Annotated in this window: 59 protein-coding genes; 18 read left to right on the top strand and 41 right to left on the bottom strand. The window is 35.3% G+C overall.

The window, feature by feature from the left end; genetic code table 11:
• Positions 1-114: 114 nt before the first annotated feature.
• Together JF259_RS11410 and JF259_RS11405 are read right to left on the bottom strand one after the other, a co-directional pair.
• Positions 115-501, bottom strand: a complete 387-nt coding sequence (locus JF259_RS11410) for a hypothetical protein (RefSeq protein ID WP_199115459.1) — start codon at positions 499-501, stop codon at positions 115-117.
• A gap of 14 nt (positions 502-515) precedes the next feature.
• The gene (locus JF259_RS11405; RefSeq protein WP_199115458.1) at positions 516-2,642 is read right to left on the bottom strand and encodes an elongation factor G; all 2,127 of its coding nucleotides are present in this window, start codon (positions 2,640-2,642) and stop codon (positions 516-518) included.
• Positions 2,643-3,197: 555 nt separating this feature from the next.
• On the opposite strand from JF259_RS11405, the gene JF259_RS11400 reads away from it, so the two are divergent.
• The 4 genes from JF259_RS11400 to JF259_RS11385 all read left to right on the top strand — a co-directional run bounded on the left by JF259_RS11400 (position 3,198) and on the right by JF259_RS11385 (position 6,015).
• Entirely contained in the window at positions 3,198-3,815 is a 618-nt protein-coding gene (locus JF259_RS11400; protein WP_199115457.1) for a YqaA family protein, read from the top strand.
• 67 nt (positions 3,816-3,882) lie between these two features.
• Complete coding sequence (locus JF259_RS11395; RefSeq protein WP_199115456.1) at positions 3,883-4,173, top strand: DUF3817 domain-containing protein; 291 nt, start codon at positions 3,883-3,885, stop codon at positions 4,171-4,173.
• Complete coding sequence (locus JF259_RS11390; protein WP_199115455.1) at positions 4,173-5,420, top strand: mechanosensitive ion channel family protein; 1,248 nt, start codon at positions 4,173-4,175, stop codon at positions 5,418-5,420. Before JF259_RS11395 ends, JF259_RS11390 begins: the two co-directional genes overlap by 1 nt.
• A 124-nt stretch (positions 5,421-5,544) precedes the next feature.
• Positions 5,545-6,015, top strand: a complete 471-nt coding sequence (locus JF259_RS11385; protein ID WP_199115454.1) for an ASCH domain-containing protein — start codon at positions 5,545-5,547, stop codon at positions 6,013-6,015.
• A gap of 209 nt (positions 6,016-6,224) precedes the next feature.
• On the opposite strand, the gene leuB is transcribed toward JF259_RS11385, so the two are convergent.
• From leuB to JF259_RS11355, 6 genes are all read right to left on the bottom strand, one after another.
• Positions 6,225-7,283, bottom strand: coding sequence for a 3-isopropylmalate dehydrogenase (leuB, locus tag JF259_RS11380; RefSeq protein ID WP_199115453.1), 1,059 nt, complete (start codon positions 7,281-7,283; stop codon positions 6,225-6,227).
• A 34-nt stretch (positions 7,284-7,317) separates the two neighbouring features.
• Positions 7,318-8,838: an alpha-isopropylmalate synthase regulatory domain-containing protein gene (locus tag JF259_RS11375; protein WP_199115452.1), complete on the bottom strand. Its 1,521-nt coding sequence runs from the start codon at positions 8,836-8,838 to the stop codon at positions 7,318-7,320.
• Positions 8,839-8,840: 2 nt separating this feature from the next.
• Complete coding sequence (gene leuD, locus JF259_RS11370; protein ID WP_199115451.1) at positions 8,841-9,437, bottom strand: 3-isopropylmalate dehydratase small subunit; 597 nt, start codon at positions 9,435-9,437, stop codon at positions 8,841-8,843.
• Between the two features lie 86 nt (positions 9,438-9,523).
• Positions 9,524-10,918, bottom strand: coding sequence for a 3-isopropylmalate dehydratase large subunit (gene leuC / locus JF259_RS11365; RefSeq protein ID WP_199115450.1), 1,395 nt, complete (start codon positions 10,916-10,918; stop codon positions 9,524-9,526).
• A gap of 230 nt (positions 10,919-11,148) precedes the next feature.
• The gene (locus JF259_RS11360) at positions 11,149-11,535 is read right to left on the bottom strand and encodes an acyl-CoA thioesterase (protein ID WP_199115449.1); all 387 of its coding nucleotides are present in this window, start codon (positions 11,533-11,535) and stop codon (positions 11,149-11,151) included.
• Positions 11,536-11,550: 15 nt separating this feature from the next.
• On the bottom strand, positions 11,551-12,438 hold the full coding sequence (locus JF259_RS11355) for a DUF72 domain-containing protein (protein ID WP_199115448.1): 888 nt from the start codon (positions 12,436-12,438) through the stop codon (positions 11,551-11,553).
• A 131-nt stretch (positions 12,439-12,569) separates the two neighbouring features.
• Here JF259_RS11355 and JF259_RS11350 point away from each other — a divergent pair, with 131 nt between their 5' ends.
• On the top strand, positions 12,570-12,986 hold the full coding sequence (locus JF259_RS11350; protein WP_199115447.1) for a glyoxalase: 417 nt from the start codon (positions 12,570-12,572) through the stop codon (positions 12,984-12,986).
• Positions 12,987-13,008: 22 nt separating this feature from the next.
• On the opposite strand, the gene JF259_RS11345 is transcribed toward JF259_RS11350, so the two are convergent.
• Both JF259_RS11345 and JF259_RS11340 read right to left on the bottom strand, forming a co-directional pair.
• Positions 13,009-13,686: a DUF2461 domain-containing protein gene (locus JF259_RS11345; protein WP_199115446.1), complete on the bottom strand. Its 678-nt coding sequence runs from the start codon at positions 13,684-13,686 to the stop codon at positions 13,009-13,011.
• A 67-nt stretch (positions 13,687-13,753) separates the two neighbouring features.
• On the bottom strand, positions 13,754-14,530 hold the full coding sequence (locus JF259_RS11340; RefSeq protein ID WP_199115445.1) for a tRNA pseudouridine synthase A: 777 nt from the start codon (positions 14,528-14,530) through the stop codon (positions 13,754-13,756).
• A gap of 96 nt (positions 14,531-14,626) precedes the next feature.
• Between JF259_RS11340 and JF259_RS11335 the strand changes: the two genes are divergently transcribed.
• Positions 14,627-15,046, top strand: coding sequence for a hypothetical protein (locus JF259_RS11335; protein WP_199115444.1), 420 nt, complete (start codon positions 14,627-14,629; stop codon positions 15,044-15,046).
• 63 nt (positions 15,047-15,109) lie between these two features.
• Here the strand turns inward: JF259_RS11335 and hisIE are convergent, their stop codons facing one another.
• The 21 genes from hisIE to JF259_RS11230 form a co-directional block, all read right to left on the bottom strand.
• Positions 15,110-15,703: a bifunctional phosphoribosyl-AMP cyclohydrolase/phosphoribosyl-ATP diphosphatase HisIE gene (gene hisIE / locus JF259_RS11330; protein WP_199115443.1), complete on the bottom strand. Its 594-nt coding sequence runs from the start codon at positions 15,701-15,703 to the stop codon at positions 15,110-15,112.
• A gap of 21 nt (positions 15,704-15,724) precedes the next feature.
• On the bottom strand, positions 15,725-16,480 hold the full coding sequence (gene hisF / locus JF259_RS11325; RefSeq protein WP_199115442.1) for an imidazole glycerol phosphate synthase subunit HisF: 756 nt from the start codon (positions 16,478-16,480) through the stop codon (positions 15,725-15,727).
• 64 nt (positions 16,481-16,544) lie between these two features.
• Positions 16,545-17,279: a 1-(5-phosphoribosyl)-5-[(5-phosphoribosylamino)methylideneamino]imidazole-4-carboxamide isomerase gene (gene hisA / locus JF259_RS11320; protein ID WP_199115441.1), complete on the bottom strand. Its 735-nt coding sequence runs from the start codon at positions 17,277-17,279 to the stop codon at positions 16,545-16,547.
• A gap of 153 nt (positions 17,280-17,432) precedes the next feature.
• Positions 17,433-18,014, bottom strand: coding sequence for an imidazole glycerol phosphate synthase subunit HisH (gene hisH, locus JF259_RS11315; RefSeq protein ID WP_199115440.1), 582 nt, complete (start codon positions 18,012-18,014; stop codon positions 17,433-17,435).
• 64 nt (positions 18,015-18,078) lie between these two features.
• The gene (gene hisB / locus JF259_RS11310; RefSeq protein ID WP_199115439.1) at positions 18,079-19,212 is read right to left on the bottom strand and encodes a bifunctional histidinol-phosphatase/imidazoleglycerol-phosphate dehydratase HisB; all 1,134 of its coding nucleotides are present in this window, start codon (positions 19,210-19,212) and stop codon (positions 18,079-18,081) included.
• Positions 19,213-19,582: 370 nt separating this feature from the next.
• On the bottom strand, positions 19,583-20,665 hold the full coding sequence (hisC, locus tag JF259_RS11305; protein WP_233164233.1) for a histidinol-phosphate transaminase: 1,083 nt from the start codon (positions 20,663-20,665) through the stop codon (positions 19,583-19,585).
• A gap of 28 nt (positions 20,666-20,693) precedes the next feature.
• Entirely contained in the window at positions 20,694-21,977 is a 1,284-nt protein-coding gene (hisD, locus tag JF259_RS11300; protein WP_199115438.1) for a histidinol dehydrogenase, read from the bottom strand.
• Between the two features lie 54 nt (positions 21,978-22,031).
• Positions 22,032-22,889, bottom strand: coding sequence for an ATP phosphoribosyltransferase (hisG, locus tag JF259_RS11295; protein WP_199115437.1), 858 nt, complete (start codon positions 22,887-22,889; stop codon positions 22,032-22,034).
• A 393-nt stretch (positions 22,890-23,282) separates the two neighbouring features.
• Positions 23,283-23,654 (bottom strand): hypothetical protein, encoded by a 372-nt coding sequence (locus JF259_RS11290; RefSeq protein ID WP_199115436.1) that lies wholly within the window; start codon positions 23,652-23,654, stop codon positions 23,283-23,285.
• Positions 23,655-23,772: 118 nt separating this feature from the next.
• Positions 23,773-24,480, bottom strand: a complete 708-nt coding sequence (locus JF259_RS11285) for a LytR/AlgR family response regulator transcription factor (protein WP_199115435.1) — start codon at positions 24,478-24,480, stop codon at positions 23,773-23,775.
• A 307-nt stretch (positions 24,481-24,787) separates the two neighbouring features.
• The gene (locus JF259_RS11280; RefSeq protein ID WP_199115434.1) at positions 24,788-25,603 is read right to left on the bottom strand and encodes a prohibitin family protein; all 816 of its coding nucleotides are present in this window, start codon (positions 25,601-25,603) and stop codon (positions 24,788-24,790) included.
• Between the two features lie 15 nt (positions 25,604-25,618).
• Complete coding sequence (locus JF259_RS11275) at positions 25,619-27,652, bottom strand: VWA domain-containing protein (RefSeq protein ID WP_199115433.1); 2,034 nt, start codon at positions 27,650-27,652, stop codon at positions 25,619-25,621.
• Between the two features lie 63 nt (positions 27,653-27,715).
• Positions 27,716-28,462 carry a 3-oxoacyl-[acyl-carrier-protein] reductase gene (gene fabG, locus JF259_RS11270; protein WP_199115432.1) on the bottom strand — a complete coding sequence of 249 codons (747 nt, stop codon included), beginning with the start codon at positions 28,460-28,462 and terminating at the stop codon, positions 27,716-27,718.
• Positions 28,463-28,901: 439 nt separating this feature from the next.
• On the bottom strand, positions 28,902-29,480 hold the full coding sequence (locus JF259_RS11265; protein WP_199115431.1) for a DUF4082 domain-containing protein: 579 nt from the start codon (positions 29,478-29,480) through the stop codon (positions 28,902-28,904).
• A 139-nt stretch (positions 29,481-29,619) separates the two neighbouring features.
• Positions 29,620-30,504, bottom strand: a complete 885-nt coding sequence (gene sucD / locus JF259_RS11260; protein ID WP_199115430.1) for a succinate--CoA ligase subunit alpha — start codon at positions 30,502-30,504, stop codon at positions 29,620-29,622.
• Between the two features lie 74 nt (positions 30,505-30,578).
• A complete protein-coding gene (locus JF259_RS11255) occupies positions 30,579-31,517 on the bottom strand; it encodes a UDP-3-O-(3-hydroxymyristoyl)glucosamine N-acyltransferase (protein ID WP_199115429.1) in 939 nt (312 codons plus the stop codon).
• A 77-nt stretch (positions 31,518-31,594) separates the two neighbouring features.
• The gene (gene efp / locus JF259_RS11250; protein ID WP_199115428.1) at positions 31,595-32,161 is read right to left on the bottom strand and encodes an elongation factor P; all 567 of its coding nucleotides are present in this window, start codon (positions 32,159-32,161) and stop codon (positions 31,595-31,597) included.
• Positions 32,162-32,165: 4 nt separating this feature from the next.
• Positions 32,166-32,951, bottom strand: a complete 786-nt coding sequence (gene lpxA / locus JF259_RS11245) for an acyl-ACP--UDP-N-acetylglucosamine O-acyltransferase (RefSeq protein WP_199115427.1) — start codon at positions 32,949-32,951, stop codon at positions 32,166-32,168.
• Positions 32,952-33,024: 73 nt separating this feature from the next.
• A complete protein-coding gene (locus JF259_RS11240) occupies positions 33,025-34,431 on the bottom strand; it encodes a bifunctional UDP-3-O-[3-hydroxymyristoyl] N-acetylglucosamine deacetylase/3-hydroxyacyl-ACP dehydratase (protein ID WP_199115426.1) in 1,407 nt (468 codons plus the stop codon).
• The gene (lpxD, locus tag JF259_RS11235; RefSeq protein ID WP_199115425.1) at positions 34,418-35,446 is read right to left on the bottom strand and encodes a UDP-3-O-(3-hydroxymyristoyl)glucosamine N-acyltransferase; all 1,029 of its coding nucleotides are present in this window, start codon (positions 35,444-35,446) and stop codon (positions 34,418-34,420) included. Before lpxD ends, JF259_RS11240 begins: the two co-directional genes overlap by 14 nt.
• 52 nt (positions 35,447-35,498) lie before the next feature.
• A complete protein-coding gene (locus JF259_RS11230) occupies positions 35,499-36,719 on the bottom strand; it encodes an HD domain-containing protein (protein WP_199115424.1) in 1,221 nt (406 codons plus the stop codon).
• Between the two features lie 161 nt (positions 36,720-36,880).
• On the opposite strand from JF259_RS11230, the gene porX reads away from it, so the two are divergent.
• The 4 genes from porX (at position 36,881) to JF259_RS11210 (ending at position 39,752) form a co-directional block, all read left to right on the top strand.
• Positions 36,881-38,434 (top strand): T9SS response regulator signal transducer PorX, encoded by a 1,554-nt coding sequence (gene porX, locus JF259_RS11225; protein WP_199115423.1) that lies wholly within the window; start codon positions 36,881-36,883, stop codon positions 38,432-38,434.
• A gap of 83 nt (positions 38,435-38,517) precedes the next feature.
• Positions 38,518-38,970 carry a tRNA (adenosine(37)-N6)-threonylcarbamoyltransferase complex ATPase subunit type 1 TsaE gene (gene tsaE, locus JF259_RS11220; RefSeq protein WP_394370597.1) on the top strand — a complete coding sequence of 151 codons (453 nt, stop codon included), beginning with the start codon at positions 38,518-38,520 and terminating at the stop codon, positions 38,968-38,970.
• Positions 38,971-39,127: 157 nt separating this feature from the next.
• On the top strand, positions 39,128-39,265 hold the full coding sequence (locus JF259_RS11215) for a hypothetical protein (protein WP_199115422.1): 138 nt from the start codon (positions 39,128-39,130) through the stop codon (positions 39,263-39,265).
• Between the two features lie 10 nt (positions 39,266-39,275).
• On the top strand, positions 39,276-39,752 hold the full coding sequence (locus tag JF259_RS11210; RefSeq protein WP_233164231.1) for a hypothetical protein: 477 nt from the start codon (positions 39,276-39,278) through the stop codon (positions 39,750-39,752).
• A gap of 15 nt (positions 39,753-39,767) precedes the next feature.
• Here JF259_RS11210 and JF259_RS11205 read toward each other — a convergent pair whose 3' ends face one another.
• Complete coding sequence (locus tag JF259_RS11205) at positions 39,768-42,197, bottom strand: outer membrane beta-barrel protein (protein ID WP_199115420.1); 2,430 nt, start codon at positions 42,195-42,197, stop codon at positions 39,768-39,770.
• Positions 42,198-42,408: 211 nt separating this feature from the next.
• Here JF259_RS11205 and JF259_RS11200 point away from each other — a divergent pair, with 211 nt between their 5' ends.
• Together JF259_RS11200 and JF259_RS11195 are read left to right on the top strand one after the other, a co-directional pair.
• Positions 42,409-43,608, top strand: a complete 1,200-nt coding sequence (locus JF259_RS11200) for an alanine dehydrogenase (protein WP_199115419.1) — start codon at positions 42,409-42,411, stop codon at positions 43,606-43,608.
• A gap of 51 nt (positions 43,609-43,659) precedes the next feature.
• Positions 43,660-44,031: a DUF4258 domain-containing protein gene (locus JF259_RS11195; RefSeq protein ID WP_199115418.1), complete on the top strand. Its 372-nt coding sequence runs from the start codon at positions 43,660-43,662 to the stop codon at positions 44,029-44,031.
• Positions 44,032-44,046: 15 nt separating this feature from the next.
• Here JF259_RS11195 and JF259_RS11190 read toward each other — a convergent pair whose 3' ends face one another.
• Positions 44,047-45,222 carry a proline dehydrogenase family protein gene (locus JF259_RS11190; RefSeq protein ID WP_199115417.1) on the bottom strand — a complete coding sequence of 392 codons (1,176 nt, stop codon included), beginning with the start codon at positions 45,220-45,222 and terminating at the stop codon, positions 44,047-44,049.
• 97 nt (positions 45,223-45,319) lie between these two features.
• Here JF259_RS11190 and aroB point away from each other — a divergent pair, with 97 nt between their 5' ends.
• Together aroB and JF259_RS11180 are read left to right on the top strand one after the other, a co-directional pair.
• Positions 45,320-46,387, top strand: coding sequence for a 3-dehydroquinate synthase (gene aroB / locus JF259_RS11185; protein ID WP_199115416.1), 1,068 nt, complete (start codon positions 45,320-45,322; stop codon positions 46,385-46,387).
• A 92-nt stretch (positions 46,388-46,479) separates the two neighbouring features.
• Positions 46,480-46,788, top strand: coding sequence for a hypothetical protein (locus JF259_RS11180; protein WP_199115415.1), 309 nt, complete (start codon positions 46,480-46,482; stop codon positions 46,786-46,788).
• A gap of 89 nt (positions 46,789-46,877) precedes the next feature.
• On the opposite strand, the gene JF259_RS11175 is transcribed toward JF259_RS11180, so the two are convergent.
• Both JF259_RS11175 and JF259_RS11170 read right to left on the bottom strand, forming a co-directional pair.
• Positions 46,878-47,357, bottom strand: coding sequence for an Lrp/AsnC family transcriptional regulator (locus tag JF259_RS11175; protein ID WP_199115414.1), 480 nt, complete (start codon positions 47,355-47,357; stop codon positions 46,878-46,880).
• Positions 47,358-47,427: 70 nt separating this feature from the next.
• Entirely contained in the window at positions 47,428-48,582 is a 1,155-nt protein-coding gene (locus tag JF259_RS11170; RefSeq protein WP_199115413.1) for a M14 family zinc carboxypeptidase, read from the bottom strand.
• A gap of 292 nt (positions 48,583-48,874) precedes the next feature.
• On the opposite strand from JF259_RS11170, the gene JF259_RS11165 reads away from it, so the two are divergent.
• Together JF259_RS11165 and JF259_RS11160 are read left to right on the top strand one after the other, a co-directional pair.
• Complete coding sequence (locus JF259_RS11165; protein WP_199115412.1) at positions 48,875-49,246, top strand: helix-turn-helix domain-containing protein; 372 nt, start codon at positions 48,875-48,877, stop codon at positions 49,244-49,246.
• 81 nt (positions 49,247-49,327) lie between these two features.
• A complete protein-coding gene (locus JF259_RS11160; protein WP_199115411.1) occupies positions 49,328-49,696 on the top strand; it encodes a DNA topoisomerase IV in 369 nt (122 codons plus the stop codon).
• A gap of 3 nt (positions 49,697-49,699) precedes the next feature.
• On the opposite strand, the gene JF259_RS11155 is transcribed toward JF259_RS11160, so the two are convergent.
• Together JF259_RS11155 and JF259_RS11150 are read right to left on the bottom strand one after the other, a co-directional pair.
• A complete protein-coding gene (locus JF259_RS11155) occupies positions 49,700-50,200 on the bottom strand; it encodes a hydrolase (protein ID WP_199115410.1) in 501 nt (166 codons plus the stop codon).
• An 18-nt stretch (positions 50,201-50,218) separates the two neighbouring features.
• A complete protein-coding gene (locus JF259_RS11150; RefSeq protein ID WP_199115409.1) occupies positions 50,219-50,980 on the bottom strand; it encodes an MBL fold metallo-hydrolase in 762 nt (253 codons plus the stop codon).
• A 93-nt stretch (positions 50,981-51,073) separates the two neighbouring features.
• Here JF259_RS11150 and JF259_RS11145 point away from each other — a divergent pair, with 93 nt between their 5' ends.
• A complete protein-coding gene (locus JF259_RS11145; RefSeq protein WP_199115408.1) occupies positions 51,074-52,546 on the top strand; it encodes a TonB-dependent receptor in 1,473 nt (490 codons plus the stop codon).
• Positions 52,547-52,702: 156 nt separating this feature from the next.
• Here the strand turns inward: JF259_RS11145 and JF259_RS11140 are convergent, their stop codons facing one another.
• From JF259_RS11140 to JF259_RS11125, 4 genes are all read right to left on the bottom strand, one after another.
• Positions 52,703-53,041, bottom strand: a complete 339-nt coding sequence (locus tag JF259_RS11140; RefSeq protein ID WP_199115407.1) for a DUF2853 family protein — start codon at positions 53,039-53,041, stop codon at positions 52,703-52,705.
• 81 nt (positions 53,042-53,122) lie between these two features.
• Positions 53,123-54,886 (bottom strand): 2-succinyl-5-enolpyruvyl-6-hydroxy-3-cyclohexene-1-carboxylate synthase, encoded by a 1,764-nt coding sequence (gene menD, locus JF259_RS11135; RefSeq protein ID WP_199115406.1) that lies wholly within the window; start codon positions 54,884-54,886, stop codon positions 53,123-53,125.
• Between the two features lie 49 nt (positions 54,887-54,935).
• Entirely contained in the window at positions 54,936-56,063 is a 1,128-nt protein-coding gene (locus JF259_RS11130; protein ID WP_199115405.1) for a chorismate-binding protein, read from the bottom strand.
• 5 nt (positions 56,064-56,068) lie between these two features.
• Positions 56,069-56,494 carry a PaaI family thioesterase gene (locus JF259_RS11125; RefSeq protein ID WP_199115404.1) on the bottom strand — a complete coding sequence of 142 codons (426 nt, stop codon included), beginning with the start codon at positions 56,492-56,494 and terminating at the stop codon, positions 56,069-56,071.
• A 268-nt stretch (positions 56,495-56,762) separates the two neighbouring features.
• Here JF259_RS11125 and JF259_RS11120 point away from each other — a divergent pair, with 268 nt between their 5' ends.
• The gene (locus tag JF259_RS11120) at positions 56,763-57,254 is read left to right on the top strand and encodes a hypothetical protein (RefSeq protein ID WP_199115403.1); all 492 of its coding nucleotides are present in this window, start codon (positions 56,763-56,765) and stop codon (positions 57,252-57,254) included.
• Positions 57,255-57,671: the final 417 nt, after the last annotated feature.

Here is a 57,671-nt window from a genome sequence, read left to right as displayed (position 1 = left end):
TTTTATGTGGCCTTTTTTTGTATTATACAATAATTTTAATCACCAAAACCCCACCATCAACCCTGCGACAATGGGGTGTTAACAACTAATACTGATTATTAAAACCTCTTGTAATTACAGCCATTGGCTAAAGAACCCCATCATTTCTTCTTTAAGGTCATAATGTAATTTAATGTACTGTCGCATGTCTTCTTTTAAAGGCTTTTGTTTGTGCAACAAACTACCGTCAATGGACTCGTTATAATCGACCGCTATTAAGGCATTCATTTTATTTTTACAGCGGTGCATGAGTTTTGAGATCTCATTGCGCTCTATTTCGATTCTGTTTTGAAAATTTTCGATTTGCTGCATGGCGCGCTTATCGTATTCCCTTGAGGCTATTTCCTCTAGTTTTTCTTCAAAGCTGTCCATTTCGCTAAAATGGAAACGGAGCTCGCGCTTCCAGGTTTCTAAATTAAATTTTAGGTCACTTAAATAGGATACTTTAGTTTGAATTTGCATGATGTTTGTTTATTCTAAATTTTTATTTCTTCTAAGGCTACTTGTTTAATAAAGTCGTTCTGTACATTAGCGGGTACCGATTCGTAAGAGGTGAACACCGAACTAAAGGTGGCCCTTCCCTGTGTTAAGGATCGCAATGCGGTGGAAAAGCCATACAGCTCGGATGCCGGGCAGGTACACTTTAATACCTGGTAATTCCCTTCGCTTTCAATCCCTTGGATAATGGCGCGTCGGGTTTGTAAGTCCGTCATCACATTACCTACCATATCCTCGGGAACTTTAACAGTCAGCCTATTCGTAGGCTCCAATAGCTTGGGATTAGAATTTAAAAAGGCCTCTTTAAAGGCATAGGCTCCGGCAATTTTAAAGGAGATGTCGTTAGAGTCTACGGGATGCATTTTACCGTCGTAGACTATCACCCGTACGTCGCGTATAAACGATTTGGTGAGCGGACCGGACTCCATGACTTCCAGTACACCTTTCATTATCGATGGCAAATAGCGCTGGTCTATGGCACCACCTACAATACAGTTATAGAATACTAAGGTGCCGCCCCAAGGCAATGCCACAATTTCCTTGCCTCTTATATTAAAACCTTCCGGTTCTTCAAGCCCTTCGTACCAAGGTTCTATCTTAAGGTGTACCTGAGCAAACTGCCCGGCACCTCCCGATTGTTTTTTGTGCCTGTAGTTGGCTGTAGACGAGCGCTGTACGGTCTCCCTATAGGCAATCTTCGGCTTTTTAAATTCCGCTTCAATGTTGTATAAATGTTCCAACATCCACCTTATGGTAGCCAAATGCAATTCACCCTGACAGCTTAACAGCAGCTGTTTGGTTTCCTTTGAAAAGGCAATTATTACCGTAGGATCCTGGCTGTTTAGTTTCTTTAGTGCCTCATTCAATTTTTCATCATCATTCTTGCTGAGTGCGGAAACCACTTTAGTAATCCTGGAGTCGGGATACTTAATGGGTTTTAGCGTTACCTGATGGCCTTTATAGCAAAGCGTATCGCCTGTTTCAGTGTATTTCAGCTTTAAGGTGGCACCGATGTCGCCTACAGCCAGTTTGTTAACGGTACTGCGGTTTTTGCCATCCATAATAAACAACTGGTTCATGATTTCGGTTTCCCCGTTATTGGAGTTGACAAACTTGTCGTTAACATTAACAGTACCGGACATGACTTTAAAAAAGGTGACCTGCCCCAAATTAGGTTGGTGAAAGGTTTTAAAAATAAACAAGGTGGTGGGGACTGCCTTGTCGGATACTATCGTTTTACCCTCAATGCTTTGTTCGGGCTTGAGATCGGCCGTAGCGGGTGCTACATTATCGATAAAACCCATTAACCTGCCTGTGCCCATATCGTTAAGTGCGGAAACACAAAACACAGGGAACAGATCGTGGTTGGTCATACCCATTTTAATCCCCTGTCGCATTTCATCTTCGTTCAGCGTACCTTTGTTAAAGAAAATTTCCAACAGTTCTTCGTCGTTTTCAGCGGCTTTCTCCACCAGTTCATTGTGAAGCGTATCGGCTTTTTCCTTTTCGGAATCCGGGATATCTAATTTCTCAGGCTTCCCTCCCTGTGGCGGAAACTTATAAAGTTTCATTTTAAGAACGTCTATTAAACAAAAAGCCCCATCGATAACAATGGGGTACTGTACTTTGACAACGTTATTGCCTACAAGCTTTTTGATGCTTGCAAAGCTTTGTTCGAAGTCGGCGTTGACATGATCCAATTGATTGATGACAAACAACATGGGTTTGTGGTATTTGTCAATATAGTTCCATATGATCTCTGTACCGATCTCACAGCCATTTTTGGCATTGATAACGTTAACAACAGTATCAGCCACCCTAATGGATGAAATAATCTCACCAATAAAGTCATCCAATCCTGGAGTGTCGATAATATTAATCTTGTAATTACGCCATTCTGTATGTAGTGGTGTTGCAAAAACCGATATACCACGTTCGTGCTCTATCGCATGGTAATCGGAAATCGTGTTGTGTTCTTCTACGGTTCCTCGCCTGTTTATGAGCCCAGCTTCGAAGAGCATGGTCTCAGCCAGTGTTGTTTTTCCGCTGCCATGAGCACCAACAAAAACAACATTTTTGATGTGTTTTTCGTCGTAAATTTTCACTCGTTTAGATTTTAGTTAATTATTTGATTATATAGTAATTATAAAATTGAGAACGTGCGCAACCGCTTCACTCTCACTTTATAAATTTTAAGCATACCCTCTTTCGAAGCTATTTTTAAAATTAATTAATACTCGTTTCATTGACATTAATTTTGTAGATTACTGGAATTAAGTAAGTTATAAAAAATATACGTGTTTAGAAATAATTTTTTGTTTTTATTTGATGTTAAGAGGTTACTTCATATTTCCTGTTTCAGCTGAAACACTACTAAGGTACCTACAAAAAGTAGAGGATAAAATGACATATGTCATCTTAATGGACTAAATTATGCTTTGCCACGAATACACGAATATTTTTTTGATCCTGTCATTCGTGAATTTGTGATGATAAAAATTCTTGGAAGCAAGAGAGTGTTTAAGTTTTAACTAACGAGCAAAAAAGATTAAATGAAATTCCCGAGATGTCCCTCATACATGTTAAATAATCTTAAAAATCCCTTATAAGACCGCTCTTATCCCTTATATTTGCACTTTGCAAAAAACAGGTGCAAACACATGAAAGGAAAGTTAAAAAATAAAACCGAAAAATCACGTATTCAGTTATTGCATCAGTATTATAGTTATACGGGATTTTATAGTTTTGTTTGGCAAGCTGTTAGAAAGGCTTTGCCTGTTATTGTGCTTTTGGTTGTTGGTATTTACTGTTTAAATCATTTTTTTGATATTAATGCGGCATTGGTACGTCTTACAGAAACCTTACCAGTATACGGTGTGCTAATCTTCTTTTTTGTTTCTGAAACACTGTTGGGCCTAATACCCCCCGAAATTTTTATAGCTTGGTCTGGAAAAATGCACAGTCCGTGGTTGTACTTGTCTGTTCTTGCATTTGCTTCTTATGTTGGGGGCTTATTATCGTATTGGATTGGTGTTGCGATTACCAAAATTCCGACTGTACATGACTATTTAGAAGTTAAAATGGCTAAGCAGCTTAAGAACTCCAGAAAATGGGGTGGTTTCCTTATTGTTGTTGGAGCACTGCTCCCATTGCCGTTTTCTATGTCCTGTATCGCTGCTGGTATTATTGCTTTTCCGTTTAAAAATGTAGTGCTGTTCGGTTCCTTACGCTTGTTGCGCTTTTTGGCTTACGGGCTTATTATTTTCCATATATTTTAAAAAAGTCTTAAAAGCTATATGTTTTAAATTGCTGTACTGTATTTTTGCAGCTTAAAAATAATGCTTTATGGTTTCATTTATTAGTATATTTAGAATTGTAGCTTTTCTAGAAGGGCTTTCTTATATTTTATTGTTGTTTATAGCCACTCCAATTAAATACATGCTCGACGATCCACAATATGTTAAGTTGTTGGGTATGCCGCATGGTTTATTGTTTATGGGGTACATAGTACTAGCTATTATGTTGAAGAAAGATTTTGAGTGGAATACAAATCAATTTGGAGGTGTTCTATTGGCTGCTATCATTCCATTTGGCACTTTTTATATTGATAGAAAATATCTAAAACCTGTTAAGTAATGGAATCTGTTAAACATTTACTTTATGATTACCTAGTATCTGTTGGAACGAACGAAACAGCTGCAAAATATTTAAACATGCTGCTGTTGCTTATTGGTTTACTTATTATTATTTTTATAATAGACTTTATTATTAGAAAACTGCTTATTGGTTTATTTTCCCAGTTTGCAGCAAAGTCTAAAACTAATTTTGACGACTTACTTGTAGCCAACAAAGCACCGCGAAATATCGCCCATATCATTCCGCTTTTAATAGCTTTAGAATTTGTTCCAATTGTTTTAATCGATTTTCAGTATTATGAAAATATCGTAGAAAAAGGTCTAAAAGTATTTGGTATTATACTAGCCTTATGGATCGTTAGAAGCTTTTTAAATACCGTTAAAGATTATCTAAAGACGCTTAGCCAATTTAAGGACAAACCGGTAGCGAGCTATATTCAGGTGTTTATGATTTTTGCTTGGGTAATTGGTATCTTTTCTGCTTTTGCCATAGTTACCAATATTGAATTCATTGAATTCATGGCTAGTCTTGGTGCAGCTTCGGCAATTATTTTACTTGTTTTTAAAGATACTATCTTAGGATTTGTTGCCAGTATTCAGGTTTCTATTAACGATATGGTACGCATTGGGGATTGGATCACTTTTGAAAAATACGGTGCCGATGGCGATGTTGTTGAAATTACTTTGGCTACCGTAAAGGTTCAGAATTTTGACAAGACCATAACTACCATTCCTACTTACGCCCTAATATCTGATTCTTTTAAAAATTGGCGTGGTATGACCAGCTCGGAGGGGCGTCGTATTAAACGTGCTCTTTATATTAATCAGCAAGGTGTTAAGTATTTAACGGAAGCTGATGTAGAAAAATTAAAAGGTGTACAGTTAATTACCAAATACCTGGAATCAAGACAGGCTGATATCCAAACTTACAACCAATCACATGATGTGGACAAAAACATGTTGTTAAATGGTCGCAATCTTACTAATATAGGGGTATTTAGAAAATACATTGATAGTTACTTAAAGCAGCATTCTGCTATTAATAAAGACATGATGATTATGGCACGTCAGCTAGCCCCTACTACACAAGGAATCCCTATGGAAATCTATGCGTTTAGCAGTGATAAACGTTGGGAAAATTACGAGTATATTATGTCGGATATTTTCGATCACCTTATAGCAGCACTTCCCTATTTTGATTTGGAGATTTTTGAATTGCCGAGTAATTCGTCGTTTAAAGCTCCTTAACTAAAGAATATCTTGATATCAACTATCAATTCTTTTATATTAAAGTAAGTTCTAGGATAAAGAAAAATGTTTTCACTTTTGCTTACATTTGATTCTTAGAGATTACTTAAATCACCTTTCTTCAATGACAAAAACTACTCATAGTTCTGCACAAGCACTGTGGCAAGGATTTATCCAAAATAACCCCGAATATAAAAATAAACCTTTGCCAGTCGTTTGCTACTTTTGTGACAACCAACTGGATGCTGATACCTGTGCGCAATTGACTGTTGAAGGCATCAAACAAGCTACATCAACTTCTTTGTGGTGGTTTGAAACATATAAGGAACCGCTTCCTCAAAATGGAGACCTTTATATAATAACAAATTGGAATGGCCAAGCCAAAGCAATTATTCAAACAACCAAAGTTGAACAAGTGCCATTTAAGGACATCACTCCGGAATACGCCCACATTGAAGGGGAAGGCGATAAATCATTAGATTATTGGAAAAAAGTACACTGGGATTACTACGGCAGGGAAATGAAAGCTAAAGGCTCAGAACCAACAGAAGACATGATTATAGTCTGCGAGTATTTTAAAACGGTTTGGAAATAGTATTTACATCTCGACTGCGCTCGATGTATCAATTCTAAATGAAGTCAAAATAAGATAGATCTTTTCGGCTTATGGATTCATTCCTGTACAGGAATGACATGATTTTTCATAAAATAGCAGTCTAATTCGGGTAATCTGATATTAGAAAAACATTCAAAAAAAGTGAGCCCATTTGGACTCACTTTTCTATAAATTTATGTCAATACGGCTTAGACATTAGCTGCTAACCAATCACCTACTTCCTTAGTACCATAAGCTTTTCCTCCGTCGGCAAGATCTTCAGTTACGATACCTTCTGCCAGGGCTTTGTTTACAGCATCTCTAATCGCTTTTCCTTCTTCCGGAAGGTTAAATGCTGTTTCGAACATCATAGCTGCAGATAAAACTGTTGCCATAGGATTCGCTATATTCAAACCAGTAGCTTGTGGATAGGATCCGTGAATAGGTTCGAACAAAGCAATATCGGCTCCCATAGATGCTGATGGCATTAATCCCATAGAACCAGAAATTACAGACGCTTCATCGGTTAGAATATCTCCAAACAAGTTCTCTGTAATTAACACATCGTAGCTGTTAGGCCATTGTACCAAGCGCATGGCTACGGCATCCACAAATTCGTAGCTTACTTCTACCTCTGGGTAATCCTTTTCCATAGCCTGTACAGTTTCTCTCCACAAACGCGACGTTTCCAAAACATTGGCTTTATCGACACAGCATAATTTTTTAGAGCGCGACATGGCTAATTCAAAACCCTTTTTAGCTAAACGTTGTACTTCTTTCCTAGTATATACACAATTGTCATATGCAGTTTCACCTTCATCTCTTCTTCCTTTTTCACCAAAGTAAATACCGCCCGTCAATTCACGTAAAAAGACCAAATCGGTACCTTCTATACGTTCTTGTTTTAGGGGTGACTTATCTAAAAGTGAAGGAAATGTAAACGTTGGGCGTACATTGGCAAACAAGCCTAATTTCTTACGCATTTTAAGTAAACCTTGTTCTGGACGTACTGGTGCAGATGGATCGTTATCGAATTTTGGATGGCCAATGGCTCCAAACAATACAGCATCGGCATTCGCACATACCTCGTGAGTTTCATCGGGATATGGTTCGCCAACGGCATCGATAGCTGCTGCTCCTGTTAAGGCAGGTTTCCAAGTGATTTCATGTCCAAACTTCTTTGCTACGGCATCACTAACTTTTACGGCTTGTTCTATTACTTCTGGTCCTATACCGTCTCCGGCTAAAAGGGCTATGTTAAATTTCATTTGCTCGTTTTATATAAATTTTATGTTCTCTTAATTAATAAAATATGTTTAGCATTTTTTCGGTTGCTTTGATAGCAGAAACGGTTTGATCGGAATCTAGACCACGGGTTTTAAATTCTTTGTCTTGATTCTTCCATGTGATTATCGTTTCACATAAAGCATCAGAATGACTTCCCGGCGGAATTCTCACTGCATAATCGATAAGTTCTGGTAATACTAAATTTTTCTGTTTAAAAATGTTACGTATGGCATTCATAAAGGCATCAAATTGACCGTCACCAGATGCATTTTCCTCAAAGGTTTTCCCTTCAATGGTCATAGCAACAGTAGTTGAAGGTCGTAAGCCCTTTGAGTGTGTCAACACATAGGATTCTACTTTTACCTTTTCTTCATGGGTATAGCGATCCAGTACATCGGAAATGATATAGGGCAAATCCTCTTTGGTAACCACTTGCTTTTTGTCTCCCAGTTCGATTATACGTTGTGTTACTTTTCGCAAATCGTCATCATTTAACTGTAAGCCTAATTCTTGTAAATTCTTTTGAATATTGGCTTTACCAGAAGATTTTCCTAAGGCATACTTTCGTGTCCTACCAAAGCGTTCAGGCAATAAATCACTAAAATAGAGGTTTTTTTTGTTATCGCCATCGGCATGAATTCCAGCTGTTTGTGTAAAAACATTGGCGCCTATAACAGGCTTGTTAGCCGGAATCATCACACCCGAAAAGTTCTCAACCAGTTTACTTACAGTATACAGCACTTTTTCGTTTACATTTATTTCCACATCGGGCATAAAGTCGTTAATAACGGCTATGGTACTAGCCATAGGGGCATTTCCTGCCCGTTCGCCCATACCATTAATGGTTAAGTGCAACCCATTAGCACCTGCTTTTATGGCTTCCATTACATTGGATACGCCTAGATCATAATCATTATGGGCATGGAAATCAAAATGAGTATTTGGGTATTTGTCTTTTATTTCTTTAATAAATTCATAGGATTCTTTTGGTGTTAAAATACCCAAGGTATCTGGTAGCATAATACGCTTAACAGGTTGGGTCGCCAAGAATTCTAAAAACTCAAATACATAATCTTTGGAATTACGCATGCCATTGCTCCAATCTTCAAGATAAATATTGGTTGCAATACCGCGTTCGTTTGCAAGTTTAATATTTTCAGATATCTCACTAAAGTGCTGATCTGGTGTTTTTTTAAGCTGATGAGTTAAATGATTTAATGAACCTTTAGTCAATAAATTTTGAACCTTAGCGCCTGCCTCTATCATCCAATCTAACGATACCCCATTATCGACAAAGGTTAACACCTCTATTGCGTCTATACAATCATATTCTTTGGACCATTGGGTAATATCCTTTACGGCTTGAAACTCTCCTTCTGATACTCTGGCTGATGCAATTTCTATACGATCTACCTTTAGTTCTTCAAGTAAAAGTTTAGCTATGGTTAACTTTTCAGAAGCAGAAAACGACACACCCGATGTTTGTTCGCCATCGCGTAATGTCGTATCCATTATTTCTAATCTGTGTGTAGCCATTGTTATAGCAACAAACCGTTTGCAAACGTTTCTATTTCACCTTTCATATTTTGCAAATAGTCTATATCGTCGAAACCATTTAACATGTTTTCTTTTTTATAGCTATTTATATCGAATGATTCTTGTGCACCAGTAGCTGCAATAGTAATGGTTTGATTTTGTAGGTCTACAACTATTTCAGTATTGGGGTCGTCGTAGATAGCATTAAATATTTGTTCTGAAAATTCTGGACTTACCTGTACGGGTAATACACCAATATTTAAACAGTTGTTTCTAAAAATATCTGCAAAGAAACTAGATACTACACAACGGAATCCATAATCGTAGATAGCCCATGCAGCATGCTCTCTTGATGAACCTGATCCGAAGTTTTTACCTCCTACCAAGATTTTTCCACTATAAATAGGATTGTTTAATACAAAACTTTCTTTAGGGGTGTTATCGTCGTTATAACGCCAGTCACGAAATAAATTGTCTCCAAAGCCTTCGCGTTTTGTTGCCTTTAAGAAACGTGCTGGTATAATTTGATCGGTATCTACATTCTCTAAAGGTAATGGTACCGCTGTGCTTGTTAATACATTAAATTTATCGTAAGCCATTTTTTGAAAGTTTAAAGTTTAAAGTTTAAAGTTTAAAGCCTTTGAACGCCCTCTTTAACTTTTAACTATTCATTTTTAATTTTTAATTACAAAAGTGTTCTCGGATCGGTAACAACGCCAGTAACAGCTGCAGCTGCAGCAACCAAAGGACTTGCTAACAAGGTTCTGGAACCAGGCCCTTGACGTCCTTCAAAGTTTCTGTTAGAAGTACTTACCGCATATTTTCCTGCCGGTACTTTATCGTCATTCATGGCCAGACAAGCCGAACATCCTGGTTGTCTTAATGCAAAGCCAGCTTCTGTTAAAACATCCAAAATACCTTCTTCCTTAATCTGATCTTCTACTTCATGTGATCCCGGAACTAACCAAGCGGTAATGTGTTCTGCTTTTTTCTTTCCTTTTACTATGGATGCAAAAGCACGAAAATCTTCAATACGTCCATTAGTACAACTTCCCAAGAACACATAGTCTACCTTTTTACCAATCATGGAATCATTTTCGTGGTATCCCATATAATCCAAGGATTTTTTATAGGTAGCAACACCACCTTCTACAGCTTCTGCATTCGGAATATGCTTCGATATACCGATACCCATTCCCGGATTGGTTCCGTAGGTTATCATGGGTTCAATATCACTTGCACTAAATGTTAATTCTTTATCGAATGTAGCATCATCATCTGTTCTCAAGGTTTTCCAGTGTGCTACTGCAGTATCCCATGCTTCACCTTTTAGAGACAATGGTTTGTCTTTTAAGTAAGTAAACGTTGTTTCGTCTGGAGCGATCATACCGCCACGTGCTCCCATCTCAATAGACAAGTTACATACGGTCATACGTCCCTCCATGGTCATATTTTCAAACACATCTCCAGCATATTCTACGAAATAACCAGTTGCTCCTGATGTTGTTAGTTGTGAAATGATATATAAGGCAACATCTTTAGGTGTTACGCCTTTACCTAATTGTCCATTAACATTAATACGCATCTTTTTAGGCTTTGGCTGCATAATACACTGTGTAGACAAAACCATCTCTACTTCGGAGGTTCCAATACCAAATGCAATGGCTCCAAAAGCACCATGTGTAGAGGTGTGTGAGTCTCCACAAACAATTGTAGCTCCTGGGAAGGTAATGCCATTCTCAGGTCCTACAACGTGTACAATACCATTTTTTCTATGTCCTAAACCCCAGTGGCTAATACCATGCTCATTAGAATTATCTTCTAGGGCCTTTAATTGGTTTGCAGATAAGGGATCTTGCACAGGCAAGTGCTGGTTTATAGTAGGTGTATTGTGATCGGCTGTCGCAAAGGTTCGCTCTGGATACAACACTTTTAATCCTCTATTTTTTAAGCCTAAAAAGGCTACAGGACTCGTTACTTCATGAATGAAATGACGGTCGATAAAAAACACATCCGGTCCACCTTCAATCTTTCTTACAACATGGGAATCCCATACTTTGTCAAACAATGTCTTGCTCATAAATATCTTTAATTTTGTATTAAAACTTATACATGTCTACTGAAATTAAGCAGCATAAGCTATAAGAGCAACAAATTTATAAAAAACTGTATTTTATTGCAGCTATTTAAATGTTTAAGATGCTTTGGTATTAAATTTTTATAAAATTACCAATAGATGATATATAAATTGAATTAAATTCAATAGAATATTAAAATCACTTATAATTTTTAAAGTGGGATTTCTAGCATTTATTCCAATCTGTCAGCCACATATTCTATATGGGTTTTCCCATGTGGTTTGGGCTTTCCATCGGTATCTAAATTAACCATTACGATATTTGAAATGGTAATTATGGTTTCTCTGGTCATTTTATTTCTAACCTCACAACTTAATGTAAGCGATGCTGTTCCAAATTTTACAACCTCTATACCTATTTCAATAATATCACCTTCTCTAGCTGAAGCCCTAAAATCTATTTCGCTCATGTATTTGGTAACTACCTTCTGGTTTTCCAATTGAATGATGGTATACAGTGCAGCTTCTTCGTCAATCCATTCTAAAAGACGACCACCAAATAATGTTCCGTTTGGGTTTAAATCTTCTGGTTTAACCCATTTTCTTGTGTGAAATCTCATGTTTTGTGTTTCTATTTAAAGTAATGTCTGTTGTTCCTGTTCATTAGGAACCTTTAAGGTATATCCTAATTGTTCATTGATCTTTTTAATGAAATAGGCAGATAATAGTGGAGATTCTTTTTCTATGTTTTGATGTATAAAAAAATCGATCTCTTTAATACCTTCCCCCTTCCAATAGTTAATACGTTCTATCCAATCGTCTAAACGGCTGTAATCACTTGGATGATTGGCTCCAACATAGCGTACAAATGCTGTTGCGTTTGTTAGTCGCATATGCAATAAATCACGTCTCCCCGCTGTGTCTACAATAACATTTCCAATATTATTGTCCTCTAAAAGTTGATATAACGCTTTAGCAACCGAGGCATCGTTATACCAATCGGTATGCCTAAACTCAATTGCCAACGGCAACTCTTTTGGCCAGGCTTCTACAAACTGTATTACCCTATTAAAATCTTTAGGTGCAAAATTATTATGCATTTGTAAAAATATAGTTCCTAATTTTTCTTTTAGATTGATTGCATTGTATAAATAGTTGTCAACAACTTCTTTGGTTTCGTTTAAACGTTTCCAATGACTAATTTCCTGGTTCAGTTTAGGGAAAAACTTAAATCCATCGGGTGTTTTTTTATACCATGTCGCAAATTGCTCAGCTGGAAATATTCTGTAAAAAGTAGCATTGAGCTCTATTGCATTGAATTGCGAGGCATAATACACCAATTCATCTTTTGTTCCTCTGGGATAGAATCCTTTAAGATCTGCCCTATTCCATTTGGCACAACCTACGTATATCTCAGGAATGTTATCGTCCTTATACTTGTTTAGAACAGTTTTGGTCTTAGGGTGGTCGGGCGGTAATGTGAAATCTATAATCTCGGGGTTATCTACAATTCCAAATTTCATATCGTTACAGGCTCTTTTTTGAGGATTTAAAGATAGGAAAATTGTTGTTGTTAATAAGGTCGTTGATAATTATAAGGGTGGCTCTCCCCAATGCGTACCAATAATCTCTAAATTTAGTAAAACTCTTAATCATGAATACACGACATCTTAACCTAAAAAGTATTCGTCCGGAAGTCCCTGAAGCCACAATTAACGACAGCATGAGTTCTGACGAACGATTCCAAAATCAGGTTTTAAGACCTGTTATCAAGCTTCAAAATGACCTTTTGATAGAGGTGTTTAAAAATTATGCCAATAAGCACAAATCTGTTTTTTATGGATTAAAACTGGATAAACGTATCGATTACATTGAAAACGCCATTCAACGTGATATGAAATTCAGAAATTCCTTAAAAGGGATTGTTATCGGACAATTTACAGTGGAAGAATATTTGATATACATCCAAAATTCTTCTGCCCTTAACAAGCGTATGATGCAACTTGTTAAGGAGCGTTTAATTAATAACATCCAACTTTTAGAAAAGCCAGAGTTGCTGGCCGTTGTTTAAAATTAGGCTTAAAAGTTATTGGTTAGATAAGAGAGACCCCGTTTAAGTCGGTTGTAAGTACATCGCTCATGTAATCAAAATATGGACGTATGGCTTTGAATGCTTGATCGACTTCGTTAATAAAATTGGCATCTAGCACTTCTTTATCGGTAAATTTCTTAACAAAAATGTATTGCTTCTTTTTTATTAAATCAATGGCCTCATGGTCTTTACTAAATCCCTTGGGTGCTGTTTTTACTTCATCACCAACAAAATCGCCCCAAACACTTTTAAATTGCTTTTCGTTTATGATATCTCGAATTTCCTGATCGTCCATTTCAAATTCCTTTCTTATTCGCAAAAGGTCTTCTTTAGCTGGTTCCCAAAATCCTGTAGCAATAAAGCTTTCATTGTTAGGCTGAATATGTAAATAATAGCCACCACGCAATTTAGGTTTGGTGCGGTGAAACGAACCTCCAAAATGCGTTTTGTAGGGGAGTTTATTCTTTGAAAAACGTACGTCACGGTATATTCTAAAAAGCTTAAGCTTGTCTATGTCGTCATGTTTATTAAGGTTTTCCAAAACGGCATTATAAACTTGCTTTATATCGGCTTCAATAGCCTTAAATTCTTTCTTGTGATCATTGAACCAATCGCGATTGTTGTTTTTTTCTAAATTCTTGAAAAATGTAAATACTTCTTTTTGAACCGTAGCTCCCATAGCAGTTTGGATTATATTGAAATGTATTTGTATGTTTTAGGATTGTAAATTACAAAATGCCTAGAGATTATTCAAACTCAATCTTGTTTAAAATAAGCCCAGATGCAGGTGCTATATATTCCATTCTTAAAGTACTATCAGGCTTTAAACTATTTTTAATATCCTCGAGACTTAATTTGCCCTTTCCTAAATCGATAAGCGTTCCCATCATTAACCGGATTTGGTTACGCATAAACCCCTTGCCCCTTACGCGTAGTATATAACTGTGCTTGGGAAAATAGTTGGCTTGATAAATTGTGTTTTCTACTAGTTCGCATGTTAAAATTTCACGATCATATATACCATTATCGGTAGGACGAAAACAGTAGGATTTAAAATTGTGCGCGCCTTCAAAAAGTTTTGCTCCCTGCTTCATTAATTCTATATCCAAATCGTCAAGAATGGTAGTCATTATAGGCGCACAAAACGGGTGGCACTTTTCCCCACAGGTGAACAAATAAATATACTCTTTGATTTTTGAGTGCTTTATAATGTTAAATTTAGCATCAACTTCACGGATGCCAGTAGCCCGGATGTCTTGTGGTAAATTATGATTAAACAAAGCCAAAAAAGCATCCAGATCTTTGATTGGCTCAAATAAGAACAACTCGAAAGCTGCATTTTCAGCCGAAACCATGGCGTCGGTTCTACCAGATCCCAAACTTTTAAAGCGCTTACCATCAAGAATAAAGTTTAAGGTTCGATCGATCATTAAGTGTAACGTTTTTACATTAGGTTGCTTTTGCCAACCATGAAAACGATATCCTAAATATTGAATAGTAATGACATAAAAATACTTCTTCATTATATTTTTTAAAGAGGCGGAAAATTAAGGTAATTATTAATTGTGACAAAAATTTTATAATTTGTATTACTTTTCACTAACTAAAAACTATCAATTATGAATTTAAACAATGGTAACAAGCCCACTATTTGGTTTTGGGCAGTAAGTGTTATTGCGCTTTTTTGGAATGCCATGGGCGTTGATCAATATTTAGGACAGGCCTATGAAACAGAGCGATGGCAAGCTTCAATGACGCCTGAGCAATTAGAACTGGCTTCCAGTTTACCAGCTTGGATAACTGCCGCATTTGCGATTGCTGTTTTTTCTGCAACAATTGCCAGTATTGGCCTTTTACTTAGAAAAGGATGGGCTTATCCCCTATTCGTACTCTCTTTTATTGCTGTTGTAATACAGATGGGGTACTTTTTTGCCAAAGGTATTGTAGATAACATGGGAATGACTATTTCCATTATTGTTTTTGCCTTATTATTAGTTTGGTTTTCTAAGTACTCAAAAGCTAAAAAATGGATAAATTAATTTGAAATAGACCAACCAAAGTTTGATGAGGCATTGTTGTTTAACCAATACAATGCCTCTGTTTTATTTATGCCTACCCTTTAATTCGTTTTCAATATCTTTTAAACTAAATCCTTTCGCCTGTAAGAGCATTAAATAATGAAATAGCAGATCTGCAGATTCATATAAAAACAGCTCATCATTGTTATCCATGGCTTCAATAACGGTTTCAACGGCTTCCTCTCCTACTTTTTGGGCTACTTTGTTAATACCTTTGGCAAATAAACTAGCTACATACGATGTATTAGTGTCTTTGTTGGCAACACGTTCTTCGATAACAGTCTCTAGTGTCGATAAAAAGCCATAAGACGATGTGTTGGCTTCTCCCCAGCAGGTATCAGTTCCCTTATGACATGTGGGGCCTACAGGGTTTACCTGTAACAATAAGGTGTCATTGTCACAGTCATTTTTTATGTCTACTAAATTTAAAAAATTACCACTTTCTTCTCCTTTGGTCCATAAGCGCTGTTTGCTTCTACTATAGAAGGTAACTTGCTTGGTTTCTATGGTTTTGTTATAGGCTTCTTCGTTCATGTAGCCCAACATCAACACATTTTTTGTTGTTGCATCTTGAATGATTGCGGGAATCAAACCTTCGTTATTGTATTTAATATCCATAATTCAATCTTTAGGTGATGCTTAAAGACGCACCTCTATACTGTTATTTTTTAATTCTTTTTTTAAGTCGGGAATCGGAATTTCCCCAAAGTGAAATACACTAGCTGCTAATGCAGCATCTGCTTTACCTATTTTAAAAGTATCTATAAAATGCTGTACATTTCCTGCTCCGCCAGAAGCTATTATCGGAATATTTAGTTCTTCAGACAATCTGGCCAATGCCACATTGGCAAATCCGTTTTTTGTACCATCATGATCCATCGAAGTGAATAATATTTCACCCGCACCACGTTGTTCTACTTCTTTTGCCCATTCGAACAAATCGATATCTGTAGGGATGCTACCACCTGCTAAATGCACTTTCCATTCACCATTAATTTGTTTCGCATCAATGGCGACAACAACACATTGACTCCCAAATTTATCGGCTAGTTCGTTAACCAAATCTGGTCGTTTTACAGCTGATGAATTGATAGATACTTTGTCGGCTCCACACTTAAGGAGGGCGTCAACATCTTCTACCGAAGAAATACCGCCACCAACGGTAAAGGGAATATTAACTTGTTCGGCAACATGTAGCACCATATCGAGGGTCGTTGCCCTTTCTTCTATCGTAGCAGAAATATCCAGAAACACCAATTCGTCGGCGCCTACGGCTGCATATTGTTTTGCTAATTCAACAGGGTCACCTGCATCTCTCAGGTCTATAAAATTAACGCCTTTAACAGTTCGTCCATTTTTGATATCCAAACATGGTATAATACGTTTTGTTAACATGTTTTCAAGTTAGAAGTGAGAAGCAAGAAGTTGTAAATACTTTTAACTTTTGCTTCAGACCTAATTACACAAATTTTTCTAATTGCTTTAAACCGATCCTATTCTCATAGATGGCTTTACCAATTATCACACCTTCACAACCTATTTCCTTAAGCAATGGTAATTCATCAATAGAAGAAATGCCTCCCGAGGCTATTAATTTAATTGATTGCCCCTTGCTGCTATTAGAACAGGCCACGATGATCTCTTTATACAAATCAATCGCTGGGCCTTCGAGCATACCATCCTTAGAAATATCGGTACAAATAACATATTGAATGCCTTTTCTTTGATATGCCTTAATAAAAGGAATGAGGTCTTCTTCACTTTGTTCTGTCCACCCTCCTATGGATATTTTCCCATGGTCGCTATCGGCTCCCAAAATAATTTTTGCTGATCCGTATTTTTCAATCCAACCTTCAAAGACGTCTGGGTTCTTAACCGCAATACTGCCTCCTGTAACTTGACGCGCACCAGAATTAAAAGCAATGTGCAGATCTTCTTTTGCTTTTAACCCGCCGCCAAAGTCAATCTTTAAGCCAGTCTTTGAAGCTATTTGCTCCAATACTTTGTAATTCACGATATGCTGTGCCTTGGCTCCATCAAGATCTACCAAATGCAAGTACTCTATGCCTGCATCTTCAAACGCTTTGGCTACTTCTAGTGGGTTTTCATTGTAAACTTTTTTGGTATCGTAATCCCCTTTCGTTAAGCGAACACATTTTCCGTCGATAATATCTATAGCTGGTATAATTCTCATGTTAATAAGTTTAAAGTTAAAAGTTTAAAGTTTAAAGTTAGTTGTTTTTAATAGTTGAATTTCCTTTTAAGGTGGTCTCTACCTTTTTTGCTTTCAACTTATAATATCTAACTTCATACGTCGTACATCGTAAATTTTACTTTGTACTTAAACCTATAGTTCTAAAAAATTTTGTAATATTCTTTCTCCTGCTAAGCTACTCTTTTCTGGGTGGAACTGCACCCCATAAAAGTTTTTGTGCTGTAAGGCCGAAGCATAATTGACTCCGTAATCGGTTGTAGCAATCGTTTCGGGACAATGATCGGCATAATAACTATGTACAAGATACATATACTCCTTTTCCTTAATACCCATAAACAGCTTAGATTTTAAATCCCTAATCACATTCCATCCCATTTGGGGTACCTTCACTTGATTGTCAAAACGTTTAACAACTGTTTTAAAAACGCCCAAACCTTTTGTATTTCCTTCTTCGGTAAATTCACAGAGTAATTGCATACCCAAACAAATTCCAAGAACGGGTTGTTTTAGTTTAGGAATTAAAGTATCTAACCCCGTTTCTTTTAACATTGCCATAGCACTACTAGCTTCGCCTACTCCTGGGAATATAACTTTATCTGCAGCGATAATTTCCTCTGGATCCTTGGATAAAACGGCATTTACTCCAAGGCGGTTAAAAGCAAACTGAATACTTTTTATATTTCCGGCTCCGTAATCTATAATTACTAATTTCAATTCTTTATTATTAAAAAATTATATACTAAAAGAATAAGTGATTTAACTCCTTAAGTCCTTTATCTTACAATACGCCTTTTGTAGATGGTAATATCATTTTTTCTACATCGCGCTTTACGGCCATTTTGATAGCTTTGGCAAAGGCTTTAAAAATAGCTTCAATTTTATGGTGCTCGTTAATTCCTTCTGCTTTAATATTTAAGTTGCATTTAGCCCCATCGGTAAAGGACTTGAAGAAATGATAGAACATCTCCGTAGGCATTTTACCAATCATTTCGCGTTTAAAATCGGCTTCCCATACTAACCAATTTCTGCCTCCAAAATCTATGGCTGTCTGTGCTAAACAGTCATCCATTGGCAAGCTAAATCCATAGCGCTCAATACCCAATTTATTACCCAAAACGGTGTTAAACAGTTCCCCCAAGGCAATAGCCGTGTCTTCAATCGTATGGTGTTCATCTACTTCTAGGTCACCATCAACTTTAATATCTAGATCCAATTGGCCATGGCGTGCTATTTGGTCAAGCATGTGGTCAAAAAAAGCCAATCCTGTATGGATATTACTTTTTCCTGTTCCATCTAAATTAAGTTTTATAGTAATTTTAGTTTCATTCGTATTTCTAACAATCTCTCCGGTACGATCCTTAGCTTTTAAAAAGGCATATATTTTCTCCCAATCGTTACTCTCTAAGGCTATATATGCTTCCAATTCATCATTTTTTACAGTCGTTTCATCCGTCCCCAAGTGCGTGTTGTCATTAATAAAAATACCTTTTGCCCCAAGATTTTTGGCTAGTTCAACATCTGTAAGCCTGTCTCCAATAACAAAAGAATTTTCTAAATCGTAATCTTCAGAAAAATATTGGGTTAACAAACCTGTATTGGGCTTTCTGGTAGACGCATTTTCCCCGGCAAATGTCTTATCAATAAATTGTTCTTTAAAAGAGATTCCCTCATCTTCAAAGCATTTGATAATGAAATTATGTACTGGCCAAAACGTATCTTCAGGAAATGCTTCTGTCCCAAGTCCATCTTGATTGGTTATCATAACAATTTCGTAATCCAACTCTTTGGCAATTTTACTTAAGTATTGGAATACCTTAGGGTAAAACCGGAGTTTTTCAAAAGAATCGATTTGTTCATCTTCCGTTTCTTTTATAATTGTTCCGTCTCGGTCTATAAATAATACTTTTTTCATCTGTTTAAAATTTTATAGTTTTCTGAAAATGAAGAAACTAAAAATTTCTGCACATTCAGGAATTCGCATAAAAAATTTAATCATGTTGGTGGGTATGCAATGATGAAATTTGTTTATGCTCATTTCACACGTTTAAATTTTAGTAATTAATTGATTTTATTGTAATTATAAAATTAAGAACGTGTGCAACCACTCCTTACACTCGTTCTCTCATTAAAAATTTTAAACATTTCCTTTTGTGAAGTAATTTTTAAAATTTCTTAATGCTCGTTTCATGATTTAACCTCCCTTAACTAATATCAGGGCATTTAATTAATATTTAATTTTCTTTTTAGTTCTAGGCAATTAGGAATCTAACATATGAGTCATATTAAGATTCCGAAATTAACAAAAGTGTTTTTATTAATACTTCATTCTCCTCTGGTGTTCCAATAGTAAGCCTTAAGCAATTATCACATCCGGGTTGTGTAGTTCTGTTACGAATTACAATACCTCTATCTATAAGTTGATTATATCGTTTAGTAGCGTCGTCTACTTTTACTAAAATAAAGTTTGCATCAGAAGGGTAAATCTTTAAAACATAGTTTACAGTTTCTAATTCCGATACCAGTTTTGTACGCTCTTCTAAAATAGTTTTTATTTGATTTGCAGTAACCTCTTTACTACTTAACTGCTCAATTGCCTTTTGTTGTGTTAGTTCATTTACATTATAGGGAGGCTTTATAGCATTTAGCACATTAATTATTTGCGTTGAAGCAAAACAAATACCTAAACGAATTCCCGCCATACCATAAGCCTTAGATAGCGTTTGGGTTACGATTAAATTAGGAAATTCTTCTAACTTTGTTGACCAACTTTCACCGTTTGAAAAATCAATGTAGGCTTCATCTATTACAATGATACCTTTAAAATTGTTTACTAATTCTGTTATGGACTCAGAAGTAAAACTATTACCTGTCGGATTGTTGGGGGAACACAAAAACAGCAACTTACTATTTTTATCTGCCTTACTTAAAATATTTTCTACGTCTGGCTGAAAGTCATCCGTTAACTGTATTTTTTTTATTTCAATCGCATTTAAATTTGCCAACACCTCATACATACCATAGGTTGGTGGCAGAATAAGAATGTTGTCTTGGTTAGGTTCACAAAATACCCTAAAAATGAGGTCTAATACTTCGTCACTTCCATTTCCTAAAAGCATATTCTCTACAGGAATCCCCTTGATATCAGACAGTATTGACTTTACTGTTCGTTGTTTAGGATCTGGGTAACGGTTAACACCATTGTCGAACGGGTTTTCATTGGCATCCAAAAATACCATGGGATCGCTTACGCCCTGAAACTCATCACGAGCCGACGAATATGGTTTTAAAGCCTTAATAGCTGGACGTATTAAGCTTTCTATATCTAGTTTTGTTGTTTTCGTGACAGTCATACAAATTGTATTCATGAGATTCCTACTTTCGTAGGAATGATAGTTACTTTAAATCTTTTAATCGAATGGACACTGCATTTTTATGTGCTTGCAAACCTTCGGCTTCTGCCATTAGTTCTATGGTCTCCCCTATATTTAACAAGCCTTTTTTTGATATTTTCTGAAAGGTCATACTTTTAAAAAAGCTATCTAAATTCACTCCCGAATAAGCTTTCGAAAAGCCATTGGTAGGTAATGTATGATTTGTACCAGAGGCATAATCGCCAGCACTTTCAGGTGTAAAGTCACCAATAAATACAGAGCCTGCGTTTCTAATACCTTCAATATAAAAGGCTTCATTCTCTACACATACGATAAAGTGTTCTGGCCCATACTCGTTTATTAGCTCTAAGGCTGTTTCATCATCTTTTACATAAATACCTTTTGAGTTTGCTATTGCCTTTTCTGCTATTGCCTGTCTTGGTAATTCCTTTATTTGTTCTTTAATAGCTTCTGAAACCTTATTAATTAAGGAATTGGAAGTAGACACTAAGATAACCTGGCTATCGGTTCCGTGTTCAGCCTGACTCAATAGATCTGAAGCAATGTAAGCTGGGTTAGCTGTATCGTCGGCAACTACTAGTAATTCACTAGGGCCTGCTGGCATATCTATTGCTACGCCATATTTTGTAGCAAGTTGTTTGGCAACTGTTACAAATTGATTTCCAGGGCCAAATATTTTATACACTTGCGGAATGGTTGCTGTCCCAAAAGTTAATCCCGCAATGGCTTGAATGCCTCCTACCTTTATAATTTTAGTTACACCACAAAGTTGCGCTGCAAAAAGTATTTCTGGAGCCAATAAACCATCTTTACCGGGAGGTGAGCATAAAACAATCTCTTTGCATCCAGCAATCTGAGCAGGCACAGCTAACATTAAAACTGTAGAAAATAATGGTGCTGTACCTCCTGGAATATACAGTCCCACTTTTTCTATAGCACGCTTTTCTTGCCAACATGTTACGCCAATGCTTGTTTGCACGGCTACCTTATCCGTTCTTTGTGCACTATGAAAAACCTCTATATTGTTTTTAGCCAATTTAATGGCTTCTTGCAGCTTTACAGGTACTTGGGTAATGGCCTCCTGTATTTCATCGAGAGAAACTATATTGGATACCAGATCAACGCCATCAAAACGAGCGGTGTACTTTTTTATAGCAATATCCCCTTCGTTGAGAACTTCTTCAAAAATTTGATTTACCGTAGCTTCAATATCCTTTACCGTTTGTGTGGGTCTTTTTAGGACTTCTGACCAGTTCTCTTTATTTGGATTATCAATTATTTGCATATTAAACTTTTTTAAGTGAGACTCTCCCCCAAAATACACGGAGTCTGAAAGACATTATAATACCATTTTTTCAATTGGACAAACCAAAATTCCCTGAGCGCCATTATTTTTTAATTCATCAATAACGTCCCAAAATTCATTCTTATTTATTACAGAGTGTACCGAGCTCCACCCATCTTCAGCTAAAGGTAACACGGTTGGACTCTTCATACCGGGCAATACATTTATAATGTCCTGTAATTTATCGTTAGGCGCATTAAGCAATATGTATTTTGATTGTCTGCCTTTTAAGACCGATTTTATCCTAAACTGGATTTTACTAAGAATGGCTTCCTTTTCTTCTGTAAGTACTGGTGAAACTGCTAATACGGCTTCAGACTTTAATATGGTTTCAACTTCTTTCAAATTGTTTTTAAACAGTGTACTTCCACTTGATACGATATCACAAATGGCATCGGCTAAACCAATATTGGGAGCTATTTCAACAGAACCATTAATAATATGTAGGTTTGATTTTACACCATTCTTATCTAAATAATCCTGAACGGTATTTGGATAAGACGTTGCTATGCGCTTCCCTTCCAAGTCCTTTATGCCATTATACCCCATAGACTTTGGGACAGCAATACACACGCGACATGTAGAAAACCCTAATTTTTCAGCGATTCTAATGTCTTTCCCTTTTTCTATTAATACGTTTTCACCAATAATGGCAACATCTACAACGCCATCTTTTAAATACTGGGGGATATCGCCATTCCTTAAATAGAACACTTCTACCGGGAAATTTCTAGCTGAAGCCTTTAATTGATCCTTTCCATTATCGATAGAAATCCCTATATCCTTTAGGATTTTCATTGAGTCTTCGTTTAAACGACCCGATTTTTGTACTGCAATTCTTAGTTTACTCATTTTTTATTTGTTATGAGTTTGAAACAATCTCTTTAAGTTTTTAAATAAAAAACCCGCTTGATTGTCTCAAACGGGTTTAAAAAATATCTTGATTTTATTCAACACATCTTCACTTCGCTTGAGAGCAAATTTGAAAATGATGATGATGAAATTGAATAAAATTCATGTTTACCTATTGTTTCTACAAATATCAGTAATTAAAATAAATATCACCAAATATTAACTGCATAATTTTTAACATTTTTAACATTACTAATTTTTCCCTCAATTTTTTAAACACATGCTAACCAATAAACCTTTAAACTAAAAAATATCCAAACAAGCACTTATTGTCATTTGGATATTCTTTGACTAACTTATAAAACCAATAGGAGCTCTCTTTAGGGTTTTGCTTTATTTTTTCTTAACGGCTGTTATACCCAATTCTTCGCCATAATTGTTAATCGCTTTTCCCTTTATTTTTGTACCATCTTTTTGTAACTGCACTTTAATAAAACTATCTTCTACACTCATGTTAAAATATAAAACGCCATTCTTAACTTTAACAGATTCTGCAGTGTTTTCGCTTCCATCTTCGTAGACAACTTTTACCGTAGGACGATCCTTTTCTTGTCCAACAATTATACTTCCTGAGTTATACCCATAAGGCGCTTCGTTACAAACGTATTCCCAAGTGCCTTTAAAGTTCTTTATTGATTCTTGGGCGTTTATTTTAAGACCAAAAGCTAGAACAACTACAACTAATACTACTACTTTTTTTTTCATAATTAAAACTAATTTAAATTATACATTGATTTTTTGATTTTCAACAAAATTATGTAGATCAAATCATTACGTGAAAAAATAGGGACAAAGAAGCCCATTATGGGATAAATAGAATGTCTTAAGAAATGTAGTCTTTAAACTGTGGGATGTAATTGGTCGATATAGGGATGAGTGTCTCACTGTTTTTAATATGAATGAAAAACTTACCTGAAACTTTTTCGATTAATTTGATACTTTTTAAATTAACAACGAAAGAACGGTGGCATCTTTTTATAACGGAATTGTCCAGCGAGTTTTCTAAGTTTTTAAGCGTATTACGAATAAGTTTTTTCTTTGTTTTCCCTTCATCAAGATATTGAACTACCACATAGTTATCGGCGGATTCAAAATACAATAGATTATTTATTGGCACAGACAGTTTAACAACATTATTTCCATCGGGTATACCTATTAAAAAATCTGAATGGTTCAATGTGTTATTAACATTATTCTTTTTCCTTAATTGAAAAACATAAATTATAAGTAATGCTACAGAATAAGGAATTAACACAACCAATGCTGCATAGCTAATACATTCCAAAAAAAACAGAAAAAAGGATATGCCGTCGTATTGGTAGAGCATTGACAAAACCAGAGCTATTAAAGCCATTTCCAAAAACACCCAGCCTATAAATTCAATAAGCCTAAAACTTCTAATCTTGAATAGTTTACGAAGAGCAAACTGTGAAAAGGCCAAAACCAAAATACCAATGGCAGCAAATTTTGAGAGTCTCAAGAATTGCGCAATGCCCTCATCCTCTTCCCAAAGATTGATATTAAAGGGCACAAAAAGGTTTAAAAAAACAACACTAAAAACAAGGCAAAAACTTATAAGAAAAAGTTTTTGCCAGTTTTTATCCAGTAAAGTAAAAGGTTGCCAAATCATAGGTTTCATATACAATAGTCTATGTTTTTATAACCTTTCTTATTGAACTCATCTTGACTTTTTTGATTGAAGTGAAAATTAGCTATTTTTGAGCTTGATGGAAGGCATTTTTAAGTTGCATAGCAGGGCTACGGAATGAGAAAATGACGAAAAGCAGACTCAAAAGAGCAATTTTTTAACCAATTGGAAAAAGTCAAGATAAGTTCATTTATTGATTCCCAAGAATGATAGGCATACCTGAATCTCCAGACCCTATAACAATAACCTTACTGTTCGGTGATTCTGCCAATTTTATAGTAGCTTCAATTCCTTTGTCTTGAAGAATTTTATCTGTTAGGGATGCACTCAGGATTTTATTGGCATCCGCTTTACCTTGGGCTTCAATAATTACCTTTTCAGCTTCTTTAGCAGCTGTTACCAATCTAAACTCGTACTCCAATGACTCCTGCTCCTGCTTTAACTTGCGCTCAATAGCATCTTTAATGGTATTGGGTAACGTTACATCCCTTACCAATACCTCGTTTAATTGTACGTATTGCTTTTCTAATATCTTTTTGGTTTCTAAATAGATTTCGTCTTGGATGGCATCACGTTTACTCGAATACAATTGCTCTGGTGTATAACGACCTACAACACTTCTTGCAGCACTGCGAATAGCCGGCTGAATAACACGTTGTAAATAATTTTGACCGAGGGACTGATGTAAATTTCCTAAATCATTATAAACAGGTTCATACCAGGCAGAGGCATCGATTTGAATTTCTAACCCGTTAGACGATAAAACCTTCATTTTCTCAAAAAGTTCTTGTTGACGCACCTCATAAATAAATACCTTGTTCCAAGGGGCAATAACATGAAACCCTTCTCCTAGAGGCGGACTATCGGTAACAACACCACCGCCAAAGGTTTTATATAAAACACCAGCTTCTCCCGAATCAACGGTTACAGCCGATTTAGACAATAATACAACTAAGCCAATTAATACGGCTATTAAGGGCAAAGCAATTTTTGGTAATTTTTCCATTTTTTTTATTATATATTAAATTAATCCGTTATATTTTCTAAGAAACCATTCGGCAGACAAACTTAATGCGATTAAAGCAAGTAAGTATTTCCAGTCGACCAAAGGTATAACATTTTTATTGACCTTTTGAATAGCTACAAAGCGATCGTCATTTAAAATTTCATTAACGAGGTCTTTTGTGTCAGAAATGAAAAAGCTCTTGCCCTTGCTATTAGTAGCCAACTGCTCTAATTTTGTTACATTGGCATTTAAAAATTGTTGCTCTACATTATATTCTAAAATCTGAAAATTTCCAGATTTCGAAATGTTCTCATTAACTGCACTAATGATAAAACTATACTCTGAGGGAGGCAAATTACTTAAATCTGCCACGTAATGATTGTTTTTTAGTATGAGTGGAAACTGTTTCTCTTGGCTAGAATGATTGTCTGTTACAGTTATATTAAGCGTTTCCCGTGTATCGAACACATAGTTTTTATCGAAAAATTGTGCTTTTATTTCAATTTTGCTGCTCCCGGTGTAAAAAGATTCATATTCCAGGCTCAACCTATCTCTCCTCTTGTTTGAAGCTAAATACTGCACCAGTTTACCAATAAAATCATCAAAAGGATTGAATGTTTTCGAATTTAAAAAACTTTGGGCTCGCCATTGCCAAATATTCTCTCCCAAAAGAACGGCCTCCCTTTTTGAATCATTTTCAAAAGTAGCAAGTAATGGTATATTTATTGAAACATTATTAACGCGCTTATTTAAAATAGATTGGTAAGGGACAGAAAAAGAAACGCTACCAAAATTGGATTTTAACGGAGGAAACGACTCAAAATCTATATCGTCAATAATAAAAGGGGTATAACTTAGATTTAATTCTGCTTGGTAATCTTCTGTTTGGTTGGTAATCTCAAATGTGTAATCCTTGCCAATCGTATTTAAAAAATTTAAATCTGTTTTAGTTCCGATAATCACAAGTCGGTTTTTATTTTGCTCATTTAGTACATCGTACACCTTTTTAAATTTATTATTTGGTTGGTTGAGTATAAGCAATTGAAAATCTTCCAACCTATCAATTGCTTCTTTAGGGCTTAAAAACGTAACAACGCGTTGCTCATTACTTTCTATACTTCTTTTTAAAGCACCTAAATCGGGATGTGGAAAATCACTAACTATGGCTATTTTTGTTTTTTGGTCAATAATTTCAACGGCGAAGTTCTTTGAATTATTAACCGTATTCTTTTCGTTATTTATTGGCAGCACTGTTGCACTATAGTTACCAACTCCTACTCTATTGGCTGGTAGTGTGAAATTTATGACTTTTGAATTGTTGTTTTTTGAAAAACGTACGGGTTCCGAGTAAACAGTTGTATTTCCGTTAGTGACAACAAAACGAGAATTAATAGTTTCATTCCCATTAAATACCAAAATGGCTTCCACTGGGAATTTATTTTTTAAATATGCATATTTGTTAACGTTAAGTTGTTGGATTTTTAAATCTGTATAGTTTACGGTATCACCTAAAATTATAGGATAAATAGGCTGTTTATAATCTGACGATGTAAACAAATAATCGCTCCCATAGGTTTGATTTCCATCGGTGATAAGAATTGTAGGCGAAGTTGTTTGCTTATAAACCTGTAAAAACTGTTTAAAAACTTTATCTATATTAGTTTGCTTTTCTGAAAAGGTAATTGTATCCAATTTGTTTACAGACTCTCCAAAGGCATATAGTTCTATATTAAATTTGTTTTGTAATTTTTGATCTTTTAAAAGTTGGTTTACCAAGCTTTTAGCTTCCGTATCTTGTTTTAAATATTTTATAGAGTTAGAATTATCTAAAGCAATCACCAAATTCGGTTTTTCTATAACCTGGGTTGTATGCTTAAACTTAGGGTTTATAAGTAATAGCAATACAGAGAATATGGTTATAAACCTCAAGAAAGAAAAAAGCATGTCCAGCTTAGACATGCTTTTTCTTTTCGATTTATACTGAAAGAGCGCTAATAAAAGCGCTATAATTCCAGCTAATATAACATATAACAGCGTTTCTGTTTGCATTTATAAATATCGATTTTTCATTAATGGTTCTAATTTTAAACCATCATTCATAAATCCTTAAAATTATGTAAGCATTCCTCCATCAACATTTAGTGTTTGTCCAGTAACATAAGCACTCATATCACTGGCCAAGAACACACAAACATTGGCAATATCTTCAGGAGTACCTCCTCGTTTTAATGGAATTCCTGCTCGCCATCCTTTTACAACTTCTTCATCTAACTTAGCTGTCATTTCTGTTTCTATAAAACCTGGCGCTACAACGTTAGATCTAATATTTCTTGATCCCAATTCTAAGGCAACTGATTTAGAAAACCCAATAATTCCTGCTTTTGAAGCGGCATAATTAGTTTGGCCTGCATTTCCTTTTACCCCTACAACAGAGCTCATGTTAATGATAGACCCCTTGCGTTGTTTTAGCATAGTACGTTGTACTGCTTTGGTCATGTTAAAAACCGATTTTAAATTAACCTCAATTACGGTATCAAAATCTTCTTCACTTATACGCATCAACAAATTATCCTTGGTAATACCTGCATTATTAACTAGTATATCAATACTACCGAATTCGGCCACTACATCATTAGCTAGGTTTTGGGCTTCTTCAAAACTTGCTGCATTACTTTGGTATCCTTTTGCTCTTACACCTAAAGCAATTAATTCACTCTCTAATGCTTTTGCCGCATCTACCGATGCACTGTATGTAAAAGCTACATTAGCTCCTTGTTGTGCAAAAACTTGTGCAATACCTTTACCTATACCTCTACTAGCGCCTGTAATTATGGCTGTTTTTCCTTCTAATAATTTCATTCGAATAATAGTTAATTATTTGATTATATACTAATTATAAAACCGAGAACGTATACAATCGCTCCGTTCTCATATTAAATCTGCCTACCGGCAGGCAAGAATTTTAATCATTGCCTTTTGTGAAGTATCCCTTAAAATTTATTAATGTTCGTTTCATCATTCTTAATTATTTTTATTAGTAACACGAAACAAGCTTTTATCTTAAATACTCCATACCTATTTAAACAATACCATTTACTCATAGAATTTATCTAAATTCAATTAACAACTGGTATCATTTGTTGGCGTTCAAATATAGTAATTACAAATTGTAAGATATAAAAAAACCTTACAAAATCTTGTAAGGTTTTGGCAAGCCATTGCCGCTTTAGAAGTTTCTGTTTTACTCGACAATCTAGGTTTAAATGCTCCGAAATTTTAACAAGGTAGTTCAATTACATTAGGGGTTTGGCATAAATTTAATATCGACAACGCCAACATAAGAGGTTTTTGAATACTGTGTTGGCATTACTTGGTCTGGGTTTGTACCAGACCTAACACCGTAGCCGGTAATTAAAATGTCTCCACTTTCAACAGGAAACATAACATTCCCAGAATCATTGAAGGTATAATAATCGTTTGTATTGACAGACACAAAATAAGCAACCCCCGAAGTAACATTAACAGGATTAATAGCTTCAAACGATAATAAACCAGAGCTAGAAACAATGTTTTTTGTCACTAAAACCTCTTCGGTTTCAGCATTCCACAATGTTACTCTATATGTGTCGTTATTCGGCACACGAATACCTAGTGCTGTAATCTTACCATTTTTAAATGCCTTAAATTTATAACCTACTTCAAAACTAAACACCCATTGCTGCATGGTACTTTTTAATTCCATGTGCCCTGTTTCTATTAAAGTTTTCATGGGGTACTGGGGAGTTTGCTCTATTACATCTAAATCATCGTCTTTAGAACAACTTGTGAAAAGTATTCCTATAAGTATCAGATTTAAAACTATTTTTTGCGCTTTCATGATTTCTGGATTTTATCAATTTATACCCGTATATCAATCCAGTTTAGGTTTTGTTACCCTAGTTTTAAAATTTCGGCATAAAAAAATCCGTTGAGATTAATCAACGGATTTTAAATATATAATCGGAATCGTTATATAACTAAACTTTTTGCAATGCTAAAACTTCTGCAACTTTACTTCCAATTTCAGCAGGTGAGTCTACAACATGGATACCACAAGCACTCATAATTTTCTTTTTTGCTTGTGCTGTATCATCGCTTCCTCCAACAATAGCTCCGGCATGTCCCATAGTACGGCCTGCAGGTGCAGTTTCACCAGCAATAAATCCAATAACTGGTTTATTGCTACCACTTTCTTTATACCAGTTTGCTGCATCGGCTTCTAATTGTCCTCCAATCTCACCAATCATTACAACGGCTTCTGTTTCGGGATCGTTAATTAATAGTTCTACAGCTTCTTTTGTTGTAGTTCCAATTATTGGATCGCCTCCAATTCCAATTGCTGTAGTAATTCCCAGACCTTGCTTAACAACTTGATCTGCTGCTTCATAAGTAAGGGTTCCTGATTTAGAAACAATGCCTACATTCCCCTTTTTAAATACAAAACCGGGCATGATCCCTACTTTTGCTTCTCCCGGAGTAATTACCCCTGGACAGTTAGGCCCTATTAAGCGACAATCTTTATGTTTAATATAATTTGATGCAGTAATCATATCTGCTACAGGAATGCCTTCTGTAATGGTGATAATAACTTTAATGCCAGCATCGGCTGCTTCCATTATGGCATCGGCAGCAAAAGCGGGTGGTACAAAAATAATGGTTGTATCTGCTCCAACTTCGTTAACAGCATCTTGCACTGTATTAAATACAGGTTTGTCCAAATGTGTTTGTCCTCCCTTGCCTGGTGTAACACCTCCAACAATGTTGGTTCCGTATTCTATCATTTGGCCTGCATGGAATGTACCTTCACTCCCTGTAAACCCTTGAACTATTATTTTTGAATCTTTGTTTACTAAAACACTCATTGTATATTTTTTATTTTAAATAAAGCAGTACAAAAGTACTTTTTTGAAGTTACTTTTAATAGTATTTTTTATGTTTATTTTATTGTCTTTAAAAGTTCTAATGTTTGTGGTAGTTGCCTTATAGAAGCTAATTCCTTATATTTTTTTCTAGTATCCTCTGCAGGTGTACCAAAATAACTTTTACCTCCTTCTAAAGATTTGCTAACTCCAGCTTGCGCCAAGAGCACCGCTTTTTTACCTATCGTAACACCACTACTAATACCTACTTGTCCCCATATTGTTACTTCATCTTCTATAACAACACAACCGGCAATGCCTACTTGTGACGCTATTAAACACTTTTCTCCTATAACGGTATCGTGGCCTATTTGTATTTGGTTGTCCAATTTAGAGCCCTTACCAATGGTAGTGTTACCCGTTACACCTCTATCGATAGTACATGCAGCACCTATATCGACATGGTCCTTAATAAGGATACTTCCGCTAGATTTTAAACGGTCGAATCCTTCAGGTCTATTTTTATAGTAAAACGCATTCGCTCCCAAAACAGCTCCTGCATGAATGGTTACATGATCCCCTATCACTGTGCCATCATAAATGCTTACGTTAGAATGGATAGTGCAATTATCTCCAATAACCACATTGTTACCTATGAAGCAATTGGGTTGAATAATAGTATTCTTACCAATTATAGCAGACTCAGCTATCAAGCTATTGGATGTTTTGAATGGCTTGAAATGCTCAGCAAGCTTATTAAAATCACGAAAAGGATCATCACTAATAAGCAAAGCCTTTCCTTCTGGACAAGCAACATCTTTATTTATTAAGACGATACTGGCTTTTGAAGCCAGTGCTTTGTCGTAATATTTAGGATGGTCAACAAACACAATATCTCCAGACTCTACCACATGAATTTCATTCATGCCCAAAACAGGAAACTCTTCATGACCAACAAAGCTACAATCAATTAATTGTGCTATCTGTTTTAACGTATGTGGTTTTGGAAACTTCATCCGATACCCTTTAAGTTTAATTTATCAATGCTTTGTCTATGAGCTCTAAAAACACATAAACCTAAAACTCTAAACTTCTATTCCTTAACGCGTTCTTTGTAAGTTCCTTTCTCTGTTTCTACCTTTATTTTATCTCCTTCGTTAATAAATAATGGCACATTAATGGTTGCTCCAGTTTCCACAGTTGCAGGTTTCGTTGCATTTGTTGCAGTATTTCCTTTAACGCCTGGTTCGGTTGCAGTAACTTCCAATATAACACTTGCCGGCATTTCAACAGAAAGCGGCATATTATCTTCGGTATTAATCATAACGGTAACAACTTCACCCTCTTTCATTAATTCGGGATTATCTAAGGCTGCTTCTGTTAGTTGAATTTGTGTATAATCTTCAGTATTCATGAAATGATAGTACTCTCCATCATTGTACAAAAACTGAAACTTATGTGTTTCGACACGTACATCCTCTAATTTATGACCAGCAGAAAATGTATTATCAATAACTTTTCCTGTTGTTACACTCTTTAGTTTTGTTCTTACAAACGCCGGCCCCTTCCCTGGTTTAACATGCAAAAACTCTATTACTTTATAAATATCGTTGTTATACTTGATGCATAACCCGTTTCTAATATCACTTGTACTTGCCATATAATTAATTTGATTTAAAATATCCTTTCATAATACCTCGATGTGAATTTCTAATAAACTGAAGGATCTCATCGCGTTCTGGAGTTGCCTCCATCTCGGCTTCAATAATATCGCCGGCCTGGGTATTGTTATAATTTTTTTGATATAGAATTCTAAAAATATTCTGTATTTCCCTAATTTTTTCGCTACTAAAACCACGTCTTCTCAATCCAACGGAATTAATACCAACATATGACAACGGCTCTCTTGCTGCTTTTACAAATGGCGGCACATCTTTTCTAACCAAGGAACCACCAGTAACAAAAGCGTGGTTACCAATAGAACAAAACTGATGTACTGCTGTCATTCCTGCCAAGACCACATAATCTCCTATGGTAATGTGCCCTGCAAGTGTACTGTTATTTGAAAAGATGCAATTGTTCCCAATAATGCAATCGTGGGCAATATGACAATACGCCATAATTAAACAATTATTACCGATAACCGTTTTCATCCTATCGGTCGTTCCCCTATTTATTGTAACACATTCACGAATCGTTACATTGTCACCTATTTCAACAATTGTGTCTTCATCATTATATTTAAGGTCTTGTGGAACAGCTGATATTACAGCTCCCGGAAAAATATTGCAATTTTTCCCGATTCGGGCACCTTCCATAATGGTTACGTTACTGCCTATCCAAGTGCCTTCACCAATGATAACATTGTTATGTATGGTTGTAAACGGTTCAATAACAACATTTTTTGCTATTTTGGCTCCTGGATGAACGTAAGCGAGTGGTTGATTCATTTATATAATATTATATTATTAAGTAATGAAAATGGGCAAGCAATATACGTCGAATAGATTGCTTGATGCATTATTATTTTACTTTTGAAATTTGAGCCATAAGTTCGGCTTCTGCACAAAGCTTACCGTTTGAATAAGCATAACCTTGCATGTGGCAAATACCCCGACGTATTGGTGTTATTAACGAACATTTAAAGATAAGCGTATCTCCGGGCCCTACTTTTTGTTTAAACTTTACATTGTCCATTTTCATGAAAAATGTTAAATAATTTTCAGGATCTGGAACTGTATTTAGAACCAATATACCTCCGGTTTGAGCCATTGCTTCACATATTAATACACCGGGCATAACGGGCATCCCAGGGAAATGACCTGCAAAAAACTGCTCATTCATGGTCACATTTTTCATTCCTACCACATGCGAATCTGATAGTTCAAAAATCTTATCGATAAGCAAAAATGGCTGTCGGTGTGGTAACATAGCCATGATTTGATTTACATCCATTAATGGTGGTTGATTCAAATCTATATTAGGTACGTTGTTACGTCTTTCGTTCTTAATTATTTTAGAAAGCTTTTTAGCAAACTGTGTATTCACAAAGTGCCCCGGTTTATTAGCTATAACCTTACCTCTTATACGCGTTCCTATAAGAGCTAAATCTCCCAATACATCCAACAACTTATGCCTTGCTGCTTCATTAGGATAGTGTAGAGTTAAATTGTCCAGAATACCATTAGGCTTAACAGCTATAGAATCTTTTTTAAAGGCTACTTTTAATTTTTCCATGGTTTCTGCAGACAATGGCTTATCTACATAAACAATGGCATTATTTAAATCACCTCCTTTAATCAACCCATTTTCCAGAAGCATTTCAATTTCATGTAAAAAGCTAAATGTACGCGAGTTTGAAATATCTTCTTTAAAATCTGAGATTTGATTTAATGTTGCATTTTGGGTACCTAATACCTTCGTGCCAAAATCGACCATCGTTGTTACCTGATATTCTTTCGAAGGCATTACCAAAATTTCACTCCCTGATTCTTCATCGGTATAAGAAACAACATCGGTTACAACATATTCTTCACGAACGGCGTCAAGCGCTACGATTTCAGCTTCTTCCAACGCTTCTACGAAAAATTTTGAAGAACCATCCATAATAGGAGGCTCCGATTCGTTTAATTCAATTATAACATTATCGATATCCAAACCTATTAAGGCCGCAAGGACATGCTCTGATGTTTGTATGGTCACACCATTCTTTTCCAGACATGTGCCCCTTTGGGTGTTGGTAACATAACTTGCATCTGCTTCTATTAATGGCATTCCTTCTAAATCTACACGTTTAAAGGCTAAACCAGAATTGGCCGGCGCTGGCTTAAAAGTTAAAGTTACATCTTTTCCGGTATGTAAGCCAACACCCGTTAAAGAAACCGCTTTCTTTATAGTCTTTTGTTTAATTTCTGTACTAACTATTCCCATTAACTTTTTTTTCTAAATCATTAATATCTTTTACAATTTTAGGTAAATTTTTAAAGTGCACATACGACTTGTTGTAGTCGCCATACGATAATGCTGGTGACCCTTGAAGCACTTCGTTATCCTTTACATTACGTCCTATACCCGATTGTGCTTGTATTTTCACATTATTACCAATAGTTAAATGCCCTACGATACCAACTTGCCCCCCTATCTGACAGTCCTCTCCTATTTTAGTTGATCCCGCTATACCTGTTTGTGCGGCAATAACCGTGTTTTTTCCAATCTCTACATTGTGGGCAATTTGAATTTGATTATCCAGTTTAGCACCTTCACGTATAATAGTAGATCCCATAGTCGCCCTATCTATTGTTGTAGCGGCTCCTATATCGACATAATCCTCTATAACAACATTCCCTGTTTGTGGTACTTTTTTATAGCGTCCATCGCCATTTGGCGCGTATCCAAATCCATCAGCTCCAATAATAGCTCCTGAATTTATCACACAATTATTACCTATTAGAGTTTCAGAATATATTTTCGCTCCAGAAAAAACAATGGTATTATCCCCAATTTCCACGTTATCACCAATATAGGCGCTCGGGAATATTTTTACATTATTTCCCAAAACCACGTTTTCTCCTATATACGAAAACGCCCCTAAATATAAGTTATCACCATGCTTAGAAGATTCCGAAATAAATGAAGGTTGTTCAATACCTACTTTATTAAGCTTTACCGAATTATAATATTCTAATATTTTAGTAAAAGCCAAATAGGCATCGTTTACCTTTATTAAGGTCGTTTCTAAATCATTTTCGGGTTCAAATGTTTTGTTAACTATAGTAATTGAAGCTTTCGTTGTATATATAAAAGGCGTGTATTTAGGGTTTGCCAAAAACGTTAAAGACCCCTTAAACCCTTCTTCTATTTTAGATAGCTTTGATACTTCGGCATTTGGGTTTCCTACAACATCACCCTCCAAAATCCCTGCTATTTGCTGTGCTGTAAATTTCACACTAAATGTTTGTTGTTGTTAGTTTATTTTCGGCAAAAATAGGAAAAATACACTAAAGTTTGCCTTTAGGATAGCATATATAATATTTCGTAACAGGTTTTGACAGGGCTTTTAAGTTAAGTTGATCGGATGCCTTTACAATATCTTCTGTTTTCCCAGACTTGTGCAGTATGTTTATATTTTGGTGCTTTTCGTGATAGGCCTGATTAAAAATACTGCCCGTAAAAACAAAATAAGAGGCTTCTTCAGTCGTAATGCCATTGGTAGTCCTCAAATTTTCTAGATGTTTTTCAAGGTGCTTTGCTTTTATCTTTTTATTCTTCATTTTAATTTTAAGTAAGTTCCTGTTTATTATCATCTTACTTAAATTACTTAACACAAAATCGTCGTTATGCTGCCAGTCTTTCATAGCCGAAATAATATCATAATCGTCTAAACTGGAAAAAACATCCAGCGTGGCATTTGTAAAATTGTGTATGGAAATTTCGTTTTCTAAAAAGTATTGGAGTGCAGCACTCCCTTGCAATTTATATCCTTGTACGTGCAACTCCTTTGCCCGTTTTAAAACCCGTATCAGGAGTTGCTCGGCTACCAGCCCCGTTTTGTGCAAATAAACCTGCCAATACATTAAGCGTCGGGCAATAATGAATTTTTCGACACTGTAAATCCCTTTTTCCTCAACAACCAACTCGTCATCAACTACATTAAGCATTGTTATAAGGCGTTCGCTGTTTATATTGCCTTCGGCCACGCCTGTATAAAAGCTATCACGTTTCAAATAATCTGCACGATCCATGTCCAACTGACCAGAAATGAGCTCGCACATAAATTTTCTGTGGTATTCGCGCTTAAAAATTTGAATGGCTAATGTTAAACTTCCGTTAAACTCTTCATTTAAACGCTCCATAAACAGAAGTGAAATTTGCTCATGGGACACATTATTAACAATACTATGTTCCATAGCATGCGAGAATGGTCCATGACCAATATCATGCAATAAAATAGCAATATAAAGCGCATCTTCCTCTTCTTCAGATATTGTAACACCCTTAAAACGAAGCACATTAACCGTTTGCTGCATTAAATGCACACAACCAATCGCATGATGAAAACGTGTGTGGTGCGCGCCCGGATATACCAAATAGGACATTCCCATTTGAGTGATGCGCCTCAAACGCTGAAAATACTTATGCTGAATTAAATCAAAAACTAACGAATTGGGAATCGTAATAAATCCGTAAATTGGATCGTTTAATATTTTAAGTTTGTTCAAACTTTAAAAGTTAAGGTTTAGTAAGACAAATATATAATGTTATCGCTATGCTTAAAAATTTGGACCGCAATTTATAAGACATAGTGATTGAAACAACAAATACTATATGCCTAAGAGGCATTTAAATCTCGATTATCGAGTAACAATTTTATAAAATTTATATGAGCACCATACAAATACTTTGGGTTGATGACGAAATAGATTTATTAAAGCCCCATATACTATTTCTTGAACAAAAGCAGTACAATGTAACGACCTGTACAAGCGGAACGGAAGCAATAGAACTTTTGGACGAAAAAAACTTTGATATTGTTTTTTTGGATGAGAACATGCCAGGACTTACCGGACTTGAAACTTTAAATGAAATTAAGGAGAAACAAGATACGCTTCCCGTTGTTATGATAACGAAAAGTGAGGAAGAGTATATTATGGAAGAGGCCATTGGCAATAAAATAGCCGATTACCTTATTAAGCCCGTCAACCCAAACCAAATATTGTTAAGTTTAAAAAAGAATCTGGACCTTTCTCGGCTGGTATCTGAAAAAACAACCTCCAATTACCAACAAGAGTTCAGGAAAATTGCAATGGAACTGGCAATGGTTAACAGTTATGACGAATGGGTAAGCCTATACCTTAAACTTATTTACTGGGAAATCCAATTGGAAGCGATTGAAGATCCCGGGATGTTTGAAATATTGGAATCCCAAAAAACGGAAGCCAACACCCAATTTGGAAAATTTATTGAAAGAAACTACCCAAAATGGTTCGAACCGCAAACGGAAGCACCAATAATGTCGCACACGCTGTTTAAGGAGAAAATAGCGCCGGAGTTAAGCAAGGAACAACCTACTCTATTGGTGGTTATCGATAATTTACGTTACGACCAATGGAAAGCCTTCGAGCCCATTATAGGTAATTATTACAAGAAGGAAAAAGAAGAGGCGTTTTTTAGCATTCTACCAACCGCAACACAATATGCCCGTAACGCGATATTCTCGGGTTTGATGCCCAGCGACATGGAAAAGCTTTTTCCCGAATATTGGAAAAATGACACCGACGAAGGTGGCAAGAACCTTTACGAGGATAAGTTCCTTAAAACCCAAATGAAACGTTTAGGACTTAATAACCTAAACTACGAGTATTATAAAATCACCAACCTGAAGACCGGGAAAAAGTTAGTAGACAATTTTAAATCCTTGAAAAAAAATGACTTGACCGTAGTGGTCTATAATTTTGTTGACATGTTATCGCATGCCAAAACCGAAATGGAAGTTGTTCAAGAATTGGCATCAAACGATAAAGCTTATAGATCGCTAACAGTAAGCTGGTTTAAAAACTCACCACTACTAGAAATGATCCAACATGCGCAGCAACTAGGATTTAAACTCATTTTAACTACCGATCACGGCACCATTAATGTAAAAAATCCTTCAAAAGTTATTGGCGATAGGGATACCAGTTTGAACCTACGGTACAAAACGGGCAAAAGCTTAACGTACGACAACAAAGATGTACTGGTTGCCAAAGAACCAAAAAGTATCCACTTACCTACCATAAATATGAGTAGTTCTTATATTTTTGCAAAAGGTGACCTGTTCTTTGCCTATCCCAATAATTACAATCATTATGTGAGTTATTACAGAAATACCTACCAACATGGCGGTGTTTCTTTGGAAGAAATGATTATTCCGATTGTTGTTTTCAATCCGAAATAATTCTATGTAATGACTAAAAACATCGACGAAATGCATTGTTTGTTGGTTTTTATCAGATTTTATTAGTATTATTGTATAAAAAATTGAAATATTTGGAAATTAATTACACGCTAGATGATGTTAACGATGTAGCAAAAACACTCTTGCAGAGTGTCACATCGAAGACCATATTGCTATATGGCGAAATGGGCGTGGGTAAAACCACACTTATAAAAGCCTTGGTTAAGGCCTTGGGAAGCAATGATGATGTGAGTAGCCCCACCTTTTCCATTGTCAATGAGTATGAAGCGGAAAACGGGCTGTTATACCATTTTGATTTGTATAGAATCAAGGACTTGGAAGAGGCTTATAATTTTGGAATAGAGGATTATTTGTTTTCAAATAATTGGTCGATTATAGAATGGCCGGAAAAAATTGAAACGATTGTGCCGGAAGCGCATGACAGAATTGAATTGGAATTGAACCCAGATCAATCAAGAACATTGAAATTAAATTTAAAGAAACGTTTAACCGAAACACATATTGAGCACATTTAAATAACACAAAACGCTCCAGAAATTGAAGTATTACGGAAATCCCACAGCTTAAAATTTAAAAACCATTGTTTTTAACATAATTTTAACATTTGGGTACAAACTTCAAAATACACTTTAGTTACATTTGGGTATATTAATTAATTAAATCCCTTATAAAATGAAAACTAAAAAGTATTTAATCGCAATCGCGATATTCGGAGGAGTGTTGTTTACAGCTCAAGCAGTTAACGCTTATAACTTAGATGGAGCAACAACAGTTAAAATCGACAAAGGAACGAAGGTTCCAACAAAATAATAAGAAAAATTTGGTTATAGGAAGCGTAATTGCAACGCTTATAGCTATTACACCATATTTGTTTTATTTATATGAGAGTGTTCCAGATACAAAAGTCTGGGACACTTTTTTATTTACTTACAATAGCGGATACTTTGAAAACGCCAATAGTTTCATGTATTTTTTTGTAAGTAAGGCTGTTCCATTACTTTTAATATTTATTTGGTTTTTTACTTGTCGCCATTGGTGGTACCATGCAATATTAGTACCTATTACTATGTTCTTGTATCAAATATTTAATTTGTTTAATGATGATATAGAATACGTCGATGAATTTCAATTAATGTATATGATACCCATTATGGCTGTTGTAATTCCATCTGTTTATTTATTGAGAGCTAAAATGTTTAACAAGATTAATGAAGTTGACAAAAGTATGCAGGATTTAGAAGATGAATTTAAAGTGTCTCCTAAAGGTTTTTGGGGGAAAGTAAAACAATATTTTTAAACTTTATTTTTAAAGTTAATTACTCCCTAATCTTTCTCTTTCGTTTAAAAGAAATTCCTTTTTATTATTACGTAATTTATAGTTCCCGAATTTACAGCTAAAGCCAATTGTTAAAAGTCTGCTTTCCAATCTTGGTTTAAATATTTTATCTTGGTTTAAGTATTTAATTGTCTCAGTATAATTTTTTGTATTAAATAAATCCAATACACCAATACTTAAATAAGCTCTATTATTCCAAAATGCTTTCTTTAAATTAACATCAATTGCAAATTGACTACTAATATCTGAAGGGCCATCAACAAATGGAGACCAATACAAAAGTGATACTTCTGCATTAAAGCTTTTATCTTTTAAAAACGTGAAATAATTAATTAGTTGAGAATATACAGACCATTTGTCATTTGCTATTAATTCATTGTTACTCTCCAGAGCAAAAAAATACTGTTTATAATAATATAAAGACGATAATACATAAATATTCCAATTAGGCAACATTTGAGAATACGTTGTGAAATCTAAACCGTAAGTTACATTATTCTTTAAATTAGTGTAAGTGTTCTTTATAATATTGTTACTGTTATCTTGAAAAGATATTTCTTGCGTAGGATCTTTCTCGTAACGGTAATATAACTCAAAAGTATACTCTTTATTTATAGTATAGCCTAAAGTGTATACGTCATCTATTTCGGGAATTAAATTTGGATCACCAGTAACATATACATTATCGTTTAAAAAATATTTGAAAGGATTTAATTCACTATAGCGAGGCCTATAAATTCGTTTATTGTATTTAATATAGAATGAGTTCTTATCATTTATTTGCTTTAATAAATAAAAAGACGGGAAAAACTTAATATACTCTTCTTCATTGATTATGCCGGCCAACATAGAATTACCAGTAACAGAGGTATGCTCTACTCTTATTCCTGATTTCAAACTCCATTTACCCCAATTTCTATAAAAACCTATATAACCAGCATAATTAACTTCATTATATAAAAATAGATCAGAGTTCTGTAAATCTTCAAATTTATCATCATTTTCAAAACGATATTGTTTCAAAATACTTTCAGATTTAATACTTGACACCTTCAATCCTGCCTCAATCTTTGATAAATTATCACAAGGCAATTCGTAATCAATTTGACTAGTAAATAATTTTATTTTTTGACTAGCATAGGTTTGAAATTTATTGACTCTAAATAATTCATCTCTTTGTAAGAAATATTGAGTGTGAACATTTTGAAAATTTGAAAAATCATAATTAGTATGGTGTATATTTATAGATAACTCCTTACCTCTTTTTTCTTTAAATTTATGAACATAATCTAGTGTGAAAGCTAAATTAGTTAATTCACTAACTCTCTTATTGTTTGTTTTAAAAGTTGAATCTAGTACATTATTTGTATTATAAACTTTAGTATCTGAATTGACTTCAGTATGAGTATATTTTCTTGGTGAAATTAGCATGCTAGCAGAAACCCCCAAATTGTTATTTTTATTTAGCTTATAATCTATGTTAGTGTTTATATTTTGATTATTTTTTTTTTGCTCCCTATTGTATGATGAAATCCAACATGATATAATTTGGTTGTTATTTATAAAATTAATGAATTCATCATCCTTTCTAAATTCTTTTCGAGGGCTAATATTATAGTTCAAATAAGTATTTACTTTTTTACTCTTAAAAAAATGGCTCGTACCAAAACTGTACTTGGGGTACTCCTGCCCTTGCTTGTAATTTCCAAAAACGCTACCATTATAGCCTGCAACAATATTTTTGCTCGTAACTATATTAAGCACAGCGCCGCCTTCTGCTTCGTATTTGGCTGGTGGATTGGTAATAACCTCCACAGATTTTACATTGGTAGCCGAGGTACCCTCTAAAAGCTGCTGTACTTCTTCGATAGATAAGTGCACCTTTCTGTCGTTTATATAAACGGTTGGCAAGGTATTTTTCACGGTTATTTTGCCGTCGTGTACCAAAACGCCCGGTGTATGCTTTAAAACATCCAATACATTGGAGTTGGACAAAGTCGAATTCTCAACATTAAACACCAAGCGGTCAACCATGCGTTTTACAGTTGGACGTTTTGCAACTACCGTAACGCCTTCTAATGCCTGGTTTGCTTCCTTTAAAATAACAGTACCAACACTTGTGTTTTCATTTAGATCGATAGCGGTTTCATAAGATTCAAAACCTAAAAAGGTGACCTTTAAAATATATTTATTGGACGTTAGCCCTTCCAACTTAAAGTCTCCATTATCATCGGTGGTCGTACCTCCAATAGCCAATGAATCCTTTGCATTCAGCAATACAACGTTAGCATAGGCAACACCCTTATTATCTTGATCCAAAACGCGACCAGATATCACAAAGTCTTGCGCGATACTCGATAGGGTGGAACATAAAAACAAGAGTAAAATTGTTAGTTTTGAGGCCATAAATTGTTATATCTCTACAAACTTAAAATAATTAATTAATTTATCTAAGCCCTTTAGTAGAAAACCACCCCTCCTTCAAACTTTTTAGATAACAATTAAGCGCTTATTTATTTCAAATAAAAATAACTTCAAAAAACTATAATGAATATTTAGAAATATATTAGCAATAGGAAAATTATTTGTAATTTGATTTTTTAAAACTAATAGAAACATGTCTAAAGCTATTTCCCCCTTCACCAAGCAGCAATTAATACCTCAGGAAGAAACCCTTGAAATATTTAAACGTAAAGGCGAACTTTTTATAGGTATTCCAAAGGAAACGGCCTTTCAAGAAAAGCGCGTTTGTTTAACGCCTGATGCTGTATTTGCGCTTGTTAGTAATGGTCATAGGGTATTGCTAGAGTCTGGAGCGGGACTAGGGGCGAGTTTTAGCGATAAGGATTATAGCGAAGCTGGTGCAGAAATAACTAAGGACACGGCCAAGGTATTTGCTTGTCCCATGATCCTTAAGGTGGAACCTCCAAGCTTAGATCAGATAAAGCTTATCAATCCGCAAGCCATACTCATATCCGCACTCCAATTAAAAACGCAAACAAAAAAATATTTTGAGGTTTTGGCAGCTAAGCGCATTACGGCATTGGCCTTTGAGTTTATCCGCGATGCCGATGGCACCTACCCTGCCGTACGCTCTTTAAGTGAAATTGCAGGAACGGCCTCTGTTTTAATCGCTGCAGAACTGCTATCGGGAAACAATGAAGGTAATGGATTGATGTTTGGAAACATTAGTGGTGTTCCTCCGGCAGAAGTTGTTATAATAGGTGCTGGGACTGTTGGTGAATTTGCTGCCAGAAGTTCTCTGGGCTTAGGTGCCAATGTGAAGATATTTGATAATTCGATCACCAAACTGCGGCGTATTCAAACAAATTTGGGACGTCCACTTTTTACCTCTACCATACAACCTAAAAACCTAACAAAAGCGCTAAAGCGTTGTGATGTGGTTATTGGTGCGGTGCGAGGCAAAAACAGGTCGCCAATTATCGTTTCTGAAGCTATGGTGCGGAATATGAAAAAAAGAGCCATCATTATTGACGTGAGTATAGACATGGGAGGCTGCTTTGAAACCAGCGAGGTAACAACCCACAAAAGCCCTACGTTTATCAAGCACGATGTTATACATTATTGCGTCCCTAATATCCTTGCCAGGTATTCCCGTACGGCCTCAATATCAATTAGTAACATTTTTACACCTTACTTGCTGAAAATTGCAGAAGAGGGCGGCATAGAAAATTCCCTGAGATTTGACAGAGGTTTAAAAAATGGGTTGTACTTTTACCACGGTATTTTAACGAGTAAATCGGTTGGTGAATGGTTCGATTTAAATTACAGCGATATTAACTTGCTCGTATTTTAAAAACTTTAGAAAACACTAGCGCTCACTACCGATTGTAGAATTAGTTATAAAATGACATTATTACAACGCATCGGGTATTATTTGGGAGGCTTTTCCCTTGGACTTATAATTTTAGCGTTTTTTTTAAACGGAAAAAAGACTTCATGTAGTTATGGCCCCGAAGCAAGGGTTATAAAAAACATCAACTCAAAAAAGATTCTATTTAACAGCGATATTCAAGACGCCATTGCCAGTAAGACAATAGATTCTTCTGCCATTCGCTACATATTAAAGCGCGGCGATATTGATTTTTCAAAAAGTGAAACGCATAAAAAACCCTGTGCAACATATATTGTACAGGGACTTTATAATGAAAATGATATCGCTTTAACAGTCGAAAATTGCGACAGCATTGCTACTGTAATAAGCTACTCTAAAAAGTAACAACCATACGGAAAGTTATCTTTTTTTCCTTCGTTTTCTTTCTTTAGATAGCAACATTAGTTCCCGCCCTGTTTGCCCAGCCACCGAAGTGTTTTCTTCTGCCCTCCTTATTAAGTACGGCATAACATCTTTTACAGGGCCAAAGGGAATGTATTTTGCAACATTATAACCTTTCTCGGCTAAATTAAAACTTATATGATCGCTCATCCCGTATAACTGACCAAACCAAATACGATCATCATTCGGTTCGAGCCCCTTCTCTTGCATGATATCCATTATCAAATACGAGCTTTCCTCATTATGAGTTCCCGCAAATAGCGACATCTCCTTAATATTGTCAAGCATATACTTTACTGCATTGTTAAAATTAACATCGGTAGCCTCTTTGCTAACACATATTGGAGATACATAGCCTTTTTCTTTTGCTCGTTCGTTTTCCTTTTCCATATAAGCACCACGAACTAACTTATACCCCAAGTAATAACCTTCTTTTTTGGCTTCAGCATGTTGTTGTTTTAAGAATGCCAACCTATCATGCCTATACATCTGTAAGGTATTAAAAACAACCGGTTTCTCAGTATTGTATTTTTTCATCATGGCTGTAACCAAAGCATCGGCTGCATCTTGCATCCAACTTTCCTCAGCATCAATTAATACAGCTATATTGTTTTCTTTTGCTTTTTTACACACTACATCAAAGCGACTCACAACCTTGTCCCATTCGGCTTGCTCTGCCGCCGTAAACGCATCTCCTTTACCTAGTTTTTCATATAAATAAAATCTCCCAAACCCTGTTGGTTTAAACACGGCAATAGGCATGGCATCAATGGATTTCGAAAAATCAATGATTTTAAGCGTTATATCTAGGGCTGCATCAAACTCGTTCTCCACTTCCTTCCCTTCTACCGAATAATCCAAAACCGAGCTAACACCTTTTTCGTACATTTTATCAATCACGGGCAAACAGTCTTCTTCGCTCACACCACCACAAAAATGATCAAAAACCGTAGAACGTATCAGTCCGTCAACAGGCAGTTTGGCCTTAATGGCCAAATTAGTAGCTTTAGTACCAATACGCACCAAAGGCTCTATTGAAATCATTTTAAATAAATAATATGCACGTTCTAACTCAGAATCACTTTTTAAGGAGAACGCAATTTCTGTATTATCAAATATTCGATCTGTATGCATTATCAATGAAAAATTTTCGCAAATATAATTATCCTAAGTTACCATTTTATATAAAATCTCCTTAATTTCACAGCCTCTAAAAAAAAGCAATTATTTTATGGATTCTATTACAGCAAACAACGGGATAATTCATTTTAATGATACCTGTTTTCCTTCTATAAACCAGCATCTTAAAAAGAAGAACTTTTCTAAAATTTTCATTTTAGTTGATGAGAACACGCATGAAAATTGCTTGCCATATTTTTTATCCAAATTAGAAACCGATACAGCTATAGAGATTATTGAAATAGAGGCTGGAGAAATACACAAAACCATAGACACATGTGTAGGAGTTTGGAATACGCTTTCTGAGCTTGATGCAGACAGAAAGAGCTTGCTTATAAATATTGGAGGAGGTGTTATTACCGATTTAGGAGGGTTTGTTGCATCAACATTTAAAAGAGGAATTGCCTATATTAACGTCCCTACTTCCCTGCTTGCCATGGTAGACGCGTCTGTTGGAGGAAAAACCGGCGTTGATCTGGGTCATCTAAAAAACCAGATTGGCGTTATTAGCACACCAGATATTGTACTTATTGATACTCAATTTTTGAATACGTTACCACAAAACCAAATGCGTTCTGGCCTTGCTGAAATGTTAAAGCACGGACTTATTAGCAATGCATCCTACTGGAACAAGTTTAAAGATTTATCGAAATTGACTTTAGACGATTTGGATACACTTATTTATGAATCGGTACTCATAAAAAAACACGTTGTAGATGCAGACCCTTTTGAAAATGGCCTAAGAAAAACCTTAAATTACGGTCATACCCTTGGTCACGCAATTGAATCTTATTTTTTAAGCAATCCCGACAAGACAACCTTACTACATGGTGAAGCTATCGTAATTGGCATGGTATTAGCCAGCTACATCTCAACAGAACTAGCGGGTTTTCCGAAGGAAACTACATTAGAGATTAAAAACATCCTGAAAGGACACTACGGACATGTCGAAATAACCAAGGACGATTACCCCAAAATAATGGATTTGCTTAAGTACGATAAAAAGAACTATCACGGCAACATAAACTTTGTATTACTTGAAGCTATAGGAAAACCTAAGATAGATTGCCTTGTTGAAGACAAAATTATTTTGGATGCCTTCGAATTTTATGCCGGTTAACTTTTTAATTCAAAATAATTTGTAAATTTATAGAAGTTGCTATTTCTCCTAGAATAGAATTAGTTTAATGTCAACCAAAAATTTTTTTAACCATGAAGAGAATTATCGTTGATTACAAAAAGCTAACACCCGAAGTACTAAAGCTTCTAACAGAAAAATTTCCTGATGGCTATGGGGATGATGATATTATAAAGTTCGATGACCACCACAATCAAACTATTGAAGCTGTAGAAATAAGAACCGACGAGGCTGTTTATTTAGTAAAAGTGAGCAGTAAATTACATTATACAATGACCAATTTTGACAAAGACAATATAGAAGTTAATGATTTGGGAAATGTCGTTGTTGATACCGATACACCTGCAATTTCATCTGAAATTTTAAAAGACGAAGAAGAATAGTTTAGGTTTATACAAAATTTAAAGTCCTCACCGTTACACATGTAAAATGTACTGGTGAGGACTTTTATGTTATTAACACTTCTTAAAAATTACATTTCATTAAAAATAGAGTGCATCAATCGTTTTTTATCATTTATACTCTCCTCTAGAGAAATCATGGTCTCTGTTCTGTAAACACCTTCAATATCATCTAACATAAAAATAACTTCCTTAGCATGCTCTGTGCTTTTAGCCCTAATCTTACAAAAGATATTAAATTTACCGGTGGTAATATGGGCTACTGTAACAAAAGGTATTTCATTAACACGCTCTAAAACAAATTTTGTCTGAGATGTATTATTTAAAAATACGCCTACGTAGGCAATGAACGAATACCCCAACTTTTTATAATCTAAAGTTAGAGACGATCCCCTAATAATACCCGATTCTTCCATCTTTTTCACCCTAACGTGAACCGTTCCGGCAGAGATCAATAATTTTTTTGCAATATCTGTAAAAGGAATTCTTGTATTGTCGATTAACATATCAAGAATTTGGTGGTCGATTTCGTCTAATTTGATTTTCCCCATAATTAACTATTCTTAAATAAAAACCAAAAATAATACATTTTTATTAAAAATTACGGATAAATAATGACCTTTATTCCAATAATAATGAGATTTTTTCATTATTCATTATTACGAAAACGTTTTCGTCTTCAATTTTTAATGGCTTACCATCTGTTCCAAATACTTGCAATCGATTTGCGTTTAACTCTTTATGACCAAAAAGCCCGTCCAAATTACCAATAGATTCTATTTTTGGAATAAATTCAATTTTACCATCTATCAAACATTCTTGAAACAAAACACCTACATCACCGATGTTTCCTGCTACATCCGTTCCTAGATTTACATTTCTAATAACAATATCTAAAAAGCACTTTTCATTTTCTGGAATCTCAAAATAAGGCTTATAAGCGCTTCCATTAACATTATGTCTCGCTATATAGTCTAGAGAACTCAATAAAGAAATGTAAATACATTCTCTTGTATATTCCCTTCCATAGTCATTATGGAAATGTCCTGCTTCAAACAAAATGGTTGGTACATTTTTACTTTGAAATGTATCACCAACACAGTTCAGGTTAAAAGCGTCATCGTAGACCCCTACTTGATTTGGTATTACCTGTTGCAAAGTGCTATTCATAACACTAATAACTTCCATAGCAACTTTTCTATTTGCTGTAACCGTACATTCTTTGTCCTGTGCAGGCGCTAAAAACGAAACAGTAGCTGGTTTATTTGTTTTTCCTGCGCTAAAGATAGTCCGTTGTCCATGTAAATTATAGCAGAAATGAGGCTTAAAAGCTTCAAAGGCTTGCTTTAAAACCAAACTCTCTGGTTGTGATAGCAATTGCGCATCTCTGTTTAAATCAACACTATTTGCATTAACTCGCGTATAAGCCTTGGCGCCATCAGGGTTTAAAATAGGGATTATATACAGCGTGCATGCTTCTAGAATATAGCTTAAGTGAGACGTATCTATTAGCGTGTTTATTAAATCGAATAATGCTTTTGTTGTAGTCGATTCATTACCGTGCATTTGTGACCACATCAATATTTTTTTATCTCCAGATCCAATCTTTAAAGCTTCTATATCATCTTTTAAAACAGAAGTGCCAATAGTTTCTATAACTATGTGTTCTTTTAAATCATTCAACAAAGGCGCTATATGGTTATTGGTAATATATCTATGCTTTAACCTGTGTTCTTTATGGGTTAAGAACAACGACTTGATTTCTTCTACTTTCATCAAAAATATTTTATTGCACAAATGTAAACAATTACAATTTTACAATTGTATACACGAAAACAAAGATCAAATGTTTCCAATTGTATACAATTGAAGTTACTGTTTTAAAAGTTAAATAGAAAAAGCACACACCAAAAATAAAATTAATAGCAATATTTTGTATTTCAGTCAATTAATTATTAAAATATAAACCTTAAGTTTAACTAATAAATTGATTTTACACCTGTTTTTTCTTACTCACAATTTTATTTACTACATTTGTAAACAAAGGTTACCCAAGCAATTATTTACAATGGTAAACAACGAGGCGTTTGCAAAAAGACTTCAATATGTCATAGAATATTACGGCGAATCTGCCTCATCTTTTGCCGAAAAGATAGGCGTTCAACGCTCTAGTATTTCACACATACTATCTGGGAGAAACAAACCCAGTCTCGAATTTGTTTTAAAAGTCCTTTCGAGTTTTCCTGAAGTAGAAATATACTGGTTGCTAAATGGAAAAGGCGCCTTTCCCTCTCTCGGAAAACCAGATGTCCTTGAAAAAAGCGAAACACAAACCAGTGGCAGCAAGCCAGACCCCAACACTTATACGTCGAATAACAAATCCATCGAACGGATTGTAGTGTTTTATTCTGATGGCAGCTTTAAAAGCTACGAGAACTAAGCCAATTGTCCATTATGGTTTTTCGGTGATTTTTTAATTATAAATATGCAATTCTTTAGTAGTTTTGCTAAAATTATTTACATGAAGTTCTTAATCCTTCCCTTTCTCCTGAGTCTTTGTGCTTGTTATCAAACAACCCGTAATTGCATTGACTACAAAACGGGCTCGTTTTATAGCGAAGTTACCATAGATGGTGTTTTGTATAACTCTAAATTTAAAAGAACCAACGATCTCCAAATAGAAATTTACAACAGTAAAATTGATTCCTCACAGTTAAGATGGATAAACGATTGTGAGGTTGTGTTTAAAACCATAAACCCCAAGAATATGGCAGAGCAAAAGGATATCCACTTAAAGATACTAACAACAACGGATTCCTCGTACACATTTGAGTATTCGTATGTTGGCGAAACCAATAAGCAAAAAGGAGTAGCCTATAAAGTTGATTAAATGCTAATAAAAGGGATACAGAAATGATTCAACTAGTTGAAATTTAAGCTCCTTTTCTTTGGTGATTTCATAAGTCAAGAACAGCTCACCCCAGTATTCGCCATCAGAAAAATCGGCAATAATCCATTTGTGGTTTAATAATTTTACTGTGTTTATAAGCATTTTTCTGCCGTCACTTGCTGCATAAGGGATTATCGGATGTTCTCCTTTAGCTTCATTAAGCTTGTAAAGCTCGTCTTTTATAAATGGAATTAACTCACTTACGTTATACCCTTCAGCTTCAAAATAACTTATAGCATCCTCATTTCTATCTAAGTTAAAATGGGACAGGGTTAAAATATCATCTTGCAGTACTGCAACGGAGTCCTTATATTTTTCAAGCTTTGCACGGTTACTTTCAAGTCTGCCGTTTAAATCTTCAAAAACGCGTTTAGCATTCACATACTGGAACAACACCAGTAATATGGAAAAAACGAATAGGTAAATAAATATTTTTTGTTTCATCTAAATCTTTAGTTTATTCTATAATGTTAACTGAAGGCCATCATAGGCCAAAAATACATTTTCGGGCAATGTTTTCTCCACTTCTTCGTGAAAGCCCAACAAATGACTTATATGGGTGATATAAGCCCTTTCCGGCTGTACTCTTTCAATAAACTGCAAGGCTTCTTCTAAGTTAAAATGGGCTATGTGGGGTTTAATTCGAAGTGCATTAACCACCAACACTTTAATGTTTTTAATCTTACCAACCTCTTTATCTGATACAGTTTTCATATCGGTTAAGTATGCAAAATCCTTAAACCTAAACCCAAACACCTGCAACTTATTGTGCATACCATTTATTGGCACGACTTCTAAACCACTTAACTGAAAGGGTTTGTTTTCAATGATATTAGCCTTAACGGATGGCGCTCCCGGATATTTATCCTCTGTGGTAAAGATGTATTCAAAGCGCTTTTTTAGTTCGCCCAACACCCGTTTATGTCCATATATAGAAATATCCCCTTGCCTAAAATAAAACGGTCTAATATCGTCTAAACCTATAACATGATCTGTATGCTCGTGCGTAAGCAAGACGCCGTCCAGCCTTTCCACATTGGCCCTAAGCATTTGCTGCCTAAAATCCGGTCCACAGTCAACAACATACGAAACATTGTCCCACTCAACAAGAACAGAGACACGCAATCGTTTATCTTTAGGGTCTTTACTAAGGCACACAGGGTGTTTGCTACCTATTATTGGAATGCCTTGAGATGTACCCGTGCCAAGAAAAGTTACTTTCAAATACGTTAATTTTAGACAAAAATAAGCTTATTTTTTATTTTGGCTTACTTATTTAATACCTTTGTAGACATAAGATATAACCTATAAAATGATATGGAAATTACCATAAAAGGCGATAAAGAATTTGATGATGTTCCTTCATTAAAATCAAAAGCATTACGTATAAATTTAAACGAAAACATCTACGGGACTTTTGCTGAAATTGGAGCTGGACAGGAAACGGCCAGACATTTTTTTAGAGCTGGTGGGGCATCTGGAACCATTGCCAAGGCGATGTCTGCATACGACAAGGATTTTAGTGATGCTATTTACGGAGCCGAAGATGATGGGCGTTATGTTACCGAAGCCCGTTTAAGAAAGATGCTTACCCATGAAATGGAACTCATGGAACAGCGTATTACAAGGGACAAACATCCCAATAAAATATTTTTCACCTACGCCAATACTGTTGCCACAATAGATTTTGCAAAACAATACAAAGGCCACGGTTGGGTTGGAATAAAATACCAGGTAGAAGAAAACAAAGGGTACAATGAAATTATTTTGCACGTACGCTTTAAAGAAACCGACGCTAGATTACAACAAGAAACGCTAGGGGTTTTAGGAACCAACTTGATATATGGAGCCTTTTACAAGTACAACGAGCCTAAAAAACTGTTGCGTTACCTTTACGATCATTTAGATAAAGATCAACTAGAAATAGATACTATAAACTTCTCAGGCCCCGTATTTAAAAATGTAGACAACCGTTTGATGAGCTTACAGCTAGTAAAAAATGGCATGACAGACGCCGTAATGTTTGGACCAGACGGCACCAATGTCCTTCCTGCCAAGGTTTTCTACAAAAAGAATGTTTTGGCATTGCGCGGTAGCTTTAGGCCCGTTACAAAAGTCAATATGGAGATGTACGAGAAGTCATACGATATGTTCATCAAGGAAAATAGGGTCAACCCTAAGAATACCATTGTTGTTTTTGAAATAACACTGTCTAATTTACGGGCTGAAGGCGAAATTGATGAGCAAGATTTTATCGATAGAGCGGATCTTTTATGTTCGTTAGGGCAATCGGTTATGATTTCCAATTTCCAAGAGTATTATAAAGTTGTGGAATACTTCTCCAAATATACCAAGGCAAGAATGGGGCTTGCTATGGGCGTAAGTAATCTGGTAGATATTTTTGACGAGAAATATTACAGACACTTAAGCGGGGGCATTCTTGAAGCCTTTGGAAAGCTTTTCTTTAAGGATTTAAAAGTTTACCTCTACCCTATGCTTAACCCTGATACGGGCGAGCTAATTAACAGCGAAAACCTAAAGGTCTACCCAAGGATGAAAGAGTTATACAAATTCTTTAAATACAATGGCAAAGTATCTGATATTAACGAGTACGATTCCAGTATTATGAATATTTTCTCCAGACAAATTTTACAAATGATTAGCGAAGGAGATCATGGCTGGGAAGATATGGTTCCTGAAGGAACAGCAGACCTTATAAAAGATTACCGTCTGTTTGGGTACACTCGCAAACCTTTAACCTTAAAAACGCGTAAAAAAATAAACAAATAATAAGATTTCTTGAAATTCTATTATTTTGATTCCCGTTTTAACGGGAATGACAATTTCAACGGAAACCCAGACGTAGAGCGTCGAGGAATTCTTTTAGATTAAAGGTAGGTTGTCTAAAATTTGTATACAATAAAAATTTTAGGCAACTTTTTTGTTTTAGTAGACGGATTCTTTGCTAAAATGCTTTGTTAATAGATAGTAAACAACCACCCTGTATTTGCTTCTGTTTGTTTTTCCATAATTTTCCATCACAGAGACAATAGCTCGATCTAAATCTTCATTGTCGTTTAAGCCTAATTTCTTTATTAAAAAATTGGTCTTAACCCTATCGAGTTCTGACTCATCCGAACTGGAAACAGTTGAAGAATCGGCGTTATAAATAGATGGCCCACACCCTACGGTTATCTTGGTTAGCAGCTCCATATCCACATCAACATTGAATCTATCCCTTAACTCAACTGCATACTTAGCTATAAGTTCGTCACGTTTGTTCATTAGTAAATCGTTTTTAAAATAAGTTAAATATAATGTTTTTAAAATTCTTTGACACCTACATTAAGTACTAGCAACAAACCTCTATTTTAAAAAATCAAAATACCCCAAAAGAACCTCGTCGTTAAGCTCTCGAGGCGTAAATACCTCTAATAGTTTTGGACTTTCTTCATCATTAAGGTAAAATGACTTTAACGTTTTTTTCAACCCATCTTCACTAGACGCCTTATTATATTTATAGCCATACATTTTACATAAGTGCTCGGCAGTTAATTGATGGTGAGTCTCAAAATAGGTTTCAAAATTCTCGGTATTCTTGTGCCCGGGAAGGATTCTGAAAATACCGCCTCCTTGGTTGTTTACAACAATAATTCTGAAGTTTTTTGGAGTATAATTGTTCCACAACGCATTGCTATCGTAAAAAAAACTTAAATCACCTGTTATAAAAACTGTTTGTTTTTTATTTACTACAGAACAGCCAATAGCAGTAGCTGTACTCCCATCAATACCACTAGTACCCCTATTGCAGTATACTTGCACTGTTTTATTACAACTAAAGAGCTGCATGTAGCGTATAGCAGAACTATTGCTAAGATGCAGAATACTGTTATTGGGAACACTTTTTAACAGCAGGTCGAAAACCTTAAAATCACTAAATGGAAGCTTCTTTAAATAAGCCCTGTGCCGCTCTATTCGATATTGTTTTTTAGCTAGCCATACATCTTTATAGTCGCTTTTAACATAATGCGTTTGCTTTTTTAAAAACGATTCAAAAAACTGATCTGGAGCAACTTCAATATGTTTATTTAGGCAAAAAAATGTATCATTTGCCATTTTCTCACCTACATGCCAATGCTGTTTGGGTTGATATTTCCGCAATAGCGCTTTTATTTTTTTGGAAACAATTAAACCACCAAAAGTTAAAAGTATATCTGGCTGCAGTTGTTTTTGCTCATCAGGGGACAAAGGGGCAATTATTTGATCTATGCTCGGGAAAAAGCTATCGTGTTGCAAGTTAGAGGTCGTTTCTGTAAATACAATAACGCTATCGTCTTCGGCTAGCTCATCAAGCCACTTTTGCTCTATTTCATTGGGGTAATTAACTCCAACTAAGATCATTTTTTTGGTTGCCGCATTCCAATATTCTAAACATTCTTGCAACTCGTAAGCATCAATTGTTTTAGGTCTAAATTGAATATCCGAAGCTTTTGGCGAAACACTAAGTGTTTCAACCACATCATAGAGGGGCTCATCAAACGGAACGTTAATATGCACCGGACCTTTCTCTACTATAGCATGATTTACAGCACTATTTATCTCACCTTCATTATAAGCCTGAATCCCTTTCTGCAAACCTAAAAAGCGCTCTAATTTGTCTTCTAAATTTTTCAATATTGGCAACTCTTCGTCAACAGGAATGTTATTTTCGTCCTTTATGTCCAATTTTAAATTGGCAGCATATAAAATATGGTTGGCAAACACATTTTTCTGATTGATCGTTTGCCCATCACCTATCCCAATTAAATGCTTAGGCCTATCTGCCGAAAGTATTACGAGAGGGATGTTGCTATAAAACGCCTCAGCAATAGCTGGGTAATAATTTAACAAGGCACTACCCGATGTACAAACAACTGCTGTAGGTTCTTGCAACTGCTGCGCGATGCCCAATGCAAAGAACGCAGCGCAACGTTCGTCAACAATGCTATAACATTTAAAAAAGTTATCATTGGAAAACCCTATAGTAAGTGGAGCATTTCTACTTCCAGGGGAAATAATTACATGCTTTATATTTTTAGCCTTACACAGTTGTACAACAGTTTGAGCTAACGGAATCTTTGGGTAAATCATGAAGTTTTAATCTAAAACAAAAATATAAAATAAGCGCCTAATAACTTAGCTACAGAATACTTTTAATTACCAAAGATTTTAACACTGTCTCTTCCCACTCTCTTTCTGGAATGGAGCTTTCCGTTATGCCTCCACCAACATATATTAAAGCTTCCTTGTTCTTGATTTGCATACACCTTAAATTTACATACAGCTGTGTGTGCTTTCTATTTAATGCATAAGCTCGATTTTCAACATTTCGCTTACCTGTTCGTGGCCTTACCGTGGTTTCCATATTAAGCTCTCCTAGAAAGCCGGAATAAAACTCGCGACTATAGTGTTCATTTTTTAAAATAAACTCTTTTGAAGGTTCTTTTGGTAGCCCGCAAACTGCTGGTGTAGGGTGCAATCTATAAAGCAGCTGTTTAAAACTGCCTATGTCTTCATTTAAAGTTCCTGAAATCTGAGTTCTTAAATGCAGTAAATTACCAGCCTTGACCGTTTGGGTATCGGAAACCTTTATATCTTTAGAAAAACCATCTAAAATATTGGTTATAAACTCTGTAACATACCTTTGTTCATTCTTTTCTTTATCTTCCCAAACCACATCGACATCGCCTTTACAACCCTGTGTTCCGGCCAGTGACATAACAGAAAATTTTCTGCCTTCAATTTTAATTAATGTTTCAGGTGTCGCCCCTAACCACAGACCTATTTTAGGGTGATACCAACAATAAACAAATGCACCAATGTAACACTCTAACAGTCTTTCTAAAAACACGATAGGGCTTCTTTCTTGAAGTGTTACTTCTTCTTTACGAGACAACACAACTTTTTTAAACTGCTTATTTTTTATTTCGTTTACGCCGCTTTCAACCAACTCAATATGCTGCTGTCTTTCAGCTATGCTTGCATTATTGTTTGCAGCACTCAGGTATGTTTTTTCAGTACCTGCCACTACACTATCAGCAAATATAGTTTTCGATTGCTTTAAAGGCATCAAAATAGCTTCTCCTTTACTGTTGTCAAAGGGTGCAAACACAAAACCTTGCTCATTAAAATCCTGAACAGTTAATATATCATCAGAATTTTGCAGCAACGCTACAATTTTAGTTGTGTTTGGCTTTCTATATGCTACAAATGGGAGTTTATTTTCGTATTGCTGTTGAATACGCTTAAAAAAATCATCCAAAGTCATCCTAACTATTTGGTTTTAGGCAATGAAATAGTTGACAATTTGGCTACTGAGATCAAATTACCATCATCATCGGTCACTTTAATATCTAACAATTGCGTTGTGCGCCCCTTGTGCAAAAAAGTTGCCTTTGCATAGACATAACCGTCCTTAACACCTTTTAAGTGATTTGCAGTGATTTCAATACCTCGAATAAAAAACTTCTTAGTGTCTAAAAAAATATGTGAAGCAAAACTACCAACACTCTCTGCCAAAGCGGCTGTTGCACCACCATGAAGCAAGCCGTCAGGTTGATATACCCTAGAGTTTACCGGCATTCTCGCTGTTAAAAAATCGGGGCCAAAATCTACAATTTCAATCTGTAAGGTCTCCATTAAAGTACCTTTGCTCACTAAATTAGCTTGTGCTAAAACCTCTTCTTTGGATAATTGCATAGGTGAATTTATTATATATCGGCATAAAAGTACAAAATGAACACAAACTACCTAGTTTTTTAAGGAATTACATCTTTAACTTTATAAAAAATGCAATAGTTATATTAATTAAACAATACTGATTTAAGCTTCATTATTTCATTCTGTTATTAATTTATTTGTTTAACAATAGTTTTTAATTAACTAAAAATCAAACAATTAACATCTACTCTTACCTGTTTGTTTTTTTTTTACTATTTTGGCAACCCTTAACCAACCACATCCCTCTATGAAAATACACTTAGCAGTAGGTATTGTTTTACTGTTTTGCTCAGCTGCATTCGGTCAACTACAAGATGAAGAAATAAGGCAAACCGTTTTGCTTAGAAACATTAAGGAACAGTGTTTTGTTTTTGGCAAATGGAGTACATCTGGGGATACAGAGACCCATTTAACCTATTTGGGAAATATTACCACTAAGACAAATGAAGTGTTTAAAATTATGACATCTAGCTGGTACTGGGGACCTACAAAAAAAGTCACTAATTTAATTTTGGTGTTTAACAACAAAAATAAACTTTTAGGAAATTATTATCTAAATACAGAATGTGAGCTTCCTAACATAATAGAAAGCAACAAGCTTATTTTTAAACCATCTGAATGCACCGATTGTACCTACGCAATCTCGAAAGTAGATTTCTACGAAGGCATTCCAGATAATTTTTATTTGGGATGTAAACGGGGACGTGGTAATGTTTACTCCTTTTATTTAAACTATTAAGAGACTGTTTAAATTCCACCTTTTGGTTTTGTTATGCCCCTTTTTTCACCACTTTTCGTTATGAAAATCCTCATTTAGCGTTGCTAAACTCCGGTTTTAAAGCCTTAATTGGCAAAAAAATGACCTATAACAAATTTCAAAAACGAATTTTAAACAGTCTCTAAAGGATTTCTATAGTATAAGAAAATCATTTGATATCGATGCAAAATTCCACTCAATCGAAAATAAGTTTTTGAATATCGGTTGGATTACTTCGAACTCACATTATTAGCAAAAATTTTCCTAAGAACCTGAGAGTTTCTATGTTAAAAACCAAATAAAAAGGCATTATTTGTTGTTTTATGGCATTGAAATCCTAGGAACGATTTTCAGTTCCGTTTTATATTTTTGCCCTATTTCTTAAATAACCTACCTCCC

The sequence above is a fragment of the Snuella sedimenti genome, assembly GCF_016428595.1.
GTDB lineage: Bacteria > Bacteroidota > Bacteroidia > Flavobacteriales > Flavobacteriaceae > Snuella > Snuella sedimenti.
This window is presented reverse-complemented; position numbering and strand designations above follow the sequence as displayed.

Coding starts and splice junctions, on each gene's coding strand:
- JF259_RS11410 (WP_199115459.1), bottom strand. CDS start 501: ATGCAAATTCAAACTAAAGTATCCTATTTAAGTGACCTAAAATTTAAT.
- JF259_RS11400 (WP_199115457.1), top strand. CDS start 3,198: ATGAAAGGAAAGTTAAAAAATAAAACCGAAAAATCACGTATTCAGTTA.
- JF259_RS11395 (WP_199115456.1), top strand. CDS start 3,883: ATGGTTTCATTTATTAGTATATTTAGAATTGTAGCTTTTCTAGAAGGG.
- JF259_RS11390 (WP_199115455.1), top strand. CDS start 4,173: ATGGAATCTGTTAAACATTTACTTTATGATTACCTAGTATCTGTTGGA.
- JF259_RS11385 (WP_199115454.1), top strand. CDS start 5,545: ATGACAAAAACTACTCATAGTTCTGCACAAGCACTGTGGCAAGGATTT.
- leuB (WP_199115453.1), bottom strand. CDS start 7,283: ATGAAATTTAACATAGCCCTTTTAGCCGGAGACGGTATAGGACCAGAA.
- JF259_RS11375 (WP_199115452.1), bottom strand. CDS start 8,838: ATGGCTACACACAGATTAGAAATAATGGATACGACATTACGCGATGGC.
- leuD (WP_199115451.1), bottom strand. CDS start 9,437: ATGGCTTACGATAAATTTAATGTATTAACAAGCACAGCGGTACCATTA.
- leuC (WP_199115450.1), bottom strand. CDS start 10,918: ATGAGCAAGACATTGTTTGACAAAGTATGGGATTCCCATGTTGTAAGA.
- JF259_RS11360 (WP_199115449.1), bottom strand. CDS start 11,535: ATGAGATTTCACACAAGAAAATGGGTTAAACCAGAAGATTTAAACCCA.
- JF259_RS11355 (WP_199115448.1), bottom strand. CDS start 12,438: ATGAAATTTGGAATTGTAGATAACCCCGAGATTATAGATTTCACATTA.
- JF259_RS11350 (WP_199115447.1), top strand. CDS start 12,570: ATGAATACACGACATCTTAACCTAAAAAGTATTCGTCCGGAAGTCCCT.
- JF259_RS11345 (WP_199115446.1), bottom strand. CDS start 13,686: ATGGGAGCTACGGTTCAAAAAGAAGTATTTACATTTTTCAAGAATTTA.
- JF259_RS11340 (WP_199115445.1), bottom strand. CDS start 14,530: ATGAAGAAGTATTTTTATGTCATTACTATTCAATATTTAGGATATCGT.
- JF259_RS11335 (WP_199115444.1), top strand. CDS start 14,627: ATGAATTTAAACAATGGTAACAAGCCCACTATTTGGTTTTGGGCAGTA.
- hisIE (WP_199115443.1), bottom strand. CDS start 15,703: ATGGATATTAAATACAATAACGAAGGTTTGATTCCCGCAATCATTCAA.
- hisF (WP_199115442.1), bottom strand. CDS start 16,480: ATGTTAACAAAACGTATTATACCATGTTTGGATATCAAAAATGGACGA.
- hisA (WP_199115441.1), bottom strand. CDS start 17,279: ATGAGAATTATACCAGCTATAGATATTATCGACGGAAAATGTGTTCGC.
- hisB (WP_199115439.1), bottom strand. CDS start 19,212: ATGAAAAAAGTATTATTTATAGACCGAGACGGAACAATTATAAAAGAA.
- hisC (WP_233164233.1), bottom strand. CDS start 20,665: ATGAATACAATTTGTATGACTGTCACGAAAACAACAAAACTAGATATA.
- hisD (WP_199115438.1), bottom strand. CDS start 21,977: ATGCAAATAATTGATAATCCAAATAAAGAGAACTGGTCAGAAGTCCTA.
- hisG (WP_199115437.1), bottom strand. CDS start 22,889: ATGAGTAAACTAAGAATTGCAGTACAAAAATCGGGTCGTTTAAACGAA.
- JF259_RS11290 (WP_199115436.1), bottom strand. CDS start 23,654: ATGAAAAAAAAAGTAGTAGTATTAGTTGTAGTTGTTCTAGCTTTTGGT.
- JF259_RS11280 (WP_199115434.1), bottom strand. CDS start 25,603: ATGGAAAAATTACCAAAAATTGCTTTGCCCTTAATAGCCGTATTAATT.
- JF259_RS11275 (WP_199115433.1), bottom strand. CDS start 27,652: ATGCAAACAGAAACGCTGTTATATGTTATATTAGCTGGAATTATAGCG.
- fabG (WP_199115432.1), bottom strand. CDS start 28,462: ATGAAATTATTAGAAGGAAAAACAGCCATAATTACAGGCGCTAGTAGA.
- JF259_RS11265 (WP_199115431.1), bottom strand. CDS start 29,480: ATGAAAGCGCAAAAAATAGTTTTAAATCTGATACTTATAGGAATACTT.
- sucD (WP_199115430.1), bottom strand. CDS start 30,504: ATGAGTGTTTTAGTAAACAAAGATTCAAAAATAATAGTTCAAGGGTTT.
- JF259_RS11255 (WP_199115429.1), bottom strand. CDS start 31,517: ATGAAGTTTCCAAAACCACATACGTTAAAACAGATAGCACAATTAATT.
- efp (WP_199115428.1), bottom strand. CDS start 32,161: ATGGCAAGTACAAGTGATATTAGAAACGGGTTATGCATCAAGTATAAC.
- lpxA (WP_199115427.1), bottom strand. CDS start 32,951: ATGAATCAACCACTCGCTTACGTTCATCCAGGAGCCAAAATAGCAAAA.
- JF259_RS11240 (WP_199115426.1), bottom strand. CDS start 34,431: ATGGGAATAGTTAGTACAGAAATTAAACAAAAGACTATAAAGAAAGCG.
- porX (WP_199115423.1), top strand. CDS start 36,881: ATGAGCACCATACAAATACTTTGGGTTGATGACGAAATAGATTTATTA.
- JF259_RS11215 (WP_199115422.1), top strand. CDS start 39,128: ATGAAAACTAAAAAGTATTTAATCGCAATCGCGATATTCGGAGGAGTG.
- JF259_RS11205 (WP_199115420.1), bottom strand. CDS start 42,197: ATGGCCTCAAAACTAACAATTTTACTCTTGTTTTTATGTTCCACCCTA.
- JF259_RS11200 (WP_199115419.1), top strand. CDS start 42,409: ATGTCTAAAGCTATTTCCCCCTTCACCAAGCAGCAATTAATACCTCAG.
- JF259_RS11195 (WP_199115418.1), top strand. CDS start 43,660: ATGACATTATTACAACGCATCGGGTATTATTTGGGAGGCTTTTCCCTT.
- JF259_RS11190 (WP_199115417.1), bottom strand. CDS start 45,222: ATGCATACAGATCGAATATTTGATAATACAGAAATTGCGTTCTCCTTA.
- aroB (WP_199115416.1), top strand. CDS start 45,320: ATGGATTCTATTACAGCAAACAACGGGATAATTCATTTTAATGATACC.
- JF259_RS11180 (WP_199115415.1), top strand. CDS start 46,480: ATGAAGAGAATTATCGTTGATTACAAAAAGCTAACACCCGAAGTACTA.
- JF259_RS11175 (WP_199115414.1), bottom strand. CDS start 47,357: ATGGGGAAAATCAAATTAGACGAAATCGACCACCAAATTCTTGATATG.
- JF259_RS11170 (WP_199115413.1), bottom strand. CDS start 48,582: ATGAAAGTAGAAGAAATCAAGTCGTTGTTCTTAACCCATAAAGAACAC.
- JF259_RS11165 (WP_199115412.1), top strand. CDS start 48,875: ATGGTAAACAACGAGGCGTTTGCAAAAAGACTTCAATATGTCATAGAA.
- JF259_RS11160 (WP_199115411.1), top strand. CDS start 49,328: ATGAAGTTCTTAATCCTTCCCTTTCTCCTGAGTCTTTGTGCTTGTTAT.
- JF259_RS11155 (WP_199115410.1), bottom strand. CDS start 50,200: ATGAAACAAAAAATATTTATTTACCTATTCGTTTTTTCCATATTACTG.
- JF259_RS11145 (WP_199115408.1), top strand. CDS start 51,074: ATGGAAATTACCATAAAAGGCGATAAAGAATTTGATGATGTTCCTTCA.
- JF259_RS11140 (WP_199115407.1), bottom strand. CDS start 53,041: ATGAACAAACGTGACGAACTTATAGCTAAGTATGCAGTTGAGTTAAGG.
- menD (WP_199115406.1), bottom strand. CDS start 54,886: ATGATTTACCCAAAGATTCCGTTAGCTCAAACTGTTGTACAACTGTGT.
- JF259_RS11130 (WP_199115405.1), bottom strand. CDS start 56,063: ATGACTTTGGATGATTTTTTTAAGCGTATTCAACAGCAATACGAAAAT.
- JF259_RS11125 (WP_199115404.1), bottom strand. CDS start 56,494: ATGCAATTATCCAAAGAAGAGGTTTTAGCACAAGCTAATTTAGTGAGC.
- JF259_RS11120 (WP_199115403.1), top strand. CDS start 56,763: ATGAAAATACACTTAGCAGTAGGTATTGTTTTACTGTTTTGCTCAGCT.